At 61.0% G+C, this 57,671-nt stretch carries 48 protein-coding genes, 1 tRNA gene and 1 pseudogene (1 of these 50 only partly in view); 22 read left to right on the forward strand and 28 right to left on the reverse strand.

Translation table 11 applies throughout. The features are described 5' to 3' along the window. Nucleotides 1-1,406, reverse strand: partial view of an acetate--CoA ligase gene (acs, locus tag AN189_RS12025; protein WP_056036128.1) — the 5' portion only. 550 nt of this gene lie to the left of the window's left edge; the window shows 1,406 of its 1,956 coding nt (coding positions 1-1,406); the start codon lies at nucleotides 1,404-1,406; the stop codon falls past the left edge of the window. Between the two features lie 159 nt (nucleotides 1,407-1,565). Between acs and AN189_RS12030 the strand changes: the two genes are divergently transcribed. Beyond that, the gene (locus AN189_RS12030) at nucleotides 1,566-2,087 is read left to right on the forward strand and encodes a YdcF family protein (RefSeq protein ID WP_253279612.1); all 522 of its coding nucleotides are present in this window, start codon (nucleotides 1,566-1,568) and stop codon (nucleotides 2,085-2,087) included. Nucleotides 2,088-2,145: 58 nt separating this feature from the next. Continuing rightward, entirely contained in the window at nucleotides 2,146-2,814 is a 669-nt protein-coding gene (locus tag AN189_RS12035; RefSeq protein WP_157057470.1) for a hypothetical protein, read from the forward strand. A 2-nt stretch (nucleotides 2,815-2,816) separates the two neighbouring features. Here the strand turns inward: AN189_RS12035 and AN189_RS12040 are convergent, their stop codons facing one another. The 3 genes from AN189_RS12040 to AN189_RS12050 all read right to left on the reverse strand — a co-directional run bounded on the left by AN189_RS12040 (nucleotide 2,817) and on the right by AN189_RS12050 (nucleotide 7,287). Beyond that, the gene (locus AN189_RS12040) at nucleotides 2,817-5,105 is read right to left on the reverse strand and encodes a glycosyl hydrolase family 28-related protein (protein WP_056036136.1); all 2,289 of its coding nucleotides are present in this window, start codon (nucleotides 5,103-5,105) and stop codon (nucleotides 2,817-2,819) included. Between the two features lie 102 nt (nucleotides 5,106-5,207). Further along, the gene (locus tag AN189_RS12045; protein WP_083484388.1) at nucleotides 5,208-5,642 is read right to left on the reverse strand and encodes a DUF4864 domain-containing protein; all 435 of its coding nucleotides are present in this window, start codon (nucleotides 5,640-5,642) and stop codon (nucleotides 5,208-5,210) included. Between the two features lie 64 nt (nucleotides 5,643-5,706). Beyond that, nucleotides 5,707-7,287 (reverse strand): lysine--tRNA ligase, encoded by a 1,581-nt coding sequence (locus AN189_RS12050; protein WP_056036139.1) that lies wholly within the window; start codon nucleotides 7,285-7,287, stop codon nucleotides 5,707-5,709. A gap of 111 nt (nucleotides 7,288-7,398) precedes the next feature. Between AN189_RS12050 and AN189_RS12055 the strand changes: the two genes are divergently transcribed. Then, nucleotides 7,399-7,815 (forward strand): tellurite resistance TerB family protein, encoded by a 417-nt coding sequence (locus AN189_RS12055; RefSeq protein WP_056036141.1) that lies wholly within the window; start codon nucleotides 7,399-7,401, stop codon nucleotides 7,813-7,815. Between the two features lie 49 nt (nucleotides 7,816-7,864). On the opposite strand, the gene AN189_RS12060 is transcribed toward AN189_RS12055, so the two are convergent. From AN189_RS12060 to AN189_RS12070, 3 genes are all read right to left on the reverse strand, one after another. Then, nucleotides 7,865-8,116 carry a hypothetical protein gene (locus AN189_RS12060; protein WP_056036144.1) on the reverse strand — a complete coding sequence of 84 codons (252 nt, stop codon included), beginning with the start codon at nucleotides 8,114-8,116 and terminating at the stop codon, nucleotides 7,865-7,867. A 130-nt stretch (nucleotides 8,117-8,246) separates the two neighbouring features. Further along, nucleotides 8,247-9,770 carry a D-alanyl-D-alanine carboxypeptidase/D-alanyl-D-alanine-endopeptidase gene (gene dacB / locus AN189_RS12065; RefSeq protein WP_056036146.1) on the reverse strand — a complete coding sequence of 508 codons (1,524 nt, stop codon included), beginning with the start codon at nucleotides 9,768-9,770 and terminating at the stop codon, nucleotides 8,247-8,249. A 9-nt stretch (nucleotides 9,771-9,779) separates the two neighbouring features. Next, on the reverse strand, nucleotides 9,780-10,421 hold the full coding sequence (locus AN189_RS12070) for a nicotinate-nucleotide adenylyltransferase (protein WP_056036149.1): 642 nt from the start codon (nucleotides 10,419-10,421) through the stop codon (nucleotides 9,780-9,782). A gap of 141 nt (nucleotides 10,422-10,562) precedes the next feature. Here AN189_RS12070 and ettA point away from each other — a divergent pair, with 141 nt between their 5' ends. The 3 genes from ettA to AN189_RS12090 all read left to right on the forward strand — a co-directional run bounded on the left by ettA (nucleotide 10,563) and on the right by AN189_RS12090 (nucleotide 13,186). Next, nucleotides 10,563-12,218 carry an energy-dependent translational throttle protein EttA gene (gene ettA, locus AN189_RS12075; protein WP_056036152.1) on the forward strand — a complete coding sequence of 552 codons (1,656 nt, stop codon included), beginning with the start codon at nucleotides 10,563-10,565 and terminating at the stop codon, nucleotides 12,216-12,218. A gap of 339 nt (nucleotides 12,219-12,557) precedes the next feature. After that, nucleotides 12,558-12,764: a cold-shock protein gene (locus AN189_RS12085; RefSeq protein WP_056036158.1), complete on the forward strand. Its 207-nt coding sequence runs from the start codon at nucleotides 12,558-12,560 to the stop codon at nucleotides 12,762-12,764. Between the two features lie 212 nt (nucleotides 12,765-12,976). Then, the gene (locus tag AN189_RS12090; RefSeq protein ID WP_056036161.1) at nucleotides 12,977-13,186 is read left to right on the forward strand and encodes a cold-shock protein; all 210 of its coding nucleotides are present in this window, start codon (nucleotides 12,977-12,979) and stop codon (nucleotides 13,184-13,186) included. 27 nt (nucleotides 13,187-13,213) lie between these two features. Here the strand turns inward: AN189_RS12090 and AN189_RS12095 are convergent, their stop codons facing one another. Further along, complete coding sequence (locus AN189_RS12095; protein WP_253279613.1) at nucleotides 13,214-13,819, reverse strand: arylesterase; 606 nt, start codon at nucleotides 13,817-13,819, stop codon at nucleotides 13,214-13,216. Nucleotides 13,820-13,889: 70 nt separating this feature from the next. Here AN189_RS12095 and AN189_RS12100 point away from each other — a divergent pair, with 70 nt between their 5' ends. Both AN189_RS12100 and AN189_RS12105 read left to right on the forward strand, forming a co-directional pair. Then, nucleotides 13,890-14,561, forward strand: a complete 672-nt coding sequence (locus AN189_RS12100) for an ABC transporter ATP-binding protein (protein ID WP_056036168.1) — start codon at nucleotides 13,890-13,892, stop codon at nucleotides 14,559-14,561. Beyond that, nucleotides 14,558-17,074, forward strand: a complete 2,517-nt coding sequence (locus tag AN189_RS12105) for an ABC transporter permease (protein ID WP_056036171.1) — start codon at nucleotides 14,558-14,560, stop codon at nucleotides 17,072-17,074. The genes AN189_RS12100 and AN189_RS12105 overlap by 4 nt, the downstream gene beginning before the upstream one ends. A 56-nt stretch (nucleotides 17,075-17,130) precedes the next feature. Here the strand turns inward: AN189_RS12105 and gltX are convergent, their stop codons facing one another. The 3 genes from gltX to AN189_RS12120 all read right to left on the reverse strand — a co-directional run bounded on the left by gltX (nucleotide 17,131) and on the right by AN189_RS12120 (nucleotide 21,732). Next, nucleotides 17,131-18,456, reverse strand: a complete 1,326-nt coding sequence (gene gltX / locus AN189_RS12110; RefSeq protein ID WP_056036174.1) for a glutamate--tRNA ligase — start codon at nucleotides 18,454-18,456, stop codon at nucleotides 17,131-17,133. 32 nt (nucleotides 18,457-18,488) lie between these two features. Beyond that, nucleotides 18,489-19,937: a DHA2 family efflux MFS transporter permease subunit gene (locus tag AN189_RS12115; protein ID WP_056036176.1), complete on the reverse strand. Its 1,449-nt coding sequence runs from the start codon at nucleotides 19,935-19,937 to the stop codon at nucleotides 18,489-18,491. Nucleotides 19,938-20,073: 136 nt separating this feature from the next. Further along, on the reverse strand, nucleotides 20,074-21,732 hold the full coding sequence (locus AN189_RS12120) for an NAD+ synthase (RefSeq protein WP_056036180.1): 1,659 nt from the start codon (nucleotides 21,730-21,732) through the stop codon (nucleotides 20,074-20,076). A 158-nt stretch (nucleotides 21,733-21,890) separates the two neighbouring features. Here AN189_RS12120 and AN189_RS12125 point away from each other — a divergent pair, with 158 nt between their 5' ends. The 3 genes from AN189_RS12125 to AN189_RS12135 all read left to right on the forward strand — a co-directional run bounded on the left by AN189_RS12125 (nucleotide 21,891) and on the right by AN189_RS12135 (nucleotide 24,902). Further along, nucleotides 21,891-23,324: an MORN repeat-containing protein gene (locus AN189_RS12125; RefSeq protein WP_253279615.1), complete on the forward strand. Its 1,434-nt coding sequence runs from the start codon at nucleotides 21,891-21,893 to the stop codon at nucleotides 23,322-23,324. 9 nt (nucleotides 23,325-23,333) lie between these two features. Further along, nucleotides 23,334-23,843 (forward strand): GNAT family N-acetyltransferase, encoded by a 510-nt coding sequence (locus AN189_RS12130; protein ID WP_056036187.1) that lies wholly within the window; start codon nucleotides 23,334-23,336, stop codon nucleotides 23,841-23,843. Between the two features lie 66 nt (nucleotides 23,844-23,909). Next, complete coding sequence (locus tag AN189_RS12135) at nucleotides 23,910-24,902, forward strand: LLM class flavin-dependent oxidoreductase (protein WP_056036190.1); 993 nt, start codon at nucleotides 23,910-23,912, stop codon at nucleotides 24,900-24,902. Here AN189_RS12135 and AN189_RS12140 read toward each other — a convergent pair. From AN189_RS12140 to AN189_RS12170, 7 genes are all read right to left on the reverse strand, one after another. Further along, a complete protein-coding gene (locus tag AN189_RS12140) occupies nucleotides 24,899-25,831 on the reverse strand; it encodes a glyoxylate/hydroxypyruvate reductase A (RefSeq protein WP_056036193.1) in 933 nt (310 codons plus the stop codon). The genes AN189_RS12135 and AN189_RS12140 overlap by 4 nt on opposite strands. Beyond that, on the reverse strand, nucleotides 25,828-26,967 hold the full coding sequence (gene rodA / locus AN189_RS12145) for a rod shape-determining protein RodA (RefSeq protein WP_056036195.1): 1,140 nt from the start codon (nucleotides 26,965-26,967) through the stop codon (nucleotides 25,828-25,830). Before rodA ends, AN189_RS12140 begins: the two co-directional genes overlap by 4 nt. Next, nucleotides 26,964-28,904, reverse strand: a complete 1,941-nt coding sequence (gene mrdA, locus AN189_RS12150; RefSeq protein ID WP_056036196.1) for a penicillin-binding protein 2 — start codon at nucleotides 28,902-28,904, stop codon at nucleotides 26,964-26,966. The genes rodA and mrdA overlap by 4 nt, the downstream gene beginning before the upstream one ends. Further along, nucleotides 28,901-29,440, reverse strand: coding sequence for a hypothetical protein (locus AN189_RS12155; RefSeq protein ID WP_056036199.1), 540 nt, complete (start codon nucleotides 29,438-29,440; stop codon nucleotides 28,901-28,903). Before AN189_RS12155 ends, mrdA begins: the two co-directional genes overlap by 4 nt. Beyond that, on the reverse strand, nucleotides 29,433-30,341 hold the full coding sequence (gene mreC / locus AN189_RS12160) for a rod shape-determining protein MreC (protein ID WP_056036202.1): 909 nt from the start codon (nucleotides 30,339-30,341) through the stop codon (nucleotides 29,433-29,435). Before mreC ends, AN189_RS12155 begins: the two co-directional genes overlap by 8 nt. A gap of 22 nt (nucleotides 30,342-30,363) precedes the next feature. Then, the gene (locus tag AN189_RS12165; protein WP_056036315.1) at nucleotides 30,364-31,401 is read right to left on the reverse strand and encodes a rod shape-determining protein; all 1,038 of its coding nucleotides are present in this window, start codon (nucleotides 31,399-31,401) and stop codon (nucleotides 30,364-30,366) included. A gap of 304 nt (nucleotides 31,402-31,705) precedes the next feature. Then, nucleotides 31,706-33,265: a 2-isopropylmalate synthase gene (locus tag AN189_RS12170; protein ID WP_056036205.1), complete on the reverse strand. Its 1,560-nt coding sequence runs from the start codon at nucleotides 33,263-33,265 to the stop codon at nucleotides 31,706-31,708. 299 nt (nucleotides 33,266-33,564) lie between these two features. On the opposite strand from AN189_RS12170, the gene AN189_RS12175 reads away from it, so the two are divergent. The 3 genes from AN189_RS12175 to AN189_RS12185 are packed head-to-tail and all read left to right on the forward strand — an operon-like array spanning nucleotide 33,565 to nucleotide 36,411. Continuing rightward, the gene (locus AN189_RS12175) at nucleotides 33,565-34,251 is read left to right on the forward strand and encodes an SDR family oxidoreductase (RefSeq protein ID WP_172794906.1); all 687 of its coding nucleotides are present in this window, start codon (nucleotides 33,565-33,567) and stop codon (nucleotides 34,249-34,251) included. Beyond that, complete coding sequence (locus tag AN189_RS12180; RefSeq protein WP_056036208.1) at nucleotides 34,241-34,897, forward strand: SDR family NAD(P)-dependent oxidoreductase; 657 nt, start codon at nucleotides 34,241-34,243, stop codon at nucleotides 34,895-34,897. The genes AN189_RS12175 and AN189_RS12180 overlap by 11 nt, the downstream gene beginning before the upstream one ends. Beyond that, entirely contained in the window at nucleotides 34,891-36,411 is a 1,521-nt protein-coding gene (locus tag AN189_RS12185; RefSeq protein ID WP_056036211.1) for a cryptochrome/photolyase family protein, read from the forward strand. Before AN189_RS12180 ends, AN189_RS12185 begins: the two co-directional genes overlap by 7 nt. Here AN189_RS12185 and AN189_RS12190 read toward each other — a convergent pair. Further along, nucleotides 36,408-37,196: an SseB family protein gene (locus tag AN189_RS12190; RefSeq protein WP_056036214.1), complete on the reverse strand. Its 789-nt coding sequence runs from the start codon at nucleotides 37,194-37,196 to the stop codon at nucleotides 36,408-36,410. The genes AN189_RS12185 and AN189_RS12190 overlap by 4 nt on opposite strands. Then, the gene (locus tag AN189_RS12195) at nucleotides 37,193-37,774 is read right to left on the reverse strand and encodes a uracil-DNA glycosylase family protein (RefSeq protein WP_056036217.1); all 582 of its coding nucleotides are present in this window, start codon (nucleotides 37,772-37,774) and stop codon (nucleotides 37,193-37,195) included. Before AN189_RS12195 ends, AN189_RS12190 begins: the two co-directional genes overlap by 4 nt. A 192-nt stretch (nucleotides 37,775-37,966) precedes the next feature. Here AN189_RS12195 and AN189_RS12200 point away from each other — a divergent pair, with 192 nt between their 5' ends. From AN189_RS12200 to AN189_RS12220, 5 genes are all read left to right on the forward strand, one after another. After that, complete coding sequence (locus AN189_RS12200; RefSeq protein ID WP_056036223.1) at nucleotides 37,967-38,626, forward strand: ABC transporter ATP-binding protein; 660 nt, start codon at nucleotides 37,967-37,969, stop codon at nucleotides 38,624-38,626. After that, a complete protein-coding gene (locus tag AN189_RS12205; RefSeq protein WP_056036226.1) occupies nucleotides 38,604-40,265 on the forward strand; it encodes a hypothetical protein in 1,662 nt (553 codons plus the stop codon). The genes AN189_RS12200 and AN189_RS12205 overlap by 23 nt, the downstream gene beginning before the upstream one ends. After that, nucleotides 40,265-41,098: a 3-deoxy-8-phosphooctulonate synthase gene (gene kdsA / locus AN189_RS12210; RefSeq protein ID WP_056036230.1), complete on the forward strand. Its 834-nt coding sequence runs from the start codon at nucleotides 40,265-40,267 to the stop codon at nucleotides 41,096-41,098. Before AN189_RS12205 ends, kdsA begins: the two co-directional genes overlap by 1 nt. Before the next feature lie 54 nt (nucleotides 41,099-41,152). Then, nucleotides 41,153-42,439 carry a mechanosensitive ion channel domain-containing protein gene (locus tag AN189_RS12215; protein ID WP_056036232.1) on the forward strand — a complete coding sequence of 429 codons (1,287 nt, stop codon included), beginning with the start codon at nucleotides 41,153-41,155 and terminating at the stop codon, nucleotides 42,437-42,439. Nucleotides 42,440-42,501: 62 nt separating this feature from the next. Then, nucleotides 42,502-42,576 (forward strand) — tRNA-Gln (locus tag AN189_RS12220). Between the two features lie 409 nt (nucleotides 42,577-42,985). Here AN189_RS12220 and AN189_RS12225 read toward each other — a convergent pair. From AN189_RS12225 to AN189_RS12245, 5 genes are all read right to left on the reverse strand, one after another. Next, entirely contained in the window at nucleotides 42,986-45,220 is a 2,235-nt protein-coding gene (locus tag AN189_RS12225) for a TRAP transporter fused permease subunit (protein ID WP_056036234.1), read from the reverse strand. Nucleotides 45,221-45,337: 117 nt separating this feature from the next. Further along, nucleotides 45,338-46,324: a TAXI family TRAP transporter solute-binding subunit gene (locus tag AN189_RS12230; RefSeq protein ID WP_056036319.1), complete on the reverse strand. Its 987-nt coding sequence runs from the start codon at nucleotides 46,322-46,324 to the stop codon at nucleotides 45,338-45,340. Nucleotides 46,325-46,551: 227 nt separating this feature from the next. Then, nucleotides 46,552-47,886 (reverse strand): sigma-54 dependent transcriptional regulator, encoded by a 1,335-nt coding sequence (locus AN189_RS12235; protein ID WP_056036237.1) that lies wholly within the window; start codon nucleotides 47,884-47,886, stop codon nucleotides 46,552-46,554. Then, the gene (locus tag AN189_RS12240; RefSeq protein WP_056036239.1) at nucleotides 47,883-49,661 is read right to left on the reverse strand and encodes an ATP-binding protein; all 1,779 of its coding nucleotides are present in this window, start codon (nucleotides 49,659-49,661) and stop codon (nucleotides 47,883-47,885) included. The genes AN189_RS12235 and AN189_RS12240 overlap by 4 nt, the downstream gene beginning before the upstream one ends. Before the next feature lie 133 nt (nucleotides 49,662-49,794). Beyond that, the gene (locus AN189_RS12245; protein ID WP_172794907.1) at nucleotides 49,795-51,387 is read right to left on the reverse strand and encodes a DEAD/DEAH box helicase; all 1,593 of its coding nucleotides are present in this window, start codon (nucleotides 51,385-51,387) and stop codon (nucleotides 49,795-49,797) included. Nucleotides 51,388-51,541: 154 nt separating this feature from the next. Here AN189_RS12245 and AN189_RS12250 point away from each other — a divergent pair, with 154 nt between their 5' ends. Beyond that, on the forward strand, nucleotides 51,542-53,068 hold the full coding sequence (locus AN189_RS12250) for a sensor histidine kinase (RefSeq protein ID WP_083484391.1): 1,527 nt from the start codon (nucleotides 51,542-51,544) through the stop codon (nucleotides 53,066-53,068). Nucleotides 53,069-53,078: 10 nt separating this feature from the next. Continuing rightward, nucleotides 53,079-53,459 carry a response regulator gene (locus AN189_RS12255; protein ID WP_056036245.1) on the forward strand — a complete coding sequence of 127 codons (381 nt, stop codon included), beginning with the start codon at nucleotides 53,079-53,081 and terminating at the stop codon, nucleotides 53,457-53,459. Nucleotides 53,460-53,521: 62 nt separating this feature from the next. On the opposite strand, the gene AN189_RS12260 is transcribed toward AN189_RS12255, so the two are convergent. From AN189_RS12260 to AN189_RS12270, 3 genes and pseudogenes are all read right to left on the reverse strand, one after another. Beyond that, complete coding sequence (locus tag AN189_RS12260; RefSeq protein ID WP_056036247.1) at nucleotides 53,522-55,711, reverse strand: xanthine dehydrogenase family protein molybdopterin-binding subunit; 2,190 nt, start codon at nucleotides 55,709-55,711, stop codon at nucleotides 53,522-53,524. Beyond that, nucleotides 55,708-56,693, reverse strand: a pseudogene (locus AN189_RS12265) (xanthine dehydrogenase family protein subunit M). The gene AN189_RS12260 and the pseudogene AN189_RS12265 overlap by 4 nt, the downstream one beginning before the upstream one ends. Next, on the reverse strand, nucleotides 56,690-57,196 hold the full coding sequence (locus AN189_RS12270) for a 2Fe-2S iron-sulfur cluster-binding protein (RefSeq protein WP_157057471.1): 507 nt from the start codon (nucleotides 57,194-57,196) through the stop codon (nucleotides 56,690-56,692). The pseudogene AN189_RS12265 and the gene AN189_RS12270 overlap by 4 nt, the downstream one beginning before the upstream one ends. Nucleotides 57,197-57,358: 162 nt before the next feature. Here AN189_RS12270 and AN189_RS19165 point away from each other — a divergent pair, with 162 nt between their 5' ends. Next, nucleotides 57,359-57,628 (forward strand): hypothetical protein, encoded by a 270-nt coding sequence (locus tag AN189_RS19165; protein WP_157057472.1) that lies wholly within the window; start codon nucleotides 57,359-57,361, stop codon nucleotides 57,626-57,628. Nucleotides 57,629-57,671: the final 43 nt, after the last annotated feature.

Raw genomic sequence — 57,671 nt, forward strand, 5'->3', positions numbered from 1 at the left:
GCAATCGCCAGCACGCCTTCGGCCTCGGTGGTGGTGATTTCCTTGCCGGATTCTGGTTCCAGCACCACGGGTTTCACACCAAAGAACGGCAGCGTTGCAGACCCCGGCTTGGTCGGCGTTGCACCGGGCAGCGGCGTCAGCAGATGCCCCCCGGTTTCCGTCTGCCACCAGGTATCGACGATGGGCACATTCCCGCCGCCGACGACGTCGTTGTACCAGTTCCACGCCTCAGGGTTGATCGGTTCGCCGACGGTTCCCAGCACCTTGAGCGCGCTCAGGTCGTATTTTTCGACAAAGGCGTTCCCCTTGCCCATCAGCGCCCGGATGGCCGTGGGCGCCGTATAGAACTGGTTGACCTTGTGCTCTTGACAGACCTGCCAGAACCGGCCCGCATCGGGATAGGTCGGCACGCCTTCGAACATGAGGGTGGTCGCCCCGTTCGCCAGCGGGCCATAAACGATATAGCTGTGGCCGGTCACCCAGCCCACATCCGCCGTGCACCAGAACACGTCGCCATCGTGATAGTCGAAGGTGTATTGGTGCGTCATGCTGGCATAGACCAGATAGCCACCGGTGGAATGCACGACGCCCTTTGGCTGGCCGGTCGAGCCAGAGGTGTAGAGAATGAAAAGCGGGTCTTCTGCGTTCATCTCTTCGGGCGGGCAATCGGCACTGACGGTTTCTTCCATTTCGTGCAGCCAGACATCGCGCCCTGCGGTCATGGCGATGTCGCCTCCCGTCCGCTTGACCACCAGCATCTTGGAATCGACGGTCACCTTTTCGAATGCCTTGTCGGCGTTGACCTTCAACGGGGTGTTCCTGCCGCCGCGCGGGGCCTCGTCAGCGGTGATCACGACCTTGGCCTCTGATCCATTGACGCGCGCTGCCAGTGCATCCGCCGAAAAACCCGCAAAGACGACCGAATGGATCGCACCGATCCGCGCACAGGCCAGCATCGCATAGGCCGCCTGCGGGATCATCGGCAGGTAGATCACGACCCGATCCCCCTTGCCCACGCCCATCTCCTTGAGGACGTTGGCGAATTTCGACACATGCGCGTGCAACTGCTGATAGGTGATGTGCTGCGCCCCAGCTTCGGCATCATCGGGTTCCCAGATGATCGCCGTCTGTGTGCCGCGTGTTGCCAGATGACGATCAATGCAATTGGCCGCAACATTCAGGCTGCCGTCCTCGAACCACCTGATGTCGATATTGCCGGGGGCAAAACTGGTGTTCTTGACCTTGGTATAGGGTGTCATCCAGTCCAGCCGCTTGCCATGCTCACCCCAGAACGCATCGGGATCCGCGACCGAGGCCGCATACATCGCCTCGTATGTGGCGCGGTCTGCATGGGCACCGGCAGCCATTTCCGCGCTGGGTGCATAGGTCTTGTCGTTGTCGGCCATGTCAGGTTTCCCCCCTTTGTAGTGCCCGCACTCCTCCCGGCTGTTCCCCGGTTGCGGTCGTTCGACTTCGCGTCATCATGGGCAAGAGCGTAGGGAATCCAAGCGGGCGGTGCCAGAGCATCGCACCTCTTGTAAACAACCGGGATCGATTTGACCAAAGTGTGTAAAGTTAATTACAACGCGCGGCCCGTGGCGGATGCCATCATCGTCCTTGGCGCGGCCGTCTGGGCAGGCGGTCCGTCACCAACCCTGCAACGGCGGGCGCGCCATGCGGCGGCCCTGTTTCATGCTGGGCATGCTCCACTGATCGTTGCCACAGGCGGGTTGGGCCTGCACCCGCCAACCGAGGCAATGGCAATCACCGAAATCCTGATATCGCAAAACGTGCCCGCCAAGGCCATCATCCAAGAAGGCAAATCCACAACAACACTGGAAAATCTCGGTTTTTCCCGAAAACTGTTGGGCCCGGAGACCCGGACAGTCATCATCGTGACCGACCGGACCCACGCACCCCGTGCGCGACTGACCGCCAGACACCTAGGTTTCAATGCAACGACCATGTCGCCCAGTCTGCGCGGCGGGCACCCGCGCACCATACTGCGCCAGACGATCAGAGAGCTTTTTGCATATCCGGCCTATGCTCTGCGATTGTGGATACGCGGGAGGAACGCGGACATTTAATGCCGCGTTAACGCAAAGTTAACCCTGATCCGTGATCGTCGCCAGACGGAGAATGGTGATGAAAATCCTGCTGATCTGGGTGTCCTGTCTTATGGGCCTGCAATCAGCGGCCCACGCGGGCCCGTGGCCACGCGAAGAAGGTCATACCTTTATTGCGGCAGGCGGGAATTTCCTGCTGTCCGACGGCGCGGAACTGCCGGTCCACTATGACCCGACGCTCTATGTCGAATATGGTCTGCGTCCAGACCTGACCGTCGGTCTCGATTTTTACTCAGCCGACAAGGGGCGCATTTATTCCGCCTTCAGTTTTGCCGCCATTCCTGCGAACAGCCCCGATGCCGACCTCAAATCCATGTTGTCCTTTGGCATCGGATACCGTCGCAATGCCGACGACAGCGAGGAATTGCTGACCCGCATCGGGTTGTCACTGGGGCAGTCGACACCCAATGGCTGGCTCGCGTTTGACGGAAACATCACCTACGACGCAATCGACCAGGCCTTTCGGCCCAAAGCCGATTTCACATGGGGGCGGTCGTGGTCCGACCGATGGACCACGACCCTTCAGGTGCAGACAGGACAAGGGTTTTCAGACGACCATTATGCCAAGGTCAGCCCGACCCTGATCTACACCATCAACGAACGCTACAGGGTCAATCTCGGTTCGGTTCATGCCCTGACGGGGGATCGCGGCAGCGCGCTCAAGATCGAGACCTGGCTTCAATTTTAGTGTCACACCGGATTGTCCATCCGCACGGTATAGCGCACAGCGCCGCGAACGCTGCGTTCGAACGCAAAACGCAAATCGCGGTTGTCGTTGCTGTAGCTGGTTTCGACCCACGGCATGTCATTGACATTCGCCCCGTCGCCGGTCCGCAAGGCCTGCACCATCGCAAGGCCGTCAATCGTGCGGGCATGCCCCTTGAACGGCAGGTGCGGGTCTGTGCGTGCGATCCAGTTTGACGCCGCCGTGTTTTGCGTATGGATCAGCGATGCCGGATTATAGACCGGCTCCTCAATGCCATTGTAGGTATTCGCGTCGATCGTGATCTGTCGCATCCGGGTCAGATCCAATCCCGCGAATGTGGTGTCGATCCCTTCCATCCGGTCGATCTTGCCATTCACGGCGCGGAACACATTCCCCGTCATCGAAAACCCCTGGACGAAATGACCGGGCCCATAGGGCTTGATCCGCAGAAAATTGAACCCGGTCGTGGCGTTCAGCGCGATGAAATGATTGCCGGTAATCGTCAGTCCGCCAAAGGAAAACTGGTTCGCGAATTCAGGCTCGGATTCGTATTCGTTCGTCCACTCGATCCAGCCGTTGTCGATATAGTTGCCTGTCACGACAGACCGACAGTTGGGTGTTGCGAAAATCAACCCGGCAACGCGCACGCCGCCCATGACGCTATCGCCATTGAACCAATGGTTTGCCGTGATCGTCGTACCACCGCCACCGATCACGGCGAAATGCTTGAACAGCGCGCAGCGATTGTCGCGGATCTTGACGTCCTCGGCGTTTGTATTCAGCGCGATTGTTGTACGATCCTGAACCCGCAGCCCCTGCTCGTTCGAATTGAACTGGCAACGGTCGATCATCATGCCCTGACAGCCCCGACCCGGAGAGGTGATCCCGCGATCCTTTGGCCGGGTAATGAAACAATCGCGGACGTGAAACGTCAGCCCCTCGGGTGCCATCAGGATGCCGCTAGCCAGTCCTGCGCACTGAAACTCGATGTCGTCCAACACGAACTGCGCAAGATCGGCGTAGCCCGAGAAATCCAGAAGATACTTGAACCGGGTAAAGGTAAAGGTCTGCGATCCGACAGCATCATGCAGCGGCTGGCTCAGCTCCAGGGTACGGGCACCGACGTTGATCGCACGCACATAGACTTCACGGCCGACGCCGGCCCCGCTCACCAGTGACCCCAGCTGAATATTTGCGATATTTGTCACGTTCGTCAGCCGTGTGTCGGCACTTCGGCTATAGGTCCCGGCCGAAGTCACCACATCCGTATCCCAGGCGGTGGTATTCGCAGGCTGAAACTGACCGTTGCGCACGACGCGGCGTGTCGCGAACACCTGCCGCGTCGGATCGCAGCCCTGCATGTCAAGCGGCCCGTTCAGCGTCACCCTGATCCCGCACATATCCAGCGATTCATGGTCCGAGAAATTCAGCAGGGCCTGATAGGCTTTTCTGAACGCCTGTTCCTCGTCACCAAATGCCTCGACATAGGCGCGCAGATCATAGCCGTTCTGAAGGATAAAACGGCGGTCGTCAGGCTGGGTCACTGTCCCCTCGAACCGGATCTTGCTTTGAATGCTGACGTCGTTTTCCAGATGATAGACACCTGCCGGGACCAGGATTTCACGCCCCTGCGCCGCACTGTCAGCCGCCTCGAAGGCAGCGGAATCGTCGGTTATTCCATCGCCCCTGCCACCGTAGTCGCGCACATCGACCATCGACATCAGGTCCCGCAGGAACGCGACCGTGAAATCCTCGATCACGATATCATCAATCCGCACCAGACCGCCGGATGGACCGACCAGATCAATGCCAAAGTGGCCATAGATGGCGTCCAGCCAGACCAGATCGACGCCGGCGCGCGCGCCTGTCCCGACAATGGCGCTGATTTCAACAACCTCGCCATAGCGGGTCAGCTGCGTCTGCGGCCCTGTCGTGACCGGAACATTGGCCGCCCCGCCACCTGCCACACCGGCATAACCCGCAACCCGCACGGCAGGCAGGGGACCCGCCACCGCCTTGACCCGCGCCGTGATCCGCAGATAGCACCCGCGCAACAGCGGTGTCTCGGCCATGTAGCGCAGGTTCTGGACGGTGCTGGTTTTCTGAATTTCCAGACAGCCGCCGAAATCCTGATCCGATGGCACGAATACACCTGTCCCGCTGGTGGCATATGTATCGCTGCCGGGGGTGCCGTCGCCGCTTGACCAGACCGAGAGGCCCGCCGCAAACGGCAGCGGCTGAAACACGATTCCGTCGGTAATTGCCTTGTTCATAACCTATCCTTTGCGCAAGCCGGATCGACCCGGTCGTCACGCAGGCAATAGGTTATGGGACGTTAATCAGACCCGTGTGGACCGCACGCATGAACGGCAACACTAGACCCCGACATCGGGCAGCGGCAGCACGGACACGCCGTCGGTCTTCCAGGCACCATCCACCTGTATCATCGCATATTCCAGCATGTGCAGCCCGCCCGTTGCATCCTGTATCATCACCTGTTGCAGGATGCGGGCACCCAGATCTTGCTGGGCGACAAAACGCGACGACGCATTGTTCCAGACCATCGGATAACCCTGACTGACCATCCGGCCAAAGTTTTCTGGCCCGCCGAACAGACGCTGGATCATGGGACTGGCATAGGTGAATGCAAGATCAACATTGCGATCGCGCAAGGCATCCAACTGGTTTGCAATGACGTCCTCAATGCCCTGCACAGCGGTTTCAGGTGCCTCGGGTGGTGGCGTGACCTGTGCCTGCACTGGCCCGGCCAAAGCACCAACCATCAGAACCGCCATCAATTTAATGCGCATGACACTATCCCCCGTGTCCAATATCAAATCAGACACGGTGGAAATCGCCAAAGGGTTTCGTCCGTCAGCCTTGCTGCAAATCGCCGCGCAAGGCCGTCTCGATCAGGGCGATCGTCTCATCCACACCATATAGCGCGATAAACCCGCCGAACCGTGGCCCCTGACTGGCACCCAGCAAAATCTCGTACAGGGCTGTGAACCAGTCTCGCAGTGGCTCGAACCCATGCGCCTTGCCAACCGCAAAGACCTCTGACTGCAACCCTTCGGCATCCAGACCTCCGTCCCACTGACGCAGCCGTTGCACCAGATCATCCAAAGCTGCTTCTTCACGCGCATCAGCCGCGCGATAGACTTTCTTGGGTTTGACGAAATCATTGTAATACTGCACCGCGAACCCGGCTGCCTGATCCAGTTGCGGATGCGTTGCGGCGCTTGCCTCTGGTGCATAGCGCTGGATAAACCCCCACAACGTTTCCTTGTCCTCTGCGCCCGACACGCTGGCCAGATTCAGCAACATGGAAAACGGCACTACCATATCGGACGCGGGCACGTTGTGGCCGTGAATATGGAACACCGGATTGTTCAGGCGCGCAGCCTCGTCTTGATCGGCATAGGCCCGCAACTGCTGGTGATATTCATCCACTGCCTTGGGGATCACATCGAAATGCATGCGCTTTGCGGTCTTGGGCTTGAGGTACATGAAATAGCTCAGCGTTTCCGTCGCCGCATAGGTCAGCCACTCGTCGATCGTCAGGCCGTTGCCGCTGGTCTTGGAAATCTTGTGGCCCTGATCGTCCAGAAACAGCTCGTAGGTGAAATGCTCGGGCGCGCGTCCGCCCAAGACCCGGCAGATCCCGTCATAGATCGGCGTGTTGGCGGCGTGATCCTTGCCGTACATCTCGAAATCGACATCCAGCGCAGCCCAGCGCGCGCCAAAATCGGGCTTCCACTGCAATTTCACATTGCCGCCCGTGACCAGCAACGTGACATCGGTGCCGTCCTCATCGGTAAAGGTGATCATGCCATCCGGCGTCACCTCCTTCATTGGGACATACAGAACACGCCCGGTCGCCGGGCTGATCGGCAGAAAGATCGAATAGGTTTCCTGACGCTCCTCTCGCAGGGACTTCAGCATGATCTTCATGATGTCGTCATAGCGCGCAGCGCTACGCAGCAGAATCTCGTCCATCTTGCCGGATTGGTAATATTCCGTCGAACTGGCGAATTCGTATTCGAACCCGAATGTATCGAGAAAATTGTTCAATCGCGCGTTCATGTGCGCGCCAAAGCTGCCATGCGTCCCGAACGGATCCGGCACCGCAGTCAGCGGACGCTGCATGTAGGGTTCCAACGCCGCAGGATCCGGGACATTGCCTGGGATCTTGCGCATCCCATCCATGTCATCGGAAAAACACAGCAACTTTGTCGGGATGTCGCTGATGACCTCAAAGGCGCGACGCACCATGGTTGTCCGGCCCACTTCTCCGAATGTTCCGATGTGCGGCAGACCGGACGGCCCATAGCCTGTCTCGAACAGGACATAGCCTTTTTCGGGGTCCTTCTTCTCGTACCGTTTGAGCACCCGACGTGCCTCCTCGAACGGCCAGGCCTTCGATGTCATTGCAGCGTCACGGAATGTGCTCATGGTTGGTCTCTCTTGTAGTCACAGCGGGTTGCGGTGATGCAGGCGCCTCACTATTGCGAGGGGGGCTTGGCGTCAATAAATGCCATTCATACGCACGCGAAAGGGGATACCATGTCAGCCGATACGATGACCGCGCAGGACGCGCTTGCCGCCCTCATGATCGCTGTCTCGGCGTCGGACGCAAACATCCAGACGTCCGAATTGATCAAGATCAACAGCGCGATCAACAACCTTCCGGTTTTCTCGGGTTTCGATGCAGAACGGCTGCCGCGTCTGACGCAGACCGTTTTCGATCTGCTGGATCAGGAAGACGGGCTGGAGGCCCTGTTTGGACTGATCCGCGACGCCCTGCCCGAACGGCTTTATGAAACGGCCTACGCATTGTCATGCGATGTTGCGGCTGCCGACGGCGCGATCGGTGAAACAGAAACCCGCATGCTCGAGGAAATCCGCTATGAACTGGCGTTGGACCGTCTGCATGCGGCTGCAATCGAACGTGGCGCGCGTGCACGGCACATGACCCTCTAAACGAAAAGGCCCGGTCACTGACCGGGCCTTTTGCATCAGGTTGCAAGGTTTAGTTGCCGGTTGTCTCGGCTTCTTCCTCTTCGGGGGACTGAACGTCCAGTGTCGGCACTTCAACGGTCGTGCTGTCCACTTCGACGTCGCCCATTTCGACATCTGCTTCAGGCAGCTGGCCGCCTTCGACACTGACATCGACGTCAGGCAGCTGGCCTTCCTGGGTCTGTTCCACATCAACCATGAAAAACAGCAGATAGATGACCACGACCAAGACGATTGCGGCGATAATACCAAGTACGGCTTTCATTTTTTCTTCCTTGATTTCGGCGGCGACAAATTGTCGCTTTCTTCACCAATCGAACGGCAAAGGGACGCGATTGGTTCCGCGTCTTTTCAATTAAGTTGTTGGACCGGACGTAACGATGACCCGGATTTGATCAGCCGGTCATGTCTCCGAGGATCAGCCACCGTTGCAGCAGCTTCTGCTGCAACCGTTTTGCCCGACCGTTGTATGCAGCGGTCCCGGCCGGCGCTTCATCCAGTGACAACTTGGATTGTTCGCGTGCCTCCGGGTCATTGGAAAATATCGCGAAACTCAGTGACCGGCCCTGTGCAGTGGTCGCATATCCCGCCAGCGCCGAAACGAAATTCAATGTCCCTGTCTTGGCGCGAACAGCACCCGGAAAGCCGTCCAGCGCGCGTCGACTGTCATCGACCATCACAACGTCACGCATCAGCGGCTCCAGTGTGGATTTCACACCGGTGGCCCCCAGAAACGCAACCATTTCAGAGGCGCTGATTTCATTCTGATCCGTCAAACCGGAATGATCCGCAAATCGTGCAACAGCCCCGGTCCGTTCGGCGACCCATTCCGCCATCCGCGCGGCCGACAGGCGCATCGGCAACGGCGCGCCCTGACGCGCGGCAGTGGCCGTCATGCCCAGCACCTCGGCTGTCAGATTCGTGGAAAACCGCATCATGCCACGCGCAACATCGTCCAGCTGCGCGCTTTCATGCACTGCCAAATTTGCACCCTCGGGCTGTGTGTCTGTCAGCGTGCCTCTTGGCAGCACGATCCCGGACCCGGCGGCCAGCACCTGAAGCACCTCAGCCGCATAGATCGCTGGAAACCGGACCGGCAGCCACCGCGACCCTGACCCGCCCAAGGCCCGGCGCGCCACGGTCCAATCGTCAAAATCGGCACCCTCTGCGTAGGTATAGATTGGCGAAGACCGATCCACGACCCGCATGCGCGCCGCGGTCACAGGCGGGCGCAGACTGTCGCTGCGTGCATCCATCGTTATGTCATAACCATTCGCGGTGCGTGCCCACTCGAACATGACGCGGTTAAAATTCAGATTCAGGCCACCCAGGGACGGATTGTAGCTGAGTTGGTCCAACTGACCGGGTTCGATTTCCTTGACCCCCGGCAACGCACCGTCCCAAACCAGAAACCGACCGTCGATCCCTGTGATACCCGCCGCCACCAACTGTGCGACCAGACCCGCCAGGTCATCGGTCGCCAGTGTCGGATCGCCCCCGCCCGCCAGAATCAGGTCGCCCTGCAAGACGCCATCAACGACTGGCCCTGTCCCGACCAGGCGAGTCCCAAACCGGTAGTCGGCACCAAGCGACTCGACGGCATAAAGCGCGGAAATCGCCTTGGTCACGCTGGCAGGTGGCCGTGCCGTGTCAGGATCGACCGCCTCCAGGACCTGACCCGTCACGGTATCCGCGATGACAAATCCGGTCTGCCCATCCAGACCTGCCTCGCGGATCAGATCAGCCGCCGTTCTGCGCAACATCGGCCGCGCAGACAAAAGCGCCTCGCCCTGAATTTGCGCATCTGGCCGCAGAACTGGCCGCAAGGTTTGCGTTGGCGCAGCAAAGGCGGCACCGGCCCCTCCGGCCAGCATTGATGCAATCAGGGCACGCCGCGTCAGATGTGATCCACTACTCATGCGCGGTAACTAGCCACCTTTGACCACACCGGGCAACACGCTGCCGGTCACTTCCGCGCCAGACGCCCGTGCACGGATTGCCGATGACGACAAACGGATCATTGGCATATTGACGAAACACCATGCCGGGGCGTCCTTGTGCGGCAACATTTGTGATGCAGTCGCCGGGATCCGCGCCGACTGATAGATTCGCGCAGCCTTGCTCAGACGGGCCGATATGCGATCACCCGGCCGCGCCAGCACACCGACCGGCACGGTGTTCATGATCCAGCGCCAGTCCTGCCACTGATCGAACTGCACCAGATTGTCGGCCCCCATCAGCCATACGAAACGCACGCCCGGATAGCGCGCGATCAACCCGCGCAACGTCTGGGCGGTGAACCGCGTCTGCATTTGCGCTTCCAGTGCCGTGATCCTGACCCGTGGATGCTGCATCAAGGCCCGAGCCTGTTCGACCCGCTGCGACAATGGCGCAGGACCATGCTGTTTCAGGGGATTACCCGGACTGACCAGCCACCAGACCTGATCCAGCCCGAACCGCATCAGCGCCTGACGCGTCAGATGCGCGTGTCCGGCGTGGGCAGGATCGAACGACCCGCCCAGCAAACCGATGCGCTGCCCCCTGCGCGCGACTGGCCAACCCTGCCTCACAAACGCCCTCTCTCTTGCAGCAACCGGTAAATCGAAATGCAATCCCCGTGACAAGATCAACCACGCGCGTCTTTGATTGCCCCGCCGCCCCCCGACAGGTAAGACGATGCCGAATTTACACATCCAAAACGCGGTGCACCCATGGCCAGCTATCAGTTCGTTTACTTTATGGACGGCGTGTCCAAGACCTATCCCGGCGGGAAAAAGGTATTTGAAAACATCCGCCTGAACTTTCTCCCAGGGGTGAAAATCGGTGTCGTCGGTGTCAACGGCACCGGTAAATCGACCCTGATGCGCATCATGGCAGGCCAGGACAAGGATTTCGCAGGCGAGGCATGGGCCGCCGAAGGCGCAAAGGTTGGCTACCTGCCGCAGGAACCCGAACTGGACGCGAACCTGACCGTGCGTGAAAACGTCATGCTGGGCGTTGCCGCGAAAAAGGCGGTTCTGGACAAGTATAACGAGCTTGCCATGAACTACTCCGACGAAACCGCGGACGAGATGGCAAAACTGCAAGACGAGATCGACGCGCAGAACCTCTGGGACCTCGATGCGCAGATCGACGTCAGCATGGAGGCCCTGCGCTGCCCGCCGGATGATGCCGACGTCACCACCCTGTCCGGCGGTGAAAAACGCCGTGTCGCGCTGTGCAAACTCCTGCTCGAAGCGCCCGACATGCTGCTGCTGGACGAACCGACTAACCACCTCGACGCCGAAACCATCGCTTGGCTCCAGCAGCACCTGATCGACTACAAGGGCACGATTCTGATTGTCACCCACGACCGCTATTTCCTTGATGCGATCACGGGCTGGATTCTGGAACTGGACCGCGGTTCGGGTATCCCGCACGAAGGCAATTATTCCAGCTGGCTGGAAGCCAAGGCCAAGCGGCTGGAAAAAGAGGCCAAAGAGGACAAGTCCAAGCAAAAGACACTGGAACGCGAACTCGAATGGATGCGCCAGGGCGCCAAGGCGCGTCAGGCCAAGTCCAAGGCCCGGATCAGTGCCTACAACGACCTTGCCAGCCAGTCGGAACGCGATCAGGTCGGTCGCGCCCAGATCATCATCCCCAACGGCCCGCGCCTTGGGTCCAAGGTGATCGAGGTCGAGAACCTGAAAAAAGGCATGGGTGACAAGCTGCTGGTCGAAGGCCTGTCCTTTGACCTGCCCCCCGGTGGCATCGTCGGCGTGATCGGTCCCAACGGGGCCGGTAAATCCACCCTCTTCTCGATGCTGACAGGTCAGCTGGAACCCGACGAAGGCTCTGTCACCTACGGCGACACGGTCAAACTGTCCTACGTTGATCAGTCGCGTGATGCGCTTTCACCAGATGCCACCGTCTGGGAGGAAATCACCGGCGGCGCCGAGATCATCGCGCTGGGCGATGCGCAGATGAACTCCCGCGCCTATTGCTCGGCCTTCAACTTCAAGGGCGGCGACCAGCAGAAAAAGGTCGGCTTGCTGTCGGGTGGTGAACGCAACCGCGTCCACATGGCCAAACTGCTGAAATCCGGCGGCAATGTCCTGCTCCTCGACGAACCGACCAACGACCTCGACGTGGAAACCCTCCGCGCGCTCGAGGACGCTTTGTCCAACTTTGCCGGTTGCGCCGTGATCATCAGCCACGACCGCTTCTTCCTCGACCGCCTCTGCACCCATATCCTCGCCTTCGAGGGCGACGCCCATGTCGAATGGTTCCAGGGCAACTTCGAGGATTACGAAGAAGACAAGAAGCGCCGTCTTGGTGCCGACGCGATGGAACCCAAGCGGATGAAGCACAAGAAGTTCACGCGCTAAGATATGACCAGATGTGACCTGTGACCTGCGCCCCCGCAGGTCACAGGGTCAACCTCTGCATGACGCCTTGGGCTGCCACGGCCATTTGACGCGACAAGCAGACCGCGAATGCACAGTGGGTTCGGACCATACCCAGGTCACCGTCAGACCGGATGCGCAAAGAAATGCCGGTCCCAACACAACCCTTGCTTTTGTGGGCCAACTGCCCCATACGCGTCCGTGCAGACGTTACCATCTCGACCCCACTGTTCTCCTTCATACGGCGACAGCGCTCTCGATGCACTGACTACGCCACCCCGTCGCAATCCTGTGGGCGGACACTTATGAAGGAATATTCACATGGCTACTGGCACCGTGAAATGGTTCAACGCAACCAAAGGCTTCGGCTTCATCGCTCCCGATGGCGGCTCCAAGGACGTTTTCGTCCACATCTCCGCTGTTGAGCGTTCCGGCCTGAACGGCCTGAACGACGACCAGAAGGTCACGTTCGACATCGAAGCTGGCCGCGACGGCCGCGAATCGGCTGTGAACCTGGCGCTGGCATAAGCGTTCAGAACAGTGGGATGCGCGCCTGACGCGCATCCCGACCGGCCCAAACCCTGCCGAAATCGGGTCCCCTCCAAAAAATTGTTGATTTAGCGCCGGCACGCCACATACTCGGTGGTGCTACGTTACTTCTGTCGACCTCGTTCGAACCAGCTCTGACGGGCCGGGCTGCTGCACGTCCGCGAGCGGCGATTGACATAAGGAACGACACCATGGCCACTGGCACTGTGAAATGGTTTAACACGACCAAAGGGTACGGATTTATTGCACCCGATGGCGGCTCCAAGGATATTTTCGTCCACATCTCTGCGGTTGAACGCTCTGGCCTGACGGGTCTTGCGGACAATCAAAAGGTCAGCTTTGACATCGAGGCGGGACGCGACGGCCGCGAAAGCGCCGTGAACCTTTCGCTCGCAGATTGATGCGAGGCTGCCCCGTGGGGCAGCTTATCAATCCGGGGCCAGGCTTTCTGCGAATTCCAGGATGGCTGGTCCCATCTCTTCGACAATCAGGCTCACGCCTTGGGCATTCGGGTGAATTCCATCTGATTGCAGCGCGTCGGTATTGATCCCTGACGCACCCTGTATCGCGGCGAACCAATCAGACACCAGCGGGATGTTCCGCGCCTCTGCCAGATCTTCAAACATGCCGTTGAACGCGGATTGATACTCAGGTCCGTAATTGGCACCTGCCCGTAGACCAACCAACATCGCAGGCACGTCACGCGCTGCCGCCCCGTCCAGAATGGCATCCAGGTTCGCCTCCGAAGTCGCAGGATCAAGGCCGCGCAGAAAATCGTTGCCGCCCAGTGCCACGATGACCCCGTCCACATCCGGCGTCAGCGTCCAGTCCAGCCGAGACAAACCGCCCGCCGTGGTATCGCCTGACACGCCAGCGTTGATCAACGTCACATCCGCCCCCTGCTCATCCAGCCAGGCCTGCATTTGCGGCACGAATCCCTCTGCGGTGGGCAATCCGTAGCCTGCCGTCAGGCTGTCACCCAATGCGGCGATGGTGATCGGCTCTGCCAGAACCGGTGTGGCCAAAAAGCACATGATCGCAGCGTTGCGGATAGTGCGCGCCGCCCCATATCCACAAGGAGACCAACGCAGAAAGCTGACCCACATGCCCGAACCCGTCCTTTCGTTGTCCAATGTTTCGCTGTCGCTCGACGGAAATGCAGGCAAGGTCGATATTCTCCACGACATTTCGCTCGACGTCACAAGCGGTGAGACGTTGGGCCTGATCGGTCCAAGTGGTTCTGGCAAATCGTCGCTCCTCATGGTGATGGGTGGCCTCGAACAGGCCACCGCCGGTCGTATCACGGCCCTAGATGCGCAACTGACCGACATGTCAGAGGATCAACTGGCCCGGTTCCGTCGCAATAATATGGGTGTGGTGTTCCAGTCTTTCCACCTGATCCCGACAATGACTGCATTGGAAAACGTAGCGACCCCCCTCGAACTGGCCGGGGTGGCTGATGCATTCGACAGGGCGCAGGCCGAACTGGTGGCCGTCGGGCTGGAAACACGCATGAACCACTATCCATCACAATTGTCGGGTGGCGAACAGCAGCGCGTGGCCCTCGCCCGTGCATCCGCCCCGCGGCCCCGCATTCTTCTTGCGGATGAACCGACGGGCAACCTTGATGCCACAACCGGTGCCGCGATCATCGACCTTTTGTTCGGACTGCGTGACCGTCACGGGGCCACGCTGATCATGGTCACCCATGCGCCTGATCTGGCAGACCGCTGCGACCGTGTCATTCCGCTGCGCGACGGGCGGCTGTCAGCATGAGTCTGACGCTCGCGATACGTTTCGCCCGCCGTGAACTGCGCGGCGGTCTGCGCGGGTTCCGCGTCTTTCTCGCCTGTCTCGCCCTCGGTGTTGCGGCCATCGCCGCCGTTGGCACCGTCCGCGCAGGGATCGAGGCAGGTCTGGCCGAACAGGGTGCAGCCCTGCTGGGCGGCGACGCCGAGGCCACATTGACCTATCGCTTTGCCACGGATGAAGAACGCGCCTTTTTTGACAGTATCGCGACACAGGTATCGGAAACGGCTGATTTCCGTTCCATGGCTGTTGTGGGTGACGACCGCGCGCTGACGCAGATCCGCGCCGTGGATGCGGCCTATCCGCTGATCGGCAGCGTCACACTTGACCCGCCCATTCCGCTGGCAGAGGCGTTGGCCGGCGACGACACGCGCCCCGGTGGTGTCATGGAACGTGTTCTGGCTGACCGATTGGGCCTGTCGCCCGGCGACACCTTTCGGCTCGGGACACAGGAATTCGTGTTCACCGCCGTGCTGGACAGCTATCCCGACAACGGCAGCGGCGGATTTTCACTCGGGCCACGCAGCATCGTTCTGACAGACAGTCTCTCTGACGCTGGCCTGCTGGCGCAGGGCACGTTGTTCGACACCGACTACCGCATGCTCTTGCCCGCCGGGGCTGACCTTGCCGCACTTGAAACGCAGGCCGAAAGCCGGTTCCGCGACACAGGCCTGCGCTGGCGTGACAGCCGCAACGGGGCCGGCGGCACCGCGCGTTTTGTCGACCGTATCGGCGCGTTTCTGATCCTGATCGGCCTGTCGGGCCTCGCCGTGGGCGGTGTCGGCGTCAGCTCTGCCGTGCGCGCCTATCTGGGCGGCAAAACGGGAACGATTGCAACGCTCAAGACGCTGGGCGCGACACGTGGCACGATCTTTCTGACCTATTTTCTGCAAATCGGGGCTCTGACCTTGCTGGGTATCGCAATCGGTCTGGTGCTGGGTGGCGGCATTCCCCTGATGCTTGCCCCCCTGATCGAGGCATCTCTGCCGGTGCCCGCAGATTTCACCGTAGCCCCTGCCCCATTGGCAGAGGCCGCGATCTATGGCGTCCTTGCCGCACTGATCTTTACCCTCTGGCCGCTGGCACGTACCGAACAGATCCGCGCAGCAACCCTGTTCCGGGACGCCTTTGCCAGCGGAAACACCCTGCCGCGCTGGCCGTATCTCGTGGCAACGGTCGCGCTGGTGGCACTCTTGCTCGGCCTTGCGATCCTGTTTTCCGGCACAGCCTGGCTGACGCTTTGGACGGCGGGCGGCATATTTGGCGCGCTCTTGCTGCTGGTCCTTGCCGCTGCCCTGATCCGCTGGATCGCGCGCCGTTTGCGCATTGTCGCCCGCGGCAGGCCCGCCCTGCGCGCGGCCCTTGCCAGCATCGGTGCACGCGGCGGCGAAAGCACATCTGTCGTGCTGTCGCTCGGGCTGGGGCTGTCAGTGCTGGCGGCGATCGGGCAGATCGACGGCAACCTCCGACAGGCCTTCAATTCGGATCTTCCGGAAATCGCACCCAGCTATTTCTTTGTCGATATTCAGCCTGACCAGATCGACGGTTTCCGTGCGCAACTGGCCGACAATCCGGCGGTCAGCCAGGTCGATACCGCGCCCATGCTGCGCGGCATCATCACCCGCATCAACGATATCCCTGCCGAAGAATTCGCCGACGGCCATTGGGTCGTGCGCGGCGACCGCGGCATCACCTACGCAGGTGCCATGCCGGACGGAACGACCGTGACCGCAGGCACATGGTGGCCGGACGACTACGCTGGCACGCCGCAAATCAGCTTTGCCGCCGAGGAGGCCGCCGAAATCGGCCTGCAACTGGGCGACACCATGACGGTCAACGTCCTGGGCCGCGACATCACCGGCACCGTCACCAGCTTCCGCGAGGTCTCATGGGAGGACGCCGGCATAGGCTTTGTGCTTGCCATGAATGAAACGGCGCTGGCCGGTGCGCCCCACAGCTGGATTTCCACCGTCTATGCAACCCCGGAATCAGAGGCACCGATCCTGCGTGATCTGGCAAACGCCTACCCCAACATCACGGCGATCCGCATTCGTGATGCCATCGACCGTGTGGCCGTCCTGGTCGAAGGCATTACTGCCGCGACCCGCTATGGGGCACTTGCAACCCTGATCACCGGATTTCTCGTGCTGATCGGCGCGGCGGCCGCAGGCGAACGAGCCCGCACGTTCGAGGCCGCGGTTTTGAAAACGATCGGGGCCTCGCGGGCGACGATCCTGCTCAGCTTTGCGCTCCGCTCCGCCCTTCTGGGCCTGTCTGCGGGTATTGTTGCACTCGCTGCGGGAATCCTGGGCGGCTGGGCCGTGCAAACATTCATCATGGAAAACGATTATACCGTGATCTGGTCCAACGCCCTGTGGATCGTGGGCGGCGGCATCGCAGTGTCGCTTGTCGCAGGTCTGGGCTTTGCCATACGCCCGCTTTGGGCGCGCCCCGCACGCGTGCTGCGCGCCCGCGAATGACCCACGAAAAAGCCGCCCTGGCAACAGGGCGGCTTTTTCCATCCCAGCTTGTAATCTCAGAGTGTCGGTTTCTTTTGCAGCAATGGCATCACATCGGCCATTTCCGGCCCGCGCGCCTGGCCTGTCACGGCCAACCGCAGCGGCATGAACAGCTGTTTGCCCTTGCGGCCCGTCGCATCCTTGACCCGCCCCGTCCAATCAGACCACGTGTCCGCCGCGTAGGGCGGATCGTCCAGCAGATCAAAAGCCTGCGCTGCGAAATCACGATCCTCGTCGGCGACCACCGCTGTGCCGCCATCGCGGAACAGCACCCACCAGGGGGCCACGTCATCCAGTTTGGTCACATTGCCTTTGACGGCATTCCAGAACGCAGGTTGCAGGTCGGCAGGCACGCCTGCGGCCTCCAGCGTCTCAGCCACGTCCGATGCCTCCAGCCGGGCCAGATGGCGGGCCGTCAGCGGCCATAGATCTTCGAAATCGAATTTCGTCGGGGCTGAACCAAAGGTTCCGATATCGAACCCCTTCACCACGTCGTCAATGCCGTCCACCAGCACCACCGGCTGCGACGATCCCAGGCGTGCCATCAGCGACAACACTGCCTCGGCCGCGATGCCCTGCGCGCGCAGATCGCGCAATGCCAGCGTTCCCAGTCGTTTTGACAGCGCCTCGCCCTGCGGTCCGGTCAACAGGCTGTGATGCGCGAAACGCGGCACGCTGCCACCCAGCGCCCGCATGATCTGGATCTGCGTCGCGGTATTCGTCACATGGTCGGACCCGCGCACGATGTCGGTGATTTTCATGTCAACGTCATCGACCGGCGACGCAAAGGTATAAAGGATCTGACCCGTTTCCTTGATCAGCACCGGATCACTGACTGACGTACAATCAATGCTGATCGGCCCCATGATGCCATCGTCCCATTCGACCCGTTCAAGATCCAGCTTGAACCGCCAGTGCGGCCGGCGTCCCTCATTACGGTATGCCTGTTTCTGCGCCTCTGTCAGTGACAGCGCCGCGCGGTCATAGACCGGCGGCTTGCCCATGTTCAGCTGCTTCTTGCGCTTGAGATCCAGTTCGACAGGGGTTTCGAAACATTCGTACAACCGCCCGTCCGCGATCAACTGGTCGCGGGCCGCGTTATAGCGGTCCAGCCGGTCGGATTGCGCGACGGTATCGTCCCAGTTGATGCCCAGCCACGTCAGAACGTCGCGCACGCCTTCCTTGTATTCCGGCTTGGACCGTTCCTGATCCGTATCATCGATCCGCAGGATGAATGTGCCGCCATTTTGCCGCGCGATGGCATAGTTGAACAAGGCGGCGCGCAGGTTGCCGATGTGCAGCCAACCGGTCGGCGACGGTGCGAAACGGGTAATCGTGGTCATGTCAGACGTCCTCTTGCGTTGCGCTCGGTCTCTCACGCAGCCACCGTATTGTCCAGTTTGGCTTGTTCTCCCTTTGGCAACTGCCAGACAAAGATGGCAACACAGGCAAATGTGAAGGTGGAAAACCACAGCGCATAGGTCAGCGCGGTCGAATAATCGGCCACGCCGTCACCGTTTCGACCCAGGTAGCCAAAGAACAGCTGCCCCATGACCGCCAACCCCAAGGCTCCGCCAATCTGCTGAAACGATTGCAGCGCGCCAGAGGCAGACCCGGTATCGCCGTCGCGGACCTGCGCCAGCACGATATTGAACATTGGCGAAATCGCCGTCCCCAGTCCCATACCACCGATCAGCAGCGGCAGGATCAACGCCCCCCGGCGCAGGGTTTCCCCGGCCTGTGGCATGACGAACGGCAGCATCAGTACGCAGCTGACCAGCAGCAACCCGCCCAGCGAAATCCGCAATTTGGGTACCCGGTTTCCCAACCGTCCGGCCATCCCGGACGCAAGCAGCACACCGATCGAGAACGGCATCGTCGTCAACCCCGATTGCAGTGGCGTCAGCCCATTACCGACCTGCAACAGAATGGCGAGCACGAAAAAGAACCCCGGCACACCGGCAAACAGCATCATCACCAGAAAGGAACCGACAACGTAGCTGCGGTTCCGAAACAAGGCGACCGGCAGCAGCTGCGCCTGGCCACGCGATGCGCGGAAACGCTGCCACCAGACGAACACCCCAGTCAGTGGCAAGGCCCCCAGCAGCATCCCGAAAATCCACAAGGGCCAGCCCAGCTGGCGGCCTTCGATCAGCGGGAACAACACGCAAAACAGCGCAAGCGCCGCAATCGCGACGCCCACCAGGTCAATGCGCAGTCCCTTTTCACCGGCAAGGTTCGGCACATACCGCAGTGTCGCCAGCACTGCGATGATGCCCACGGGCACATTCACCAGAAAAATCGGCCGCCATTCCAGCCCCCAGATATCGGCGCCGATCAGCGCGCCGCCCAGAACCGGTCCCGACACGCTGGCCAGTCCGGCAGACAGGCCGAACAACGCAAAGGCCAGCCCACGTTCCTTGGGGGCGAACAGCGCGGGAACGATGGCAAGCGTCTGCGGAATCATCATCGCCCCGCCGATCCCTTGCAAGACGCGCGCACCGATCAGTCCTTCGATGGATGGTGCCATGCCACACAGGGCTGACCCGATCGTGAACACGCAAACACCGCCCACGAACATCCGCCGCCTTCCGAACCGGTCTCCCAACCGCCCCATCGGCAGCAGCAGCAGCGCAAACGTCAGGATGTAGACAGCGACAACCCATTCGATTTCGCTGTCTGTCGCGTCAAAGGCGGCGGCCAGCGAGGGGATTGCCACATTGACGATCGTCACATCCATCAGGTTCATGAAACTGGCGACCAGCAGCGCGGCCATCGCGATCCAGCGCCCTCTGAGTGGTTCGTCATCATCCGTGCGGTTCATCGGGCTCAGCCTTGTTGTTGCGCACGTTACCTAGAACGGCGAACGAAACAGTCACGGGCGACGGCCTGCATCTTCACGATGACGGCGGGTTTGCGGCAAATGCCCGTCGGGCCCCGGGCCTACAGAGCAATATCGCTCAACTCTTGTCGCGCCACCGGTTCACGATGGGATAACGCCGGTCCAGCCAGAACGCGCGTTTCGACAATCGCGTCCCGGGGGCAGATTGGAACCGCTTGTATTCGCTGATGTAAATCAGATGCTCGATTTTCTTTACCACCGCGCGGTCGTGACCTGCCGCGACACAATCCGCGACCGACTGTTCCTCGTCGACCAGGCGGAACAGGATGTCGTCCAGCACCGGATAGGGCGGCAGGCTGTCCTCGTCCTTTTGATCGGGGCGCAATTCGGCGCTTGGTGGCTTGTCGATGATGGCAACCGGGATCACCTCGCCTGCCGGGGCCATCATCCAAGGACGATGATTGGCATTGCGCCAGCGGCAGATGTCGAACACCCGTGTCTTGTACAGGTCCTTGATCGGGTTGTAGCCACCCGACATGTCGCCGTAGATCGTCGCATATCCGACCGCGACCTCGGATTTGTTGCCCGTCGTCAGCAGCATCTCTCCGAACTTGTTCGATTGCGCCATCAGCAGCAGCCCGCGCAAACGAGACTGGATGTTTTCCTCGGTCAGATCCGCATCCAACCCGTCAAACAGATGCGCCAGCGCGTGATCCACGGCACGCACAGGTTCCTTGATGCTGACGGTATCCAGCTTGCAGCCCAGTGCGTGGGCACAAGCCGCCGCATCGTCCAAGGAGGCCTGCGATGTGTATTCTGACGGCAGCATCACGCAGCGCACGTTTTCGGGGCCCAGCGCATCGGCGGCGATGGTCGCGACAATCGCGGAATCGACCCCGCCCGACAGACCCAGCAGCACTTTCTTGAAGCCTGTCTTGCGGCAATAGTCCCGCAGCGACAGCACCATGGCGTGATAGTCCTGCTCCAGACTTTCGGGCAAATGGGCCTTTGCACCGTCCAGAACCCGCCAGCCGTCATCGGTGCGTTCCAGATCGACATGCGCAATCGCGTCCTCGAACACCGGCAATTGCATGGCAAGCTGACCGCCCGGGTTCAGCACAAACGACCCGCCGTCGAACACCTGGTCATCCTGTGCGCCAAGCAGGTTCAGATAGATCAGCGGCACATCGTTTTCGACAACACGGGCCACCATGTTGTTCAGCCGTACGTCGAATTTGTCGCGGAAATAGGGGCTTCCGTTGGGCACAAGCAGCACTTCGGCCCCGCTTTCGACCTGCGCTTCGGCCACATCGGGATACCAGGCATCTTCGCAAATCGGTGTGCCGATCCGCGGCCCCGTCGTCGCAAAGGGTCCCTGGATTTCACCGCGATTGAACAGGCGCACCTCGTCGAACACGTTGAAATTCGGCAAAAAATGTTTGTCTGCCCGGCCAATGACCGCCCCGCCCTTCAGCATGTAATAACTGTTGTGCAGCCGGACACCGTCCAACGCAGGTCCGCCAATCGCAAGCGTCGGTCCATCCGCGCAACGCCGCGCCAGGGCTTCGATTTCGGCCACGGCATCGAGGATGAAACCCGCCCGCCGGATCATGTCCTGCGTCTGGTAGCCCGTGATGAACATCTCGGGCAGCGCCACCAGATCGGCACCTGCCGCCTTGCCCTGTTCCCATGCGCCAAAGGCCAGTTCGGCGTTGCCGGACAGGTCGCCCACGGTGGGATTCAACTGCGCGATCGTGATGCGGAAGGTATCGGTCATGCGGCCTCTTTCGTTTGTGATCCAGATAGCAGAAATGCCGCAAAGGGAAAGCCGCCCATGCCCGCCCTGCCCCGTTGTCAGGTCAACGCGCATTCTTTAGGTTGCCAACAAAAGGGCAATTGAGGTTTTTCATGACGCGCATCGCCACGGCAGCTTTGATGGTTCTGGCCTTGACGGGTGCCGCATACGCGCAGGCCGTCGAAACCAAGCAATACGATGATGGCGGCGTCTACGAAGGCGCGTTCCTGAACGGCAAACAGCACGGTCAGGGCACCTACAGATTGCCCAATGGCTATGAATATTCCGGCGAGTGGGTGCAGGGCGAAATTTCGGGCAGCGGCCGCGCCGTTTTCCCTAATGGCTCGATCTACGAGGGCACATTTGCCGCAGGCAAACCCGATGGCACGGGCCGCATCGCCTTTGCCGATGGTGGCACCTACGAAGGCGACTGGTTGGCCGGTAACATGACCGGACGCGGCATCGCGACCTATGCCAATGGCGTGGTCTACGAAGGCGAATTTCGTAACGCCATGCATCACGGCACCGGAACGATGCGCAACCCCGACGGCTATGTCTACACGGGCAACTGGATTAACGGCGTCAAAGAGGGCGAAGGCACCATCACATATGCGGACGGCGCGACCTACACAGGCACGCTCAAGGCCGGAACCCGTGACGGGGTCGGCACGCTGACCCTGCCCGATGGGCTGACCTACACCGGGACCTGGGTGGATGGCCAGATCGAGGGTGAGGGCACGCTGACACAGGCCAATGGCGACACCTACACCGGCACATTGGTTGCAGGACGCCGCAACGGCCAGGGCCAAGTCGTCTATGCCAATGGCGACACCTACGAGGGCGGCTTTGTCGACGACAAACGCCACGGCACCGGCACCTTTGTCGCAACAGACGGTTACCGCTATACCGGCGACTGGGTTGCGGGTCAGATTCAGGGCGAGGGCGAGGTCGTCTATCCTGACGGGGCCATCTATACAGGCGGCTTTGCCGCCGATCTGGCGGATGGCACCGGCCGTATCGTCTACGCCGATGGATCATCCTACGAAGGCGAATGGTCCAATGGAGTGATCGATGGCCGTGGCACGGCGACCTACGCCAACGGCATGATTTACGAGGGCACGTTCAGCAACGCCAAGAACGATGGCCAGGGGACGATGACCTACCCCGATGGCTACGTCTATACGGGCGGCTGGTCTGACGGTCAGCGTGACGGGACCGGCACCGCCACCTACGCGGACGGCACCGTCTACGAGGGCGGTTTCAAGGCCGGTCAGCGCCACGGCACGGGTACGATCACCCTGCCCGATGGGTTCACCTACACGGGCGATTGGTCCGAAGGCGAGATGTCGGGCACTGGTGTCGCGACCTATGCCAACGGCGATATCTACGAAGGCAGCTTTGTCCGGGGCCGGCGCGAGGGGCCGGGCGTGATGCGTTACGCCAGTGGCCAGGAAACATCCGGCGAATGGGCGGACGGTGCGATCCTGATGCCCGACAATGCGCAAACCGAACCCGCGCCTGCGGAACCTGACGCCTCACCCGCCCCGATCAGTCCGGTCGAACCCGTCGAATAATCCTGCCTGATGCTGCCGATCACAACCAAAAGACTGATCCTGCGGCGGATGACACCGCAAGACATACCGGCGCTACAGCGTATCGGTGGCGATCCGCGCGTTGCACCCAATCTGTTTTCCGTCATATCGCCCTGGCCTGCGGAGGCGGTGGAACACTGGATTGAAACAAGTCAATTTGCCGATCGGCTAGGCTTTCGCCTCGGCATTGCGCTGCGTGACAGACCAGACGAACTGATCGGCACGGTCGGTATAGGCGGCGCGCCTGTTTCACTCAGTTATTTCGTCGACCTCGCCCGCAATGATCAGGGATTTGCGACAGAGGCCGCAGGCGCGCTGCTGCAATTCTGCCGCGACGCCTTTCAACTGCGCTCGGTCACGGCTGACTATTATAGCGACAACCCTGCATCGGGGCGCGTTCTGACAAAGCTGGGGTTTGTCCACGTGGGGCAAGACGTCGGCACGTCGCCTGCAAGAGCGGGTCCGGCCCCGATCACCCTGATGCGATTGGACTTGCCCTGAACCGCTGGTTGCACTGACCCGCCTGCATTCCCATGTTGAGTATCCATGCACTAGACGGCAGAACCAATGCAGTATTCCATCCTCGACCTTGCAACCGTGATCGAAGGCCAGACCCCGACACAGGCGATCGCGAACACAGTCGCCCTCGCGCGATTGGCAGACCACAGCGGTTACAACCGTTATTGGCTGGCAGAACATCACAACATGGCCGGGATCGCCTCTGCCGCGACGTCGGTTCTGATCGGTCATGTGGCAGGCCAGACCGACCGCATACGTGTGGGCGCCGGCGGTGTCATGCTGCCAAACCATGCACCGCTGGCCATCGCGGAACAATTCGGCACGCTGGACGCGCTGTATCCCGGTCGCATCGACCTTGGATTGGGCCGTGCCCCCGGCGGCGACCATGCCGTGATGCGGGCCATGCGGGCCGGTCAACGCGGCGACAGTTTCCCTCAGGACGTGGTTGAACTGTTGGGATATCTGGGTGACGCCGATCCTGCGGCACCCGTGCAGGCCCATCCCGGACAGGGCAGTCACGTGCCCGTCTGGATGCTGGGATCGTCACTGTTCGGCGCGCAGCTCGCAGCACATCTGGGTTTGCCCTATGCCTTTGCAAGCCACTTTGCGCCTGATGCGCTGGAGGATGCGATTGCAACCTACCGTGCGTCTTTCCGTCCGTCGCAATATCTTGACCGGCCCTATTTCATGATGGCCGTGAATGTCTTTGCTGCCGATACGGATGCACAGGCGGCCTACCTGCGCACCTCGCAGCAGCAGGCCTTCGCACGCCTGCGCAGTGGCAATCCGGGTAAACTGCCGCCGCCCGTGCGCGACATCGACGCCACCATTGGCGCGGGTCTGCGTCAGGGCGTAGACCATGCCTTGCGCATCAGCGCGGTGGGGTCGCAGATGACCGTCCGCCGCCAGTTGTCCGACATGATCGACCGCTATGCCCCCGACGAGGTTCTGTTGACCGGTCAGATGTTCGATCAGGACGAACGGCAAACATCCTTTACCCTCGCGGCAGAGGTTCTCTCGGACCTTCCGCTCGCCGCCTAATAGCCTGCCGCCCTGTCAACGAGGTTCAAGGGCGGATCTCCGGCCTCGACCCGGCGGACGTTCTCGGCAATCACCTGTGACGCCGAGGCCGCACGCGTGGTCGAGGCGATATGCGGCGTCACGACCACAGCCGGGTGCGCCCAATAGGGGTGATCTGCCGGGAGTGGTTCGGTGCGAAATGTGTCCAGCGTCGCCCCGGCAACATGTCCGCTGGCCAGTGCGGCGATCAGCGCATCATCGTCGATCAACCCGCCCCGGCCGGGGTTCAGCACATACGCCCCCGGGGCCAGCAGCGCCAGCCGCGCCGTATCCAGCGTGTTTTCGGTTTTTGGCGTCAACGGCAGCAACAGGATGACGATTTCAGCACCCGCCAAGGCGCGGCCCAAGCCATCATCACCCGACAGACAGCGCAACCCCGCGATCTGTTTCGGACTGCGCGACCATCCGGTGACGGGAAACCCCAATTGCGCCAGCGCGGACCCGCAGGCAGCGCCCAGCGCGCCCAACCCCAGCACGGTCACGGGACGGTCCTGCGCAAGTGGCGGATAGACCGTATTGCGCCAGACACCATCCTGGCCGGCAATATGCGCATCCATCCCTAAATGATGGCGCAGCGTATGTCCCACCACCCATTCCACCATGCCTTGGGTCAATGCAGGATCCACCATCCGCGCCAGCAGCTGGGTCAGCGTCTTGTTTCCGACAATCGTCTCCACTCCAGCCCACAACCCCATGACCAGCCGGGTGCGCACGTAAGGCGTGAAATCCTTGACCGGGCCGTTGGGCGCAAAGACGATATAATTTACATCCTCTGGCGCATGTTCACGTGACAGCGAGACCGACAACCCGGCCTGCGCAAAGGCATCCTGCAAGGGTGCCGCATATTCATCCCACAGCGCGGGACGCGCGGAAAACAACACATTGATCATCGTGGCTTGTGCACATGCGCGGATTGCACGAGGCCGAAGGCCACCAGCAGCACCAGCATTGCGGACCCACCATAGCTGACCAAGGGCAGCGGCACGCCGACCACGGGCGCCATGCCTGTCACCATCGCCATATTGACCGCGAAAAACAAAAAGAACGACATGGCGATTCCCATCGTCAGCAAGGCGGCAAACCGGTCCTTGTTGGTCATCGCAGAGGCCAGACAGAACAGGATGATCAGCATGTACAGCCCCAACAGGCCAATGGCCCCGATGAAACCGAATTCCTCGGCCAGGGTGGTAAAGATGAAATCGGTGTGTTTTTCAGGCAGGAAATCCAGACTGCTCTGCGTGCCTTGCATGAAACCGCGTCCCGTCATGCCACCCGATCCCAGTGCGATCTTGGCCTGCGTGATGTGATACCCCGCCCCCAGCGGATCGTTCGACGGATCAAGAAAGGTATCGATCCGGCGGAACTGGTAGTCCTTCAACAATTGCCAGTCCGTGCCGCGCGACTGAAAAACCGCAAAGATCGTGGCGATACCCGCACTAAAGACCGTCGCGAAATAGGCCCAATGCACCCCTGCAATGAACATGACTGTCGCCCCACCCAACAAGAGCAACAGTGCGGTCCCCAAATCAGGCTGGCCCAGGACCAGTGCCGTGGGAAACAGGATCAGTCCGACAGGCAGCGCCACCCACAGCGGATGCGATGTCTTGTGCGTCGGCAGCCAGTCATAATAGGCGGCCAGAAACATCACGAGCGTGATCTTCGTCAGTTCCGATGGCTGCAGACGCATGAACCCCAGATCGATCCAGCGCTGCGCACCCATCCCCACGGAGCCGAAAAACTCGACCGCCAAGAGCAGCATGATCGAGACACCATAGGCCAGACCCGCCATGTTGCGCCAGAACCAGATCGGCACCATGCCGACACCGATCATCAACACCATGCCCAGCGCAAAGCGTTTGACCTGCGGTTCCATCCAGGGTGTCGCAGATCCGCCTGCGACGGAATACAGCATCACGAAACCCGCTGCACTGACGGCGAAAATCAGGGCGATGATCGGCCAGTTCAGATAGATCAGTTTGCGGAACCCGGTGGGAACGTATTGCGCATTGTTTGACAGGTAACTCATGCGGGTGCGCTGCCTCGGTTGACGGTCGCGATCCGTTCCTCGATCCGCTTTTGCTGGTCGGCGATCCGCGCGCGATCGACGCTTGGATAGGCCTCCAGTGGTGGCGGCCCGTCATATAGGGCCTGTAGCAGGATATCACGGGCAATCGGTGCAGCAGCGGTTGATCCGCCGCCGCCGTGTTCGACCACGACCGAAATCGCGAATTTCGGATTTTCGACAGGCGCGTAGCTGACGAACAGCGCATGGTCGCGCCGTTCCCACGGCAGATCCTCGTTGCGGGTCACGCCGCGCGCACGCTCTTCTGCGGTGATACGGCGCACCTGCGACGTTCCCGTCTTGCCGGCCATGGCCATACCCTCTGCCACGATCGCAGAGCGGTGCGCGGTGCCACGTGTATGGTTGACGACCGCATCCATCGACTGCCGTGTCCGGCGTAGCCAGTTTTCGTTGATCGGCAGCGGATCACCGATGCCAGAAGGTTGTTCCACACCGTCGATCGACTTGATCAGTCGCGGCGTGACCATGCGCCCCGTCGCAAGGCGCGCTGTCATCACGGCCAACTGCATGGGCGAGGCCAGAACATAGCCCTGCCCGATCGACGCGTTGACAGTGTCACCGATGCGCCAGCTTTCGCCGCGCACGTCCTGTTTCCAAGCGCGGTCCGGGGCCAGCCCCTCTGCCACGGCGGACAGCGGCAGGTCATGCCGGACCCCCAGCCCCAACAGCCGCGCCATTTCCGCAATCTTGTCGATGCCGACCCTCTGACTGACCTCGTAGTAATAGCTGTCACACGATTGCTTGAGGCTCTCGTGGTAATTCATGTTGCCGTGTCCAGCCCGTTTCCAGCAATGGAAACGCGTGCCCGACACGGTCATATGCCCGGGGCAGTAAACGGTTTCCTCGGGGCCGATCACGCCAGCCTCGAGGGCCGCAAGCGCGGTCACCATCTTGAACGTCGATCCCGGCGGATAGGTGCCCTGGATCGCCTTTGCCGCAAGCGGTCGATACTTGTTTTCGTTCAGATCGGTCCAATCCTTGACCGAAATGCCACGTACGAACATGTTCGGGTCGAATGACGGGGCAGAGGCAATGGCGCGCAGATCGCCGGTTTCGAGGTCGATCACGACGGCACCCGCGCTCTCGCCATCCATCCGGGCCTGCGCATAGGATTGCAGACGCTCGTCCAGACCCAGCTGAATGTCCTTGCCCGGTTCGCCTTCCTTGCGATCCAGCTCGCGCATGACCCGACCCAGGGCGTTGACCTCGATCCGCTTGGTCCCGGCGCTGCCGCGCAGCATGGCTTCCATCTTGTTCTCGACGCCGGTCTTGCCGATCTGGAATTTCGGGATCTGCAACAAGGGGTCCTTGTCGTCGATCCGGCTCAGATCATAGTCGCTCACAGGCCCCACATACCCGACCACATGGCCGACATCGCCGCCGTAGGGATAATGCCGCGATAACCCCACCTCGGCCGTGATGCCCGACAATGCAGGTGCATTCACGTTGATTGCCGCGACATCCTCCCAGGCCAAACGGTCAGCAATGATCACGGGAACAAAAGGCGATCTGCGATACATTTCTTCCTTGGCCCGGGCGATCACATCGGGGTCCAGATCGACAATCTGGGTCAGACGGTTCAACACTTCGTCAACGTCGCCTGCCTCCTCGCGGACCATGACGACACGGTAATTCTGTTCGTTTTCGGCCAAGGGGATTCCGTTACGGTCGAAAATCAACCCGCGCGCCGGTGGCAGCAGACGAATGTTGATCCGGTTTTCCTCGGCCAGCAGGCGAAACTGATCCGCCTGTTCCACCTGCATCGACTGCAACCGCCAGCCCAGCCCGCCCGCAATGCCCAATTGCGCGGCCCCGACGATCAGCGCGCGACGGCTGACGGTGCGGCTGCTCAATTCGTTATCCTTGGGACCTTTTTTCATAACTTATGTCCAAAACTGTCTGTCTGCCCCGGCGCCGGACGGGTGATGCCGAAAATGAGCTGCGCCACCAGGACCACCACCGGATAGGCCACGATCGTCATGACCATCTGGATCAACGTCAGCGCAAGCGGTGCCTGCGGCACGACAGTGATCGCCAGGATCAACCGATAGCCCAGTGTAATCGCCACGATACCCAATGATACCGTACCCCATTCCAACAACAAAGGCACGTTGCGCAGCCCACGCGATTGTGCGCGCAACATTTCGCTGAGGATGCAGACCAGCGCCGCCCACAGCCCGGGCGGTCGCTGAAACAACAGGTCCGCCAGCAGGAATACCACCATGATCAACCCGAACGGCAGGTAGTCAGGGCGCCGGGCGGCATAGGCCAACGTCACCAGCAACAAAAGATCGGGCCCGGTAAATCTGACCGGGATCGCGTTCAGCGGCATCAGCTGCACGAAAAAGATCACGGCGACGAGCCCGACATATTTGAATCGGCCCGCCCAGATGCGCGATGTCGGTGTTTCAGCCATCCGTTGCCTGCGCGCTAGCCGGCAGGATCGGGCCAAAGCGTGCAGGCTCTGTCGCAAGAAGGCCGCCGGGATCGGTGATGACCTCGTGGGGTCGGGCGCGCAGGATCCGCAGGAATTCCAGCCTCTCGAAATCGGCAGACAATCGCACGCGCAGCCGCCGGTCGCTGCCAAGTGCGACCTGCCCGACCAGCAGATCGGCCGGGAACACGCCGCCATCACCGGAACTGACCACACGGTCACCGGGGCGCACGGCATCGGGGTTTTCCAGAAATTCGATCGGCGGGTTCAGCGTGTTGTCACCTGCAAGGATCGCCTTTTGCCCGGATGGCTGGATGGTCACCGGGATGCGGCTGGAGGTGTCGGTCAGCAAAATGACGCGACTGGTCTGATCCGCCATGCCGCTGATCCGCCCGACCAGCCCGATACCATCCATCGCGGGCCAGCCGTCCTCGATCCCGTCACGCTTGCCGACATTCAACAGAACGGATTGGCGAAACGGCGATCCGCTGTCGGTCATGACGACGCCGGTGATATACGTCAGCTGCGGGTCAAGCTGGACATTGTTCAGTTCCAGCAGACGCGCGTTTTCCTGTTCCAGCTGAAGTGCCGCCTCTTTCCAGGCCTTCATCTGCTGCAACTCGCGACGCAGGTCGCTGTTCTGTTCTGACAGGGCCTGATAGCTGCGGAAATCGTTTACCAGCCCGATCACACCGGTCACAGGTGCCATGGCCCAGTCGAAATTCGGCACGACCCGGTCGATCACGGCTAGCCTGAACCGTTCGACCCGCGGACTGTCGATCCGCCAGACCAGAAACACGGCAAGCAACGCGACGATACCCACCGCAACCAACAGGCGACGAAGCGGGGTCGTGAAATCCTCAGAGTTCCGGTCGCGGGCCAAACACAACTCCCGTCAGGTCAGATCAGCTATCGTAGTCTATCACATGCCGAAGCTGTTTTTCATACTCAAGCGCCTTGCCGGTCCCCAAAGCCACACAATTCAGTGACTCGTCAGCGACGGAAATCGCAAGGCCCGTCTGTTCACGCAGCGCCAGGTCCAATTGCCCCAACAGCGCGCCGCCACCCGTCAGCATCACGCCGCGATCAACGATGTCGGCGGCCAGATCAGGCGGCGTTGCCTCGAGTGCGGTCATCACCGCCTCACAGATTTGCTGCACCGGTTCTGCCAGTGCCTCGGCGACCTGGGCCTGCGAAATTTCTGTCTCTTTCGGCACGCCGTTCAGCAGGTCACGGCCACGGATATGCATGGAACTGCCACGGCCGTCATCGGGCATTCTTGCGGTGCCGATCGACGTCTTGATGCGCTCGGCCGTGGATTCACCGATCAGCAGGTTATGCTGGCGGCGCAAATAGTTGATGATCGCCTCGTCCATCCGGTCGCCGCCCACGCGCACGGACCGCGCATAAACGATGTCACCCAGGCTCAGCACGGCGACTTCGGTGGTGCCGCCACCAATATCCACGACCATGTTGCCGGTCGGATCAGTGATCGGCATGCCCGCGCCGATGGCTGCCGCGATGGGTTCCGCGATCAGGCCCGCACGGCGCGCACCAGCAGACAGGACCGACTGACGGATCGCGCGTTTTTCAACCGGTGTCGCACCATGGGGCACGCAGACGATGATCTTGGGCTTGGAAAACGTAGACCGCTTGGCCACCTTGCGGATGAAATACTTGATCATTTCTTCCGCGGTGTCGAAATCCGCGATCACGCCATCCCGCATCGGGCGGATGGCTTCGATGCTGCCGGGCGTCCGGCCCAGCATCAACTTCGCATCTTCACCGACGGCCAGCACCTTTTTCACGCCGTCCTTGACGTGATAGGCAACCACGGACGGTTCGGACAAGACGATCCCACGACCCTTGACATAGATCAGTGTATTGGCCGTCCCGAGGTCGATGGCGATGTCGGACGAAAACAGATTGTGCCAAATTGCCATGCGAAGGCCTTCCCCAAAAATCATGCGCGCTGGGATGATCGCCGCTCAGGCCCGCAATCCAGCTCTAGGCCTTATAGGGGTGCGGTTCAGCGGTTGAAAGCCCTCGTTACAAGCCACTTGGCGCGATCTCGCCACCTGTACAAATACGATAAATCTTGCATCTGGATGACCCGAAATCGGGCAATATTTGCACTTTTGGAACATTTGCCCTGACAGGACGCGCTAGCGGTCCAGAGCAGGCGCGCGCGCAAGCCGTCGAATCGTTTGCGGCCGGCCCACCACATCGTGGTGGACCGGCTACAGCTCATGCGCCTGCGTCTTTGTAGCTGACGCCTTTTGTGTCGTAATCGACGCCGGTTTGTTCACGACGGACGATCAGCCTGTTCAGCGCATTGACATAGGCCTTTGCACTTGCGACGACCGTGTCCGTATCCGCTGACTGACCGGTCGCGATACGTCCGTCCTCTTCGAGGCGAACCGAAACGGTCGCCTGTGCATCAGTGCCCTCGGTGACGGCATTCACCTGGTACAATTGCAGCCGCCCACCATGCGGGAACAATGATTTCACCGCGTTGAAGGCCGCGTCGACAGGACCATCGCCACGCGTCGTCACCTCTTTGGAGGCACCGCCAATCAGCATTTTCATCTGTGCTTCTGCCGGGCCGCCGGTGCCGCAGACAACGCGCAGGTCGGTCAACTTCAGATGGTCTTCGGCCCCTTCGTTGATCCGCATCAACGCAATCAGGTCGTCGTCGAACACTTCCTTTTTGCGGTCGGCCAATTCCTTGAACCTGACAAAAACGTCCTTGAGCTGGTTGTCACCCACCACGTAGCCCAGCTCGTCCAGCTTGGCGCGCAAGGCGGCACGACCGGAATGTTTGCCCAGCGGCAAGGACGTGCCGGACAGGCCCACGTCCTCAGGGCGCATCACCTCAAAGGTTTCGCGGTTTTTCAGCATGCCGTCCTGATGGATCCCGGATTCATGGGCAAAGGCGTTCTTGCCGACGATTGCCTTGTTGAACTGCACAGGAAAACCAGAGACCGTCGCCACACGACGCGAGATGGCCATGATCTTGCGGGTATCGATCTTGGTCTCGTAGGGGATGATGTCCTGGCGGACCTTCATCGCCATGACCACCTCTTCGAGGGCTGTATTGCCTGCACGTTCGCCCAGACCGTTGATCGTGCATTCGATCTGGCGCGCGCCGCCCGCCACGGCAGCAAGCGAATTGGCCGTCGCCAGCCCCAGGTCATTGTGGCAATGCGTGGCAAAGATCACCTCGTCCGCACCATCGACCTCGGCAATCAGCCGCCGGATCAGATCGGCAGATTCAACGGGGGCCGTATAGCCGACCGTATCGGGGATGTTGATCGTCGTTGCCCCTGCCTTAATCGCGATGTCGACCGTGCGTTTGAGAAACTCCCATTCCGTGCGGGTGGCGTCCATCGACGACCATTGCACGTTGTCGCACAGGTTGCGGGCATGGGTCACGCAGTCGTGGATGCGTTCGGCCATCTGGTCCATGTCCAGATTCGGGATCGCACGGTGCAGTGGCGAAGTGCCGATGAATGTGTGGATCCGCGGGCGTGCCGCATGTTTGACGGCCTCCCAGCAGCGGTCGATATCCTTGAAATTGGCGCGGCTGAGGCCGCAGATCACGCTGTTCTTGGACAGGCGCGCGATATCGGAAACGGCGGCGAAATCGCCCTCTGATGCGATGGGAAATCCAGCCTCGATGATATCGACGCCCATGTCATCAAGCATGGCGGCAATTTCAAGTTTCTCGCTGTGGGTCATCGTGGCACCCGGGGATTGTTCCCCGTCGCGCAAGGTGGTGTCGAAAATGTAAACGCGGTCGGTCATTGGTTCGGTCCTGAACGGCTATCTGTTGGGGGTGGTCGGCGCTGGCACTGTCCGAGCGGTCGCGCCGACAGGCACGCTCAGACGTGGTTCAGGCGTAGGGCACGCAGGGTCAGACCCGACAGGGTCGCCAAAAACATATGATCTCGTGCGCTCATGCGTCGCACTATAGCGGCTGTGTCCCGCTTGAAAAGGGCGTTTTGCCGCTGGGGGCCTTGCCCCCGGCCCTGCGGGCCTCCCCGCGGATATTTTTGACCAGAAGAAGAATGGAATGCCGCGCGCGGTGATCTAGGTCTGCCTTTATGACACAGACATTGATTATCACAGGTGCAGCATCTGGAATCGGACGGGGGATCGCGCAGGACTATGCCGGTCGCGGCTGGCGGGTCTTTGGGTTGGATGTTGATCCCATAGCCATTGACGGCGTGACCGGCATCCTCTGCGATGTGGGGGATGAGGATCAGGTCGCGGCGGCCTTTGCGCAGATTGACCGCTGCGATTTGCTGGTCAACAACGCAGGCGTTGCCGATCCGCACCGTGGTCCGATCGAGGATCTTTCGCTTGCCGATTGGCGGCGCGTGACCGACAGCCATCTGACCGGTGCCTTTCTGGTCACACGCGCAGCCGTGCCACTGCTGCGCGCGCGGCAGGGAGCGATCGTGAACATGACATCGACCCGCGCGCAAATGTCGGAGCCTTATTCCGAGGCCTACGCCGCATCCAAGGGGGGGATGTCGGCGCTGACCCATGCGCTGGCGATTTCGCTTGGCCCCGACATTCGCGTGAACGCCGTCGCCCCGGGCTGGATCGTGACCAACGGCTGGGACGATCTGCGCGATGTGGACCACGACCAGCATCCCGTCGGCCGTGCAGGCCGGGTCGAGGACGTCACGCAAACCGTCCGCTGGTTGCAGGAGGCGGGATTTGTGACCGGTCAGGTCGTCACCGTTGACGGTGGCGTGACAAGAAAGATGATCTATGCCGCATAATGCCCTCGTCATTGGTGCCTCTGGCGGCATCGGACAGGCCGTGACTGACGCCTTGCGCACGCGCGGCGCTACGGTCACGACCCTGTCGCGCAGCGCGGACGGGTTCGATGTGACCGACCCCGCATCCGTGGCCCGGCATCTGGACGCGCTTGATGGTCCTTTCGACCTGGTGTTCGTGGCCGTCGGTGTTCTGGGCACACCGGAAAAGTCCCTTGGTGCAATCGAGGCGGACGCCATGGCCCGGGTCATGGCGGTGAATGCCATCGGTCCAGCGCTGATCTTGCGACACATCGGCCGGTTGCTGCCCCGCAGTACCCCTTCGGTCTGTGCCGTGCTGTCGGCGCGCGTCGGATCCATCGGCGACAACCGGATCGGCGGGTGGTATTCCTACCGCGCATCCAAGGCCGCGCTGAACCAGATCGTGCACGGCGCGGCGATCGAACTTGGTCGTTCGCACAAGCAATCCTGCGTCGTGGCCCTGCATCCCGGCACGGTCGAGACACCCTTTACCGCCGACTATGCGGGCCATCACAAAACCGTAGCGGCATCCCAGGCAGCTGCAAACCTGCTGGGCGTGATCGACGACCTTGGCACTGATAAATCGGGCCAATTCTTTGATTATGCCGGAAAGACCATCCCATGGTAGATCTCGTTCTCGTCTTGGGTGACCAGCTGTCGCCCGAACTCTCTGCGCTGCAAAAGGCCAGCAAATCGACCGACATCGTCGTCATGGCCGAGGTCGCGGACGAGGCGAGCTATGTGGCGCACCACCCCAAGAAGATTGCGTTCCTCTTTGCATCCATGCGGAAATTCGCAGCACAGCTGCGCGCGGAGGGATGGACCGTCGACTATACCAAACTGGGCGAGGGATCCGATTCCATCTGCGGTGTCCTGATGCGCGCAGCCGATGAACACGGCGCGAACCGCGTGCTGGCGACGGAACCCGGCGAATGGCGGCTGATCGAGGCGTTGCGTCACTGCCCAGTGACCGTCGAACAACTGCCCGACGACCGTTTCATCGCCTCGCACAAGGAATTCGAAGGCTGGGCCGAGGGGCGCAAGGCGCTGCGGATGGAGTATTTCTACCGTGACATGCGCCGCAAGACTGGCCTGATGATGGACGGCGACACCCCCGCCGGTGGCCAATGGAACTATGACGAGGACAATCGCAAGCCGCCGCCAGAGGGGATCGATTTCGCGGGTCCAATGCGTTTCACCCCCGACGAGACCGTCGAAGAGGTGCTGCAACTGGTCGAACGCCGTTTCGGCAATTCATTCGGCGACCTGCGACCGTTCTGGTTTGCAACAGATCGCGGTCAGGCCCGTCAACACCTGGCCCATTGGGTGAAAAAAGGACTGCCCGATTTCGGCACCTATCAGGACGCCATGATGGACGACGAAAGGTTCATGTATCATTCCATCGTTGGCCTTTATATCAACGCAGGTCTCTTGAACCCGATGGAGGTTTGCAAAGCGGTCGAAAAGGCCTGGCAGGACGGCGATGTGCCGATCAATGCGGCCGAAGGTTTCATTCGCCAGATCATCGGCTGGCGCGAATACATCCGCGGGATCTATTTCCGAGAAGGCCCTGACTATATCCATCGCAACGGGCTGGACCACACCCGTGACCTACCCGGTCTGTACTGGGGCGATGCGACCGACATGCGCTGCATGTCCCGCGCCATCGCACAGACCAAGGAAGAGGCATACGCCCACCATATCCAGCGCCTGATGGTGACCGGGAATTTTGCCCTGCTGGCCGGGATCGATCCGTTTCAGGTCCATGAATGGTACCTGCGCGTTTACGCCGACGCCTATGAATGGGTCGAGGCACCAAACGTCATCGGCATGAGCCAGTTCGCGGACGGCGGGATCATCGCCAGCAAACCCTACGTGAGTTCCGGCAATTACATCCACAAGATGTCGGACTACTGCGGGTCCTGCGCCTATTCGGTGACCAAGAAAACTGGCAAGGGCGCCTGCCCTTTCAACCTGCTGTATTGGCATTTCATGGACCGTCACCGCGAAAAATTCGCGTCCAACAACCGTATCGGACGGATCTACGGCACATGGGACCGGATGGACGACGCCAAAAAGGAAACGATCCTGTCAGAGGCGCAGGCTTTCCTCGATCGGATGGACGCAGGAGAGACGGTCTAGCGCAGTTTCGGCGGCTTGTTCGGATCGGCACCGGGGGCCATCGGGACATCTGGTGTGACGCGCTGCATTTTCGGCAGGTCGAACCGCAGGCCCACACGTTCCAGCCGGCGGGCCATTTCCTCGCCTGCGCCGACGAACACGACGTCCATCGTGCCTGCATCAATGCCGGAAAATGTCAGTGCCTCACCCGCCGCATGGGCCAGCGCACCATGGGCGCTGTCATCGGCACCGACAAACCCCAGAACGTGCCCTTTGCCACCGTCCTCGTATTCGGCGGCAACAAGGTAGGCCGTTTCGGCCAGTCCCGCTGTTTTCGACAATTTGCGGTCCAATGCGTCCAGCACGGCCTCTGGCAGGGACTTTGGCGGCGTGATCGCGACCAGCCGCGCCTGCGTCTGTTCAGGTGCGTGATCAAGGGTCGTTGCCAGCCAGTCGACACCATCCGCCGGGATCAACATGGCCGAAGGCGCGACACGCAGGTTCAGGGCCAGACCACAGCCCTGCCCCGCCATCATCTGCACCAGTGCCCGCCCCGGCAAGCCGGCATAGGGTGCCACGCGCCCGGTAAAATCGGACAAGCGGTCTTCGGTGTCGAAAATCAGGGCGAATGGCGCGCCTTCCATCTCGACCACGGTGGGTTTGACACTGTCGCCCTCGGGCTCTGCGTCCAGCAAGACATAGATATCCGCGTCGCACAGGTCTTCGTAGAACCGCAGGCGCAGCGCGTCGTTTTCCGGGGCCGCCTGCATCGCGGCATGGGATTTATCCAGCGTCGTTTCGGTCATTCCAGCACCTCTTGCACGCGCGCCCGCAACACGGGCAGCAATTCGTCGGCAAACCACGGGTTGCGGTTCAGCCATCCGGTATTGCGCCACGACGGATGAGGCAAGGGAAAGACATGCGGCGCGTGGTCCCGCCAGCCTGCAACCCGCTGCGTGACGGGCATTTTATCGCCAAGATGCCAGCCTTGGGCGTAGGCGCCGATCAGCAGCGTCAGTGGCACCTGCCCCAGCTGGGCAAGCGCCGCCGCACGCCACGTCGCAGCACAGATGCGCGGTGGCGGCAGGTCAGCGCCCTTGGCATCATACCCCGGAAAACAGAATGCCATCGGCACGATTGCGACCCGGTCACGGTCATAGAACGCGTCGTTTTCGATCCCCATCCAATCCCGCAACCGGTCACCGGAACGGTCCCAAAACGGGGTCTGCGCCTCATGCACCCGCGCGCCCGGGGCCTGACTTGCGATCAGAATACGCGGTTGACCACGAAACCATACGACCGGGCGTGGGCTGTGTCGCGTCGCGGTCCGGGCAAAACGATCTGCGCAGATGCGGCAGTCCGCGATGTCTTTCTGAATACTCATGGTCGGGATCTAGAACAGACCCGCCCTTTGCACAGGGACCACGGTCCATCACGGTTTTGCAAAAAACCGCCTTTCGCCTGTCTTTGAACACAATTTTCGATCATTAAGTGTAAAAGAGAGAACAATGTGACGCCGAATTAACCTTCGTCGCGCATCCACAGCGGGCAGCAAGCACGTCGAGAGCGGCAAAAGATGTTGGAATTCAATGCGGTCAGCAAGTCCTTCTGGACCGGCACCCAGCGCAAGATCATCCTGGATCGGGCGTCGTTTCGCGTTGAACTGGGTAATTCGCTGGGCATTCTGGCCCCCAACGGCACCGGCAAGACGACCCTGATCAACATGATGGCGGGTCTGGAAAAACCCGACGAAGGCACGATTACCCGCGGATGCCGCATCTCGTTTCCGCTGGGTTTCATGGGCGGGGTCGTCAACCGGCACACCGCGCGCGAAAACGTCCGCTATATCGCGCGGCTCTACGGGCTTGATCCCGACTATATCGAGGCGTTTTGCCGCTGGCTGTGCGGCATCAAGGAATATTTCGACATGCCGGTCGGGACCTACAGCGCGGGGATGCGGGCGCGTCTGACATTTTCGCTGATGCTGGCGCTTGATTTCGATATCTACCTCATCGACGAAGGCATGCCGTCCACGACCGATATGGAATTCAATCGCAAGGCGGGTGAAATCCTGCGTGAACGGCTGGAAAAGACGACCGTGATCATCGTATCGCATCAGGCAGAGACACTGGAACGGTTCGCGCGTTCGGCCGCTGTGTTGCGCGACGGCAGGATCCACATGTTCGACACACTTGAAGAGGCCAAGCAGCTTTATGACTACGAAGCCCACAGCTAAGAAATTTCGGGTGCGCAAACCGATGGCCAGCACGGGCGAGCCTGCACCGGCTGCGCCGGAACAATCCGCGCCGCCGCAGCGCCCGGAACCGGTCCAGCAGCAGCCCATGGCCGCGCCGCAGCCCTTGCCGGAACCGGCAAACAACAATGTCGACATCGACGCGATCCGCCGCGAAGGATTGACCGGGCGACAGCTGCGCATGGCGCGCCGGGTCGCGCAAAAACAGGGTCTGGCCGTCACTTCGGACTTTGATGCGGTCCGCCAGTTGCGGCTTGCCGGGATCGATCCGTTCCAGCGTTCCACCGTGCTGGAACTGGTAGCACCAGATCAGCAAGGCGGTCAGCAGCCAGGCGGCATGAATCCGCAAACAGGCGGCCCACAGACCCTGGGCGCGATCAAACCGGTGCCGCAGGACCGGGTGCAATTGCCGCAAACCAGAACGCAGGGCAATCAACTGCCCTCGACCGAATTTGCCGATCCGATCAAGCGTCGGAACGACGAAATCTCGCAGATACAACGCGACATGGCCCGTCGCCGCCGGCTCAAGGCGTTCCTGATGATGGTCAGGCTCAGCATCTTTGTGCTGCTGCCGACCATGATTGTGGGTTACTATTACTATACGATCGCCACGCCGATGTATGCCACCGACTCTGAATTCGTCATTCAGCAGGCCGAACCAGCCAGTGCCGCAGGCGGTCTGGGGGGCATGTTCCAGGGCACCTCTATGGCGACCCAACAGGACAGCATCACGGTGCAATCCTACCTGCAGTCGCGGGCGGCGATGGTGCGTCTGGATGCCGACCACGACTTCAAGGCGCATTTCAGCCAGGACTGGATCGACCCGATCCAGCGTCTGCCAGAGGGTGCCACGAACGAGGCCGCCTACGGCGTCTATCAGGACATGGTCAAGATCAGCTATGACCCGACCGAAGGCATCCTGCGGATGAAGGTCATCGCTGCCTCGCCCGAGGTCAGTCAGGAATTTTCCAATGCGTTGATCCGCTACGCCGAGGAACAGGTCGACCAGCTGACCCAGCGCCTGCGCGAGGACCAGATGGCCGGTGCCCGCGAAAGCTATGTCGCCGCAGAGGCCGCGCGTGCGGACGCCTTGCAGGCCTGGCTGCAAATCCAGGAAGACGTGCAGCAGATCGACCCGATCGGCGAAACCTCGGCCCGGACGCAACAGATTTCCGCCCTCGAAACCGAGCGTCAACGCCTGACGCTCACCCTGCAGGAACGGCTCGCGGTGCGCACCCCAAATCAGGCACAGGTCAACGCACTCGAAAGCCAGATCAGCAATATCGAAACGCTGATCTCCGATCTGCGTCAACAGATGACAACGGCCAACGCCGAAGGGACAAGCCTTGCAGCGCGCAATACGGAACTGCGTCTGGCCGAGGAAAACTACACCTTTCAGACCGGTCTGGCCCAGCAGGCGCTGACGCAGATGGAAACCGCCCGGATCGAGGCGAACCGTCAGGTTCGCTATCTGTCGATGGGCGTCGAACCCGTCGCACCGGACGAGGCGACCTATCCCAAGGCGTTCGAGAATACGATCCTCGCGTTCTTGATCTTCTCGGGTATCTACCTGATGATCTCGATCACCGCCTCCATCCTTCGCGAACAGGTAACCAGCTGATGCATGATGTCACCATCGGAAACCTCACCGTTTCCAACGATCGCCCCCTGCTTGTCATCGCAGGACCCTGCCAGCTGGAAAGCGCGGATCACGCGCTGATGATCGCTGAACAGATGGCCGCGGCCTGTCACGAGGCCGGCGCGCAGTTCATTTTCAAGGGGAGCTACGACAAGGCAAACCGCACCTCACTGTCGGGCAAGCGCGGCCTGGGCCTGGATGAAGGGCTGTCCGTCCTGCAAAAGGTCAAGGACACCATCGGCTGTCCGGTCCTGACGGACATCCACGGGGCAGACCAATGCGCGACCGTCGCGCAGGTCGTCGATGTCATGCAGATCCCGGCATTCCTGTGCCGCCAGACCGACCTGCTGCTGGCAGCGGGCGAAACCGGTGCCGTCATCAACGTGAAAAAGGGACAGTTTCTGGCCCCCTGGGACATGCCGAACGTCGTGTCCAAGATCGAAAGCACCGGCAACAAACGCATCCTGCTGACCGAACGCGGCGCGTCATTCGGCTATAATACGCTTGTGGCCGACATGCGGTCGCTGCCGACCATGGCTAAAACCGGCTACCCGGTGGTGATGGACGCGACCCATTCCGTGCAGCAGCCCGGCGGTCAGGGCGGCAGCTCTGGCGGTCAGCGCGAATTCGCCCCGGTCATGGCCCGCGCAGCCGTCAGTCTGGGGATCGCTGCCGTATTCATCGAAACCCACGAGGCACCCGACACCGCACCCTCTGACGGGCCAAACATGATCCCCCTGGACCAGATGCCGGCACTGGTCAGCAGCCTGATGGATTTCGACCGCCTGGCCAAGGCGAACCCGCTGCGCGTCTGATCGTTTGCACATCCGCCGGTCCCTGCTACCTCTGCATCTGAACCGGAGGGACCGATGCGCGCATTCATTTTGATCATTCTTTTGCTCTGGCCGGTCGCGGCCGTGGCACAAGACAACGCAGCCCCCATCGCAACCGAAACATCGGCGCGCGACGACACCGCGATCCGCAGCCGGATCAGCGATATCATCGCGGTGCTTGGCGGCTACGAGAGTGTCGACGTCGCTGTCCAAGAGGGTGTCGTCACCCTGACGGGCGAGGTTCTGACCCCGCAGGACCAGACAGCGCTGACGGAGCTGGCGCAACGGATCGAAGGCGTCATCGCCGTGCGCAACAACACGGTTGAAACGACAGACCTCGATGCGCGACTGACGCCCGCACTCGAACGGTTCCGGACACGCGCCTTGCAACTGGTGTCCAGCCTCCCCCTGCTGGGGATCGCATTGGTTGTGTTCATCGTGATCGTCTGGGTCGGGCTTGCACTCGCGCGGTGGCAACGGCCATGGAAAAGGTTGGCCCCAAACGCCTTCATCGCGCAGATCATGCAACAGATCATCCGCCTGGCCTTTGTGGTGCTTGGCCTGGTGGTTGCGCTGGACATCCTCGGTGCCACTGCCCTGCTGGGCACGATCCTGGGCGCTGCCGGAATCATCGGTCTGGCCCTTGGCTTTGCGGTCAAGGACACGGTCGAAAATTTTATCGCGTCCATCATGCTGTCAATTCGCCAGCCATTCGCGCCCAACGACGTGGTCGAAATCAACGGCGATATCGGAACAGTCATCCGCCTGACGAGCCGCGCCACGATCCTACTGTCCCCTGACGGAAACCACATCCGAATCCCCAATGCGACCGTGTTCAGCTCGCGGGTGGTCAATTATACGCAAAACGCGGAACGCCGTTTCCTGTTTCCGATCAGCGTCAGCCGCGACTGCGACCTTGCCGCCGCACGAAGCCTGATCGAGCGGACCGTGCAGGATCTCCCATTCGTTCTTGATCAACCCCGCGCCGCCGTCTGGATCGAAACCCTCGAGGCTGGCGGCGTGGTGATGCAAGTTGCCGGCTGGATTGATCAGCGTCGAAGCTCGCTGCCGTTGGCCCAGGGCGAGGCGATCCGACACGTAAAGCGCGCGTTGGAAGAGGACGGGTTCGAGATTCCCGACAATGTTCAACCGATCGCACTGACACGCGCCCCATCGGATCCATCTCCGGCCCATTCAAAGGAAAGCGCTGATATTGCAGAAGTATCACCCGGTCAGGAAGAAGCGGTCAGCGATATGATCAAGGCCGAGCGCAACCGCGAGGACACACCTGATCTTTTGCGGGCCGATGGTCAAAAAGAATAGCAAAAATGCGCAAACCGGGGCTTGAACGCCCCGTCGGTTCATCGTATCCCACGCCTCGCTGATGGGGTGTAGCCAAGCGGTAAGGCATCGGTTTTTGGTACCGTGTATCGTAGGTTCGAATCCTACCACCCCAGCCAGCGCTTTCCGAAATAGCTGACCTTGAAGGTTGACGTCCGCCGGGGCACAGGTTTCATCGGCGTTGCACGAGCCTTGCGGGCAGCTATTGCAAACTCTGCAGCGATGATCGAACAAGGTGGACGTCGTTGGTCGACGCCCCTACTCTTGGGTGCCCAGCCCAGACAATTTAATCTCTACTGTTGGATCACAGCGACATCCACCTCTCACACGCCCGTCATTGAACCTGCCGGGCGGCATGGTCCCGGCGCAAGTCCACCTGCGCGATATCGGGGATGACCAGATTGTCGCGGATGAGGGACAAGCCCGCCACCGCAGCAGTGCACCAGATTTACCAACGGCAGTCAGCACGAAAAAGGGCCGGCGCTGTTCAACAACAGCGCCGGCCCCCGGTATAGCGTGACGGCGGATCTAGGTTTGGGTGGCCGTCTGGCCATCCTTGCGGGTCGCCTTTGCCAGCAGATACAAGGCTACCGCACCGCCGATCCCGATGGCGTCGGACACCAACCCACCTTCGATCATGAACAGCGCCACGATGACCAGGCCGACACGGATCGGTGCAGATGCCCGCGCGCCAACCCACCAGCCCTGCACGCCAGACGACAGCAGGAACACGCCAAAGATGGCGGTCGCCGCAGCGCGGGCGATTTCGTACCAGGCTCCGTCGAACAGGATCGCGCTGTTGTAAAAGAACATGAACGGCACGATGAAGGCGGAGATGCCGATCTTGAAAGATGCGACAGAGGTCGACATGGGGTTCGATCCCGAAATGCCCGCAGCAGCATAGCTGGCCAAGGCAACAGGTGGTGTGATCGCGGACACGACGGCAAAGTAGAACACAAAGAAATGTGCCGTCAGGGCCGGAATGCCCAGCTGGATCAGACCCGGTGCCACGACCGAGGCCGCAACCGCGTAGGCCGCCGTTGTCGGCATGCCCATCCCCAACAGGATCGAGATGCACATGGCAAAGAACAGCGCCAGCAATTGGTTCGCGTCAGCGATGTTCAGCAGCACGGACGAGAACCGCGCCCCGACACCGGTCAAGGAGATGACACCCACGATGATACCCGCACAGGCACAGACCGCGATGATCTGGATCGACATGATGCCTGCCAGCTCGAACGCCTTGGACACCGATTTGATGCCCATCCGATAGGGTGTGAACCAGCTGACCACCGCAGCCGAGGCCGTGGCAAGCGTGCCTGCCCTGATGACGGAATAACCCATGAACAAGGCCACGATCAGGATGATGATCGGCAGGAACAGGAACACCCGGCGCACCATGTCGCGGAACTTGGGCAGCTCATCCTCGCGCATGCCGCGCATGCCCAGCTTGGCGGCTTCGAAATCGACCATGAAATAGATCGACACGAAATAAAGCACGGCGGGGATGATCGCGGCGATCGCGATGTCGGTGTAGGGAATGCCCGTCATTTCCGCCATGATGAACGCGCCCGCGCCCATGATCGGCGGCATGATCTGACCGCCTGTGGATGCGGCAGCCTCGACGGCCCCTGCGGTCTGCGGCTTGTAGCCGACCTTTTTCATCAGCGGGATGGTCAGCGAACCCGTGGCCACGACGTTACCGGCAGAGGTGCCGTTGATCATGCCCATCAGGCCCGACGCAAAGATCGCGACCTTGGCCGGTCCACCACGGGCGCGGCCCGCAGCAGCAAAGGCAAAGTTCACGAAATAGTCGCCCACCTTGGATGCCTGAAGAAAGGCGGCAAAGATGATGAACAGAATGATATAGGTCGACGACACCGCGGTGGTTGGCCCCAGGATACCGGCATCGGTATAGACCTGGCTAAAGAAGCGGTCCCAGGCGATGTTGGGCGCATTCAGGAAACCCGGCAGCAGATCACCAACAAAGACATAGACCAGAAAGACGCCAGCGATGACGATCAGTGCCAGACCAGCGACCCGGCGGGTCATTTCCATGATCAGCGCGGTGCCGGCCACGGCGGCCAGGCTCATGCCGATCGGGGCAAAGGGCGTGCCGGTCGAATTGCGCATCAGCGTGCCGTAAATGGTGATCAGATAGGCTGCGACAGCGACAGAACAGATGGCCAGAACCACGTCAGGCGCGGCGATGGTGCCGCGCACGCGCGGGCGCATCCAACCCAGAATGATCCCCATTGCAGTCGCGACGATCAGCGGGACGCCAAAGTGATAGATCTCCGCGCTGCGGATACCGGCGTCCATCCCGTTCCACATCACGCCACCTGCGATCTGCGACGCGAACGAGAACGCAGTATACAGCGCATAGAGTGCGGGCAGGATTGCGACATAGGCCAGCAAATCCAGAGGATGCTTGTGACCGCCATGGTCATTTTCAGGAAAGGCGCGCGCTGAATACAGCAAAAACCCGAGGATCAGCGCACCAGCGATGTGGACGATACGGAAATTCCACGTCTCCATCGGAAAGACCGGCAGGAACGGAATATCGATGCCCGTCCACGCAGAGATCGACCAGCCGTTCAGGGCTGCCATGTGAAACAGCGCATAAAACGCAGAGACCGCCGCGATCGCAAGATAGGCCCTGCCGTCGAAAATGCGTCGATTATGTTCAACGGGTTCGTCGTCAACGCCTTCGGCGATGACGGGCCCGTCAGTCTGGTCGTCCAGTTGCGTATTGGTAGTCATACAGCAGCCCCATAGGCGCAGCCCGGCCCCAGGGGGCAGACTTGCGCATGAATTGTGTGATGTGTCAGTCAGATGTGCCGGGGCCGCGCAGTGGCGCGGCCCCGGACTGATCGGGTTTTAGTTCCCGTAGATCTGATCGGCGGGAATGTCTGCGCCCGCGTTTTCGATGAACCATTCAGCCGCACCGGGGTGCCACTTCATGACGCCGGCGTTCTTGTCCCAGTTCTCGGGCAGCGTGGAACGGGCGGCGCGGTGGATGTTCACCATACGCTCGTTGTCGGACATGACGACATCCACGGCCGCTTTGACAAAGCTGGCGGGCAGATCGCAGTTTGCGATCGCAAAGTTCCACATGGACACCGAACGGGCCGGTGCTTCGAGCGTGGAATAGGTTTCTGCCGCGATTTCAAAGTTGGCAACCGGGAAGGCTTCCATCAGCTGGGCCTGCTCTTCTTCGGTGAACTCGATGATGTTCACGTCGGTCTGCACTTCCAGCTGGCTGACGGCCGGAACGGGCACACCTGCTGCAAAGGCGATCACGTCCAGCAGACCATCCTGAAGCTGACCACCAAGGTCGGCCCAGGCACCGTTACGACGTTCGAATTCAACGCCCAGCGTTTCCATCATGCGCGGGAAATAGGTGTCGGACGTGGAACCGGCCGGACCGAAACCGATGCGTGCACCAGCCGGAATTTCGGACACGGACGTGATCCCCGAAGAGGCCAGCGTCGTCACCGAGAACGGCGTCTGGTACATCGGGAACATCGCACAGGCACCGGTCATTTCCAGACCGGGCGCAATCGGGTTTGTCCCGGCGATGGATTCAGCTGCCGGACCCATGGTGGTCATGCCGAACTGCGCGTCGCCGGTGTGGACCAGCGCCATGTTCTGCATCGGACCGCCGGTGACTTCGCCGCCGCCGGTCAGGCCCAGCTCTTCGGCCACCAGGTTGCCCCAGCCCGAACCATAGGCAAAATAGGTGCCGCCCTGCGACGCCGTGCCCACGGTAAAGCTCTCGGGCCAGCCCGTGCGGTCCTCGTGTGCTGCGGCATAGGCAGACGATGCCGTCAGTGCCGTGGTCGCAATAAGTGCTGCGAATTTCATGTGTGTTTCCTCCACAAATGTCGCCGGCCACTCCCGTGCCGACTGTTTCATCAGACAGGCCCAGGGCCCCGACAGTCGCAGATATCAAAGCAGATATGCGCAGGGCGCAACCATCTTTGCGCGATGGCGACATAAAATTACGCGATCATACGTTCAGATGGGTCGCAAAGGGTGCAGAACAGATATTCGGCGGGTGGAAATCGAAACATGCCAGCGGGCAGCGGCCCTTAGGGTTCCACGTCCTGCTTGTTGATTCCGTATTTCTGCATCTTTTCGTACAGCGCCTTGCGGGACAGTCCCAACGACTCGTAGGTCGGTTTCAGCCGCCCGTCTTGCGCCGTCAGGGCTGCGACGATCAGCGACTTTTCGTGGGCTGCAACCGCATCGGCCAGGGTCGTGGCCTGATCCATCGCCCCCGCTGGTATATCCACCGGATCAAGTCCGAGCACGAAACGTTCGGCGGCATTGCGCAACTCGCGCACGTTGCCCGGCCAGGACCGTGTCGCCATCCGTGCCAGAACATCAGCCCCGATATCTGGCATTGACCGCGAATATCGCGCGGCCGCCTGTGCTGCGAGGTTAAGAAAGAGCGAAGGAATGTCGTCGCGACGTTCCTCCAGCGCGGGCACATTGATCGTCACCACATTCAGCCGGTACAGCAAATCGGCGCGGAACGTGCCCGCCGCGACCGCCTCGGCCAGATCGGTTTTGACCGCAGCCATGATGCGGATATCCAGTGCAACAGGATCATTCGACCCCAGTCGCGTGATTTCCCGCGCCTGAATGGCATGCAGCAACTTGGCCTGCACGCTGACAGGCAGACTGTCGATTTCATCAAGAAACACGCTGCCCTGTCGCGCATATTCAAATTTTCCGAACCGGGTGCGCAGCGCGCCGGCAAAGGCACCCGCCTCGTGACCGAACAGTTCCGCCTCGACCAGATCGACGGGCAGCGCCGCGCAGTTGATATGCACGAACGGATGCGCCGCGCGATCCGACATGTCGTGCAGCGCGCGTGCGGTCAGATCCTTGCCCGCCCCGGTCGGCCCGGTGATCAGCACATCGGCATCGGTGCGCGCAATGGCGCGGATATTCTTGCGCAAGGCGACCATGGCATCGGACCGACCGATCAGGCGGGATTCGACCTTGTCCCGGCAACCGACCTCACGCTTGAGCGACCTGTTCTCGATGGTCAGCCGCCGTTTTTCCAGCGCGTGGTGGATGGTGCTGATCAGGCGGGTCGGGGCAAAGGGTTTCTCGATGAAATCATAGGCCCCTTCGCGCATGGACTGCACCGCCAGATCGACGTCGCCATGACCCGTCACCAGAATAACCGGAAATTCCGGGTCAATTTCCAGCACCTGCTGCATCAGCCAGCTGCCATCCCGGCCGGGCATCCGGATATCCGTCACCAGAATACCTTGGAATCCGCGTGTGATCCGGGCCAATGCGTCTTCTGCGCTGGCAAAAGCCTCGGCCGGCAGATCGTGCAGCATCAGTGTCTGCAAACCGGCGTTTCGCAATTCTTCTTCGTCGTCGACGAACAGTACGGTCTGTTTCATTCCGCCGCCGTCCGCACGTCCTGCGCCGGCTGTAGCGTCACCACAAAGATCGCACCACCATCAGGATGATTGGCCGCCGTCATCGTTCCTCCGAAATCAGTGACGATATTGTATGAAATCGACAGCCCCAGACCCAGCCCCTTGCCCGGTGGCTTGGTCGTGAAAAAAGGATCAAAGAGCTGGCCCAGCGCGGCCGGATCGATCCCGGGTCCATTGTCCCGGACCGTGATGCGATGCCCCTCGACCCGCAGGGAAACGACCTGATCGTCCTGACCTTCCATCGCGTCCAGCGCATTATTGAGCATGTTGACAATCACCTGCTGCAACCGGACGTGGCCGCCGATCACCCAGATTTCACCCGCGGGCGGCGTGTAGGCGATCCGTCCACCCGTGGTCGCCAGACGCACGTCAAATACCGCCAGTGCATCCTGAACGACCTGGTTCAGCAGCAACGGCCCCGCGGCCTGCTGTGGTCGCCGGGCAAAGTTGCGCAGATGCGCCGAAATCGACGCCATCCGGTCCACCATTTTGGAAATACGGGTGATGTTGTCCTGCGCCTCGGCGATCCTGTCACGCTTGAGAAAGGCGCGTGCATTGTCGGCATAGGTTTTGACAGCGGCAAGCGGCTGGTTGAACTCATGCGACAGGGCCGCCGACATCTGACCCAGACCTGTCAATTTACCCGCCTGGATCAGATCGGTCTGGGTCGACTTGAGGTGCTCCAGCGCCTTTTGCAGGTCGGCCGTGCGTTCATCGACAGTGGCCTCCAGCAGACGTTTCGCCCCCTGCTCGCGCACCAATGCCTCGCGTTGACGCGCCTGTTTCAACAGATACGACAGCAGGGCCCCAAACAGCAAAAGCCCTGTCAGACCCAGGATCAAAAGCAATTTCAGGGCCATCAGCCGTGCAGGCCCGGTCGGCGTCAAGGATGTCATGACCCAGCCACGCTGCGGCAATGCCGTCGAGGTCATGACAAAGCTTTCGCCGCTGGTTTCGGCAAAGCTGACCAGCTGGGCGGTGTCATCCAGCGCAACCTTGGTGATCGGCAGCAGTTCGATCCGGTCGATCGGATATTGAAGGTTCTGCGCGATGACCCGCCGGGTTGCATCGGTCAGCGGCCGCATGGCGCGAAAATGCCAGTCCGGGCGCGACGACATCAGCACAAAACCGTTGGCATCAGACACCATGAATTCGCTGCCTGCACCGTTCCACACACTGTTGAAGGCCTGGATGTTGAACTTGACCGCCAGGACACCGACGATCCGGTCGCCATCCTCGACCGGGGCAGCATAGTAATACCCACGCTCTCCGGTGGTGGTGCCAGACACCTGAAAACTGGTCAGCGCACCCTCTCGGGCGTTCATGAAATAGGATTGATGGCTGAAATTGCGGTCTATGAAACTGCCCGGTTCACGATATGTGGCTGCCGCGATCGTGCGCCCTGAAATATCCATCAAAAATACATCGGATGCCTGCACCATCAGCGCGGTCTGCCGCAGATCCTCGTTCACCGCCGCCAACAATGCCGCATCGCGGGGCGCGGCCAAGAGGTCCGCAAGGCTTGCACGTTCCGCGATCAGTGCAGGAAGCGGCGCATAGCGGTCCAACGCAGCACTCAGGCTTTCCTTGGCCAGTTCCAGCAGCGGCCCGTCCTGTTCGGCCTGCTGCCGCAGATAGTGCCGCTCAAGCGACGGCACAGACAATGCGCCCGCCAGCACCGTCGCCAGCGCAAGCCCACCGGTAAAGACAAAAATGCGACGTCGCTGCGCGTTCATCGTGGCAACATGCCCGATTGCTGCATGAAATTACAGATGGAATCGCGCCGGATGATCGCAACAGACAACGCGACTACGCATGCCGTCAGACGCAACCCGCGTATCATCCGGACAGACGGGGTGCTTTTGGCCGCTAGCGGGCAATCTGATCGATGTGATTTTTCAGGATATGGCGGTACAATCCGATGCCCAGGCGGGACATCTGCCCCGATTGTTCGGTGCCGTCCAGATTGCCGAAACCGCGCATATCGCGGTCCTTGCGGGCAATGCGGAAACCGGCACCGATTTCGGTCATTTCTGCAAATGCTGACAGTCGCGCATTGGCATCACTGTCATCTTGCCGTTCAATCGCCGTCATCAACAACATGCGCGCCCGCACGTGACTGCGCCCGATGCGCCCCCGCAATTGATGCAGTTGGGCCAGACCGAACCGGTCGGCATCCCAGACCACCATCGTGTTTGCGCGTGCGTTATCCAGCCCGCTTTCGACGATCGTGGTGGAGATCAGCACATCAACCTGACCCGACATGAAACTGAACATGGTCTCGGCCATGTCCGCATCCGCCATTTGCCCATGCGCCACCACATGGCTGAATGCGACCTTGCGATCCGTTAACGCGGCGTCCAGCTCTTCGACGTCCGAGATGCGGGGACACACGATGTAGCATTGACCGCCCCGCGCGGTTTCTGTCGCGATGGCAGCCAGCATCCTGTCCACATCACAAGCCTGAACCTGCGTTTCCACAGGCTGACGGTTCTGCGGCGCGGTCGCCAGCACAGACACGTCAAGCAAACCGACCTCTGCTGTGGCCAGGGTGCGCGGGATCGGCGTTGCCGTCATGCTCAGGACATGGAGCCCGCTTGCGAGGTCGCGCAGCTGCGCCTTGTCGTCTTCGCCAAACCGCTGTTCCTCATCAATGATCAGCAGGCCAAGTTGCGCAAATGCGATTGCATCGTCCAGCAGTGCCTGCGTTCCGACCACGATCCCGATTTCGCCGGATGCGAGCCCCGCCAAAAGCGCCTGTCTTTGTGCGGGATCGGTCAGGCGCGACAACTCTGCCACCGTGACACCGGTTTCATGAAACCGCTGGGCAAAGGTTTCAAAATGCTGACGCGCCAGCACCGTTGTCGGTGCCGCGATCACGACCTGATGCCCGGTCAATGCGGCTGCAGCTGCTGCCCGCAAGGCGATCTCTGTTTTGCCAAAACCGACATCACCGACCAGCATGCGATTCATCGGCGTCGTGCTTTGCATATCTGCAAGGACAGCGTCGGTCGCGCGGATCTGATCAGCTGTCATGTCATGCGCAAAGGCTGCGACGAATTCGTCCAGCATCCCATCCGGGAAAGTGACATTACATGCCTGCGCGCGACGACGGGCCTTGTCGGCGGCAACCATATGCTCTGCGCTTTGGCGCAATTCGACGATCATCTCGTCGCGCCGCTTGACCCAGTCGTCCGAATTCAGCCGATCCAGGGTCAGGTTTTCAGCCGGGGCACCGTATGGCCAGAAATCATGGCCTGCACGCGCGGGCAGCATCATCTTGCCATCATGACGATAAACGAATGTCGTCAATGTCTGCTGCGTGTCACCCAGATCCGTTTCGAACTGGCCACCATAGCTGGCGAGGCCGTGTTCAAAATGGACGACGGCATCGCCCGGTTCAAGCATGTCGTCGCCGAACAACAGCTCATGGTCGCGATCGGTCAAGTTATGATTGGACATGTCGGCCCTCTTTGCGCGTTCAACGGCCAACGCCCGCCACGCCATTTTGATCCCAAGGGAAATGGGCACCCAGCCATGCCGCGCCGTCGACCGGCGGATACGTGCTGTGATAGCGCGGCTTGCGCTGGTCGGGCCATGATTGATACTCTGGATCATGCTGGCGCTATCGTGGATGGGCGTCCTGTCGAACCACGTCCGGTCAACCTGCCTTGTGATGGCACGCAACAGCAAAGGCCGATCCATGGATCACTACGATGGACTCAATCCGGGCATATTCTTTGATGCAGCAGCGACCGCACAGCTGGTTGTGACACCCGACCTGCGCATCGTTGCGGCCAACAAACGCTACTGCGCGCTGTTGGGCCGCCAGCCTCGCGACCTGATCGGCTACAAGGTTTTCGAAGCCTTTCCAGCAAATCCCGATGATCCTGAATCCAGCGCCGAAGCCGCGCTTACCGCGTCAATCGAGGCTGTCGTGGCAACCGGCAAGGAACAGCAAATGCCGCTGCGGCAGCATGATGTGCGCGAGGCGGATGGTCGCTATGCAACGCGCTACTGGCGGGTGCTGAACTCTCCGATCTTTGCCGACGATGCACAGCCTGACAAGGTCACGCATATCATCCATACCGCCGAGGATGTGACCCGCAACACGCTGGGCGAACGTGCCGACGCCGCCAGACAGCGTGCTGCGATGCGCGGTGCCGAACTCAGCTATTTCGAGCTGGACCCGGTTTCGGGTCGTCTGATCCGGTCGCCGCAACTGGATGCGCTGTTCGGTTTCGATCCCAACGACACCAACGACACCAACGACGCCGTCGAACCGTTTCTTGAGCGTTTCCACGCCGATGATCGCATCGAAGCCCGCGCCGAAATCGAACGGGTCGCCCGCACCATCGGGGCAGATCTGCATCTGAACAGCAGGATCATCCTGCCCGACGGCACAATGCGTTGGGTGATCGGTCGCGGTGAATCCGTGCGCGACCCCGACACGCAGACCGTCCGGATTGTGGGCATTGTTCTGGATGTGACCGCCATCCGCGAAAACGAGGCCCGGTTGAGCGAGGCCCTCGCTGCACGGGACCTGATGATCGCCGAGGTCAATCACAGGGTCAAAAATTCGCTTCAGATGGTGACCAGCATTCTCAACCTCGAGGGCACAGCCACCGTCGACCCGGCGGCGCGTGCCTCGCTGCGCGCGGCAACCGCGCGGGTCAATGCCGTGGCCGCGATCCATGCCTCTTTGTACGAAGACGAGGACGTGAATTCTGTCTGGATCGACCGATATCTGAAACGTTTGACAACGCACCTTCGGTTATCGTTGTCCAGCGATGCGCGCGGCCTGCAAATCACCTATGACGCCGAATCCATCCGACTGGACACCGACAGGGCCGTGTCGCTGTCGCTGGCGGTCAATGAGCTGGTCACCAATTCGTTCAAGCACGCCTACGGGCCCGAAGACGACGGAACGGTCACAATCACGCTGCGCCGCGCCGACAAAAACATGATCCTGCTCGAGGTCGCGGATGACGGAACCGGCCCCGGTGCAGATCGTGCGTCATCGGATGCAAAATCCTCGGGCCTCGGACAGCGTCTGATTGCGGGGATGGCCGCAAGCCTTGACGGCACGATCGAGCAAGATCAGACAAACGGTTGGCGCACACGTATCCTGTTCCCTGAATAAAGTCTTCAAATTGCTGAAATTCCTCATCGTCGAAGACAATTTTCTGATTGCGATCGATCTTGAGGCACAGCTTCTGGACATGGGTCATGATGTCATTGGCATTGCGACGACGGCGCCTGCGGCAATCGCGATGGCAAGCGTGGCAAAACCTGATGTGGCGATTATCGACCTGCAACTGGCCGAAGGCACGCGGGGCCAGGATGCAGCCATTGCCCTATGGCAGGATTTCGGTGTGCCCTCGATTATCGTCAGTGGCAGCCTGCATCAGGTGACAGATTCCGAAAAATCAGCAATGGCCCCATTGGCCATGCTTTCGAAACCATTGATGCCCGGGGAATTGCGGCGCGCGATCAACACGGCAGGGCGGTCGGCCAGCCCCGGCCGGGACTGATCCGGCCACGGCCTGTCCGATCAGCGCGCGGGCGGCCGAACCTATCCGGCCGCCCGCTTTCGTCACATCCCTGCGATGACCTTGTCCAGCGTTGCCGGATAGTCGCGCACGCGCACACCTGTGGCATTGAAAATCGCATTGGTGATCGCAGCCGCGGCACCGCAGATCCCCAATTCCCCGATACCCTTGGCCTGCAACGGATTGGCCCAGTCGTCGCGTTCCTCCAGCAATGCGACCGTCAGCTGCGGCACATCCGCATTTACCGGGATATGATACTCGGCCAGATTATGGTTCGTCACATGCCCGTCACGCGGGTCGAAAGCCATTTCTTCGGTCAGTGCGATGCCGATCCCGAACGTCATCCCGCCCAGGCATTGGGAACGCGCGGTTTTCGCATTCAAGATCCGGCCTGCGGCAAAACTGCCGTGCATTCTGCGAACACGGGTTTCCCCGGTTGCGGCATGAACGGCCACTTCGGCGAAATAGGCACCAAAAGTTGCCTGACGCACGGCCTTGGACGTGTCACCCGGGGTCACATGTCCCAGCTTTGCGATCTCGTCCCCTTTCAAAACATCGCTGAGCGCCTGTGTCTGGTTGGCATAGGTCGCGCGACCATCCTTCAGCATCAGGTCCGGTTCCGCCACACCCAGTCGCTCCGCAAGCTGTCGGCGGATCGCCTCGCAGGCGACATAGACCGACGTCCCGCTGGAGGCCGCCCCCCATGATCCGCCCGAACCGGCCGCCGGCGGCAAACCGGTGTCGCCCAGAACCACCGTGACCGCATCGCGGGGCAGACCCAGCATGTCGCCGGCAATCTGACCCAGGATGGCATAGGTGCCGGTGCCGATATCCGTCATGTCAGTCTCAACGCGGGCCGTGCCGTCGGGCAACAGCGTGACGCGCGCCTGGCTTTCCATCAGCACGTTGATGCGTGCGGCGGATGCCATGCCGTAGCCGATCAGCCACTCTCCCTCGCGCCGCTCTTTCAGTCCGGGCCTGTCGGCCCAACCGAATGCCTCTGCCCCACTTTCAAGTGCCTCACGGAAACGGCTCGACGAAAAATCCTTGCCGCTCTCGGGATCTGTTTCGGGGATGTTGCGCAATCGCAGCGCGACCGGATCAATGCCGATCTCGTGTGCCAGTTCGTCCATCGCGTTTTCCAGCACGGTGACCCCGACTGCCTCGCCGGGTGCGCGTACAGACCCTGCACACATGCGGTGCAGACGCACCAGATCCAACGACATCTGGCGGTTCGATCCGGCATATAGAAAATGCGACGCCTGAAGCACCGGTTCGGCGAATGTCTCGCCGGGCAGGTTCGATACGCGTGCATCATGACCAAGACCCGTCAGCCGCCCGTCGCCATCCGCAGAAAGCCTGACGCGCTGGTGGGTTTCCGACCGCCGCATCGTCGCCTCATAGACCTGTGGCCGCGTGAGCGCGACCGACACCGGGCGCCCCAGTTGCTGTGCCGCAATCGCGGCAGCGACAGCCTCGGGCGATAGCCCGAGCTTGGACCCGAAGCCACCTCCGACAAAAGGCGAGATGATCCGCACACGGTCGGGGTGGATGCCCAGCGCATCGGCCAGTTCGTTCCGGTTGTATTTCAGCATCTGATAGCTGCCGCGCAGTGTCAGATCGTCACCGTCCCATGTCGCAATCGATGCATGAGGCTCCATCGGAGAACTGGAATGCGAGGGTGTGGAATAGACCACGTCGACACGATGGGCGGCATCGCGCATCGCACTTTCCAGATCACCTTGGTCGACCGCCTGCCCTTCTTGCGGCTCGACCGCTGCGGTATCGGGATCGACGGTGACGGTTTTACCGCTTTCCAGAACCACGGTCAGTGATTGCGCGGCATGGCGGGCCTGTTCGAAACTCTCGGCCACCACCACGGCAATCAGCTGTCCAGTATAGTCAGCATGTCGCGCACCCTGGATCGGTGCTGCATCGGCTGTGCCCTGCGCGGGGTTGCGCAGCAGCCGGTCATCCTGGATCACGGCCAGAACCCCCGGCATCGCCGCCACCGCGTCGCGATTGGCCAGCACGACCCGCCCGCTGTTGCCGGGGCTGCGTACCATGATCCCGTGGACCATGCCCTCTATCTGCCACTCGTTGGCGTAGGTGGCGGTGCCGGTCACCTTGAACGGACCCTCCGGCCGATCCAGCGGCGCACCGACCAACCCCTGCGCCATGTCATCCAGCCGGTGTTCCGTCGCCGGCGCGTCCATCTTGAAATGCTCGGTCATTTGCCTGCCTCTTGCGTCAGTTCCGTCAGCACCGACACGAGTGTGCGACGCGTGAGGGGTATCTTGAAATCGTTTGCGCCAAAGCCGCGGGCCTCGGCCAACAACAGATCTCCCGCTTCGCCAAACAGCTCTTCGGACGGGGCCTGGCCGATCAGCAAATCCTCGACCTGCGTGTTCCGCCAAGGTTTCGGGGCCAGTCCGCCAAACGCGAGGTCGGCCCGCGTGATGCGGCCGTCCGCGACAGCGACGATCCCGGCCACGGACACAAGGGCAAAGGCATAGGATGCACGGTCGCGAACCTTGCGATAGGTTTGTCGCCCCTCGACAGGTGCAGGCAATATCACATCGGTGATCAACTCGCCCGGTGCGAGTACCGTTTCCCGATCAGGCCGGTCACCCGGCAGCAGATAAAGTGAATCCAGTGACAGTTGCCGGGTCGTGCCGTCTTGCTTCAACGTCTGCCCTCTGCGCCAAGCGCGCGCATGGCAACCGCCATGTCGCTTGGGTGGGTGGCGATGCAGTGTTCCGACGTGCCCAGAACCGCAAGGATACGGTTAAAGCCTTCTTGTGCAGCACAGCCGGTTCCGGGTTCGCGTTTGTTGCAGGCAGACGCGCGGTCATAGAAATAGAGACAGCGTGTCCGTTGCAGCAGGTTTCCCCCGGTCGTCGCCTTGTTGCGCAGCTGTCCGCTGGCACCCGCCAGCAGGGCGCGGCTCAGCACCGGCCAATTGCGCCGCACGCGGCTGTCGTTGGCAAGATCGCTGTTGGTCACAAGCGCCCCGATCCGCAGGCCACCATCCGCAGTGTCCTCGATCCCGTTCATCGCGAGGCGGTTGATGTCCACCAGCGTTTCGGGCGACATCACCTCCAGCTTCATCAGGTCGATCAGGTTTGTTCCACCTGCGATGAATGCCGCACCGCCGGCAGCATCACGCACGGCACCTTCGGCGCTGTCTGCGCGCACATAGTCAAAGGCCCTCATGCGCTCTTCTCCGCGGCCTTGCGAATGGCCTCCACGATATTGGGATAGGCTGCGCATCGGCACAGGTTCCCGCTCATCCGTTCCGAGATTTCAGCGTCGGTCAGCTCAGCACCGCTGGCGATATCGTCCGTGACATGGCTGGGCCAACCATTGCGGACCTCTTCCAGCATGGCGGTCGCCGAACAGATCTGCCCCGGCGTGCAGTAGCCGCATTGGAAACCGTCCTCCTGCACGAACGCCGCTTGCAGCGCGCTCAGGTTATCCGGCTGCCCGATCCCCTCGATCGTGGTGACCTCGTCCCCGTCATGCATGCAGGCCAGCGTCAGGCATGAATTGATGCGCCGCCCGTTGACGATGACCGTACAGGCACCGCATTGCCCGTGATCACAGCCCTTCTTGCTCCCCGTCAGGCCAAGGTGGTGGCGCAAGGCATCCAGCAGCGTCGTGCGTGGATCGATATCCAGCCTGTGCCGCGTTCCGTTAATTTCCAGATTTGTTTCCATGGGACGCCGCTCCGGGTTTTGTGATGTGATTTGTGAACCAACCGGGACCCCATGCATAAGTTCCGCACGCGGGCAAAATGAGACAGTATTCATTTCAAGCCCCACAGGGATGCCCTCTGGCTGTTCAGCGACGCGGCTGCGCCGCCTGCGGTCATGCCAAACATGCGCACGGCGACCCGCAATCGGCTTGATACCCGAGGCGATTACCCTTTGCGGTCCATCGACCGGCACACGATGGCGCCGGGCCTGCGCGACGGTTCGGTCGCAGATCAGAAAGCGACCAACGCCGCCGGCGAAATGTTGCACGTCAAGGCTGTCGGCCTCGCCCGTATCCATGGCGATGTCATGACAGAACTGGCGCTGGCGACCGTCGAATCCATCACCCTCTGCGGCGCGTTCCGCGCAGGACCAAATCATCTTGTTGTGGGTTAGCCATCGAAAGCCTCTCAAATGTAGCAGTTCCTGTAGCAAAATA

Source organism: Loktanella sp. 3ANDIMAR09 (genome assembly GCF_001420005.1).
GTDB lineage: Bacteria > Pseudomonadota > Alphaproteobacteria > Rhodobacterales > Rhodobacteraceae > Loktanella.

Bases quoted from the DNA above. Each gene is read 5' to 3' on its own strand.
- AN189_RS12250 (WP_083484391.1), top strand. From the start codon at position 51,542: ATGCTGGCGCTATCGTGGATGGGCGTCCTGTCGAACCACGTCCGGTCA.
- AN189_RS12195 (WP_056036217.1), bottom strand. From the start codon at position 37,774: ATGAGTATTCAGAAAGACATCGCGGACTGCCGCATCTGCGCAGATCGT.
- AN189_RS12270 (WP_157057471.1), bottom strand. From the start codon at position 57,196: ATGGAAACAAATCTGGAAATTAACGGAACGCGGCACAGGCTGGATATC.
- AN189_RS12125 (WP_253279615.1), top strand. From the start codon at position 21,891: ATGGTTCTGGCCTTGACGGGTGCCGCATACGCGCAGGCCGTCGAAACC.
- AN189_RS12225 (WP_056036234.1), bottom strand. From the start codon at position 45,220: ATGACTACCAATACGCAACTGGACGACCAGACTGACGGGCCCGTCATC.
- AN189_RS12230 (WP_056036319.1), bottom strand. From the start codon at position 46,324: ATGAAATTCGCAGCACTTATTGCGACCACGGCACTGACGGCATCGTCT.
- kdsA (WP_056036230.1), top strand. From the start codon at position 40,265: ATGCATGATGTCACCATCGGAAACCTCACCGTTTCCAACGATCGCCCC.
- AN189_RS12115 (WP_056036176.1), bottom strand. From the start codon at position 19,937: ATGAACCGCACGGATGATGACGAACCACTCAGAGGGCGCTGGATCGCG.
- gltX (WP_056036174.1), bottom strand. From the start codon at position 18,456: ATGACCACGATTACCCGTTTCGCACCGTCGCCGACCGGTTGGCTGCAC.
- rodA (WP_056036195.1), bottom strand. From the start codon at position 26,967: ATGAGTTACCTGTCAAACAATGCGCAATACGTTCCCACCGGGTTCCGC.
- AN189_RS12170 (WP_056036205.1), bottom strand. From the start codon at position 33,265: ATGACCGACCGCGTTTACATTTTCGACACCACCTTGCGCGACGGGGAA.
- AN189_RS12035 (WP_157057470.1), top strand. From the start codon at position 2,146: ATGAAAATCCTGCTGATCTGGGTGTCCTGTCTTATGGGCCTGCAATCA.
- AN189_RS12060 (WP_056036144.1), bottom strand. From the start codon at position 8,116: ATGAAAGCCGTACTTGGTATTATCGCCGCAATCGTCTTGGTCGTGGTC.
- AN189_RS12085 (WP_056036158.1), top strand. From the start codon at position 12,558: ATGGCTACTGGCACCGTGAAATGGTTCAACGCAACCAAAGGCTTCGGC.
- AN189_RS12235 (WP_056036237.1), bottom strand. From the start codon at position 47,886: ATGAAACAGACCGTACTGTTCGTCGACGACGAAGAAGAATTGCGAAAC.
- mrdA (WP_056036196.1), bottom strand. From the start codon at position 28,904: ATGAAAAAAGGTCCCAAGGATAACGAATTGAGCAGCCGCACCGTCAGC.
- AN189_RS12240 (WP_056036239.1), bottom strand. From the start codon at position 49,661: ATGAACGCGCAGCGACGTCGCATTTTTGTCTTTACCGGTGGGCTTGCG.
- AN189_RS12050 (WP_056036139.1), bottom strand. From the start codon at position 7,287: ATGAGCACATTCCGTGACGCTGCAATGACATCGAAGGCCTGGCCGTTC.
- AN189_RS12190 (WP_056036214.1), bottom strand. From the start codon at position 37,196: ATGACCGAAACGACGCTGGATAAATCCCATGCCGCGATGCAGGCGGCC.
- dacB (WP_056036146.1), bottom strand. From the start codon at position 9,770: ATGAGTAGTGGATCACATCTGACGCGGCGTGCCCTGATTGCATCAATG.
- AN189_RS12175 (WP_172794906.1), top strand. From the start codon at position 33,565: ATGACACAGACATTGATTATCACAGGTGCAGCATCTGGAATCGGACGG.
- AN189_RS12100 (WP_056036168.1), top strand. From the start codon at position 13,890: ATGCCCGAACCCGTCCTTTCGTTGTCCAATGTTTCGCTGTCGCTCGAC.
- AN189_RS12165 (WP_056036315.1), bottom strand. From the start codon at position 31,401: ATGGCAATTTGGCACAATCTGTTTTCGTCCGACATCGCCATCGACCTC.
- AN189_RS12105 (WP_056036171.1), top strand. From the start codon at position 14,558: ATGAGTCTGACGCTCGCGATACGTTTCGCCCGCCGTGAACTGCGCGGC.
- AN189_RS12120 (WP_056036180.1), bottom strand. From the start codon at position 21,732: ATGACCGATACCTTCCGCATCACGATCGCGCAGTTGAATCCCACCGTG.
- AN189_RS19165 (WP_157057472.1), top strand. From the start codon at position 57,359: ATGCGCACGGCGACCCGCAATCGGCTTGATACCCGAGGCGATTACCCT.
- AN189_RS12055 (WP_056036141.1), top strand. From the start codon at position 7,399: ATGTCAGCCGATACGATGACCGCGCAGGACGCGCTTGCCGCCCTCATG.
- AN189_RS12185 (WP_056036211.1), top strand. From the start codon at position 34,891: ATGGTAGATCTCGTTCTCGTCTTGGGTGACCAGCTGTCGCCCGAACTC.
- AN189_RS12135 (WP_056036190.1), top strand. From the start codon at position 23,910: ATGCAGTATTCCATCCTCGACCTTGCAACCGTGATCGAAGGCCAGACC.
- AN189_RS12090 (WP_056036161.1), top strand. From the start codon at position 12,977: ATGGCCACTGGCACTGTGAAATGGTTTAACACGACCAAAGGGTACGGA.
- AN189_RS12180 (WP_056036208.1), top strand. From the start codon at position 34,241: ATGCCGCATAATGCCCTCGTCATTGGTGCCTCTGGCGGCATCGGACAG.
- AN189_RS12215 (WP_056036232.1), top strand. From the start codon at position 41,153: ATGCGCGCATTCATTTTGATCATTCTTTTGCTCTGGCCGGTCGCGGCC.
- AN189_RS12205 (WP_056036226.1), top strand. From the start codon at position 38,604: ATGACTACGAAGCCCACAGCTAAGAAATTTCGGGTGCGCAAACCGATG.
- AN189_RS12260 (WP_056036247.1), bottom strand. From the start codon at position 55,711: ATGACCGAGCATTTCAAGATGGACGCGCCGGCGACGGAACACCGGCTG.
- ettA (WP_056036152.1), top strand. From the start codon at position 10,563: ATGGCCAGCTATCAGTTCGTTTACTTTATGGACGGCGTGTCCAAGACC.
- AN189_RS12045 (WP_083484388.1), bottom strand. From the start codon at position 5,642: ATGCGCATTAAATTGATGGCGGTTCTGATGGTTGGTGCTTTGGCCGGG.
- AN189_RS12155 (WP_056036199.1), bottom strand. From the start codon at position 29,440: ATGGCTGAAACACCGACATCGCGCATCTGGGCGGGCCGATTCAAATAT.
- AN189_RS12130 (WP_056036187.1), top strand. From the start codon at position 23,334: ATGCTGCCGATCACAACCAAAAGACTGATCCTGCGGCGGATGACACCG.
- AN189_RS12095 (WP_253279613.1), bottom strand. From the start codon at position 13,819: ATGTGCTTTTTGGCCACACCGGTTCTGGCAGAGCCGATCACCATCGCC.
- AN189_RS12040 (WP_056036136.1), bottom strand. From the start codon at position 5,105: ATGAACAAGGCAATTACCGACGGAATCGTGTTTCAGCCGCTGCCGTTT.
- AN189_RS12245 (WP_172794907.1), bottom strand. From the start codon at position 51,387: ATGTCCAATCATAACTTGACCGATCGCGACCATGAGCTGTTGTTCGGC.
- AN189_RS12140 (WP_056036193.1), bottom strand. From the start codon at position 25,831: ATGATCAATGTGTTGTTTTCCGCGCGTCCCGCGCTGTGGGATGAATAT.
- AN189_RS12200 (WP_056036223.1), top strand. From the start codon at position 37,967: ATGTTGGAATTCAATGCGGTCAGCAAGTCCTTCTGGACCGGCACCCAG.